This window comes from Reinekea sp. G2M2-21 (assembly GCF_015687175.1).
GTDB lineage: Bacteria > Pseudomonadota > Gammaproteobacteria > Pseudomonadales > Natronospirillaceae > Reinekea.
Window position 1 is genome coordinate 115,343 of the sequence record NZ_JADPQG010000001.1, and the last position, 57,671, is coordinate 173,013.

50 protein-coding genes and 1 tRNA gene (2 of these 51 running past the window's edge) are annotated in these 57,671 nt (G+C 48.7%); 35 read left to right on the top strand and 16 right to left on the bottom strand.

From position 1 onward, the window contains the following. The 3 genes from IYN85_RS00470 to IYN85_RS00480 form a co-directional block, all read left to right on the top strand. Positions 1-1,136: the 3' portion of a phosphoenolpyruvate carboxykinase gene (locus IYN85_RS00470; RefSeq protein ID WP_196156900.1), read on the top strand. 409 nt of this gene lie to the left of the window's left edge; the window shows 1,136 of its 1,545 coding nt (coding positions 410-1,545); its start codon lies off the left edge, out of view; it ends in the stop codon at positions 1,134-1,136. Between the two features lie 135 nt (positions 1,137-1,271). Continuing rightward, a complete protein-coding gene (gene thiL, locus IYN85_RS00475) occupies positions 1,272-2,225 on the top strand; it encodes a thiamine-phosphate kinase (protein ID WP_196156901.1) in 954 nt (317 codons plus the stop codon). A gap of 2 nt (positions 2,226-2,227) precedes the next feature. Then, entirely contained in the window at positions 2,228-2,710 is a 483-nt protein-coding gene (locus IYN85_RS00480) for a phosphatidylglycerophosphatase A (RefSeq protein WP_196156902.1), read from the top strand. Between the two features lie 69 nt (positions 2,711-2,779). On the opposite strand, the gene IYN85_RS00485 is transcribed toward IYN85_RS00480, so the two are convergent. The 5 genes from IYN85_RS00485 to IYN85_RS00505 all read right to left on the bottom strand — a co-directional run bounded on the left by IYN85_RS00485 (position 2,780) and on the right by IYN85_RS00505 (position 12,919). Further along, positions 2,780-3,640, bottom strand: a complete 861-nt coding sequence (locus tag IYN85_RS00485) for a hypothetical protein (protein WP_196156903.1) — start codon at positions 3,638-3,640, stop codon at positions 2,780-2,782. Continuing rightward, positions 3,637-4,431 carry a hypothetical protein gene (locus IYN85_RS00490; protein ID WP_196156904.1) on the bottom strand — a complete coding sequence of 265 codons (795 nt, stop codon included), beginning with the start codon at positions 4,429-4,431 and terminating at the stop codon, positions 3,637-3,639. The genes IYN85_RS00485 and IYN85_RS00490 overlap by 4 nt, the downstream gene beginning before the upstream one ends. A 12-nt stretch (positions 4,432-4,443) precedes the next feature. After that, positions 4,444-6,690: a phosphoenolpyruvate--protein phosphotransferase gene (gene ptsP / locus IYN85_RS00495; RefSeq protein WP_196156905.1), complete on the bottom strand. Its 2,247-nt coding sequence runs from the start codon at positions 6,688-6,690 to the stop codon at positions 4,444-4,446. A 152-nt stretch (positions 6,691-6,842) separates the two neighbouring features. Continuing rightward, positions 6,843-12,059, bottom strand: a complete 5,217-nt coding sequence (locus tag IYN85_RS00500) for a tandem-95 repeat protein (protein WP_196156906.1) — start codon at positions 12,057-12,059, stop codon at positions 6,843-6,845. A gap of 245 nt (positions 12,060-12,304) precedes the next feature. After that, on the bottom strand, positions 12,305-12,919 hold the full coding sequence (locus tag IYN85_RS00505; RefSeq protein WP_196156907.1) for a DUF502 domain-containing protein: 615 nt from the start codon (positions 12,917-12,919) through the stop codon (positions 12,305-12,307). Positions 12,920-13,204: 285 nt separating this feature from the next. On the opposite strand from IYN85_RS00505, the gene IYN85_RS00510 reads away from it, so the two are divergent. From IYN85_RS00510 to IYN85_RS00520, 3 genes are all read left to right on the top strand, one after another. Beyond that, positions 13,205-14,095 carry a choice-of-anchor A family protein gene (locus IYN85_RS00510; RefSeq protein ID WP_196156908.1) on the top strand — a complete coding sequence of 297 codons (891 nt, stop codon included), beginning with the start codon at positions 13,205-13,207 and terminating at the stop codon, positions 14,093-14,095. A 154-nt stretch (positions 14,096-14,249) separates the two neighbouring features. Beyond that, positions 14,250-14,326, top strand: a tRNA-Ile gene (locus IYN85_RS00515). Positions 14,327-14,486: 160 nt separating this feature from the next. Beyond that, positions 14,487-15,962, top strand: coding sequence for a hypothetical protein (locus IYN85_RS00520; protein WP_196156909.1), 1,476 nt, complete (start codon positions 14,487-14,489; stop codon positions 15,960-15,962). A 169-nt stretch (positions 15,963-16,131) separates the two neighbouring features. Here IYN85_RS00520 and IYN85_RS00525 read toward each other — a convergent pair whose 3' ends face one another. The 3 genes from IYN85_RS00525 to IYN85_RS00535 form a co-directional block, all read right to left on the bottom strand. Beyond that, positions 16,132-16,683 (bottom strand): IS5 family transposase, encoded by a 552-nt coding sequence (locus tag IYN85_RS00525; protein ID WP_196156910.1) that lies wholly within the window; start codon positions 16,681-16,683, stop codon positions 16,132-16,134. A 189-nt stretch (positions 16,684-16,872) separates the two neighbouring features. Continuing rightward, a complete protein-coding gene (locus tag IYN85_RS00530; protein ID WP_196156911.1) occupies positions 16,873-18,144 on the bottom strand; it encodes an O-acetylhomoserine aminocarboxypropyltransferase/cysteine synthase family protein in 1,272 nt (423 codons plus the stop codon). Between the two features lie 144 nt (positions 18,145-18,288). Beyond that, positions 18,289-21,273, bottom strand: coding sequence for a di-heme oxidoredictase family protein (locus tag IYN85_RS00535; protein ID WP_230390396.1), 2,985 nt, complete (start codon positions 21,271-21,273; stop codon positions 18,289-18,291). Between the two features lie 720 nt (positions 21,274-21,993). On the opposite strand from IYN85_RS00535, the gene IYN85_RS00540 reads away from it, so the two are divergent. The 11 genes from IYN85_RS00540 (at position 21,994) to IYN85_RS00590 (ending at position 35,618) form a co-directional block, all read left to right on the top strand. Beyond that, a complete protein-coding gene (locus IYN85_RS00540; protein WP_196156912.1) occupies positions 21,994-22,353 on the top strand; it encodes a hypothetical protein in 360 nt (119 codons plus the stop codon). Positions 22,354-23,085: 732 nt separating this feature from the next. Beyond that, a complete protein-coding gene (locus tag IYN85_RS00545; protein WP_196156913.1) occupies positions 23,086-24,945 on the top strand; it encodes a hypothetical protein in 1,860 nt (619 codons plus the stop codon). 121 nt (positions 24,946-25,066) lie between these two features. Next, on the top strand, positions 25,067-25,561 hold the full coding sequence (locus tag IYN85_RS00550) for a hypothetical protein (RefSeq protein WP_196156914.1): 495 nt from the start codon (positions 25,067-25,069) through the stop codon (positions 25,559-25,561). Between the two features lie 71 nt (positions 25,562-25,632). Next, a complete protein-coding gene (locus tag IYN85_RS26290; RefSeq protein ID WP_196156915.1) occupies positions 25,633-26,238 on the top strand; it encodes a Wadjet anti-phage system protein JetD domain-containing protein in 606 nt (201 codons plus the stop codon). Positions 26,239-26,611: 373 nt separating this feature from the next. Further along, positions 26,612-26,950, top strand: coding sequence for a hypothetical protein (locus IYN85_RS00560; RefSeq protein WP_196156916.1), 339 nt, complete (start codon positions 26,612-26,614; stop codon positions 26,948-26,950). 121 nt (positions 26,951-27,071) lie between these two features. Next, positions 27,072-27,560 (top strand): JAB domain-containing protein, encoded by a 489-nt coding sequence (locus tag IYN85_RS00565; protein ID WP_196156917.1) that lies wholly within the window; start codon positions 27,072-27,074, stop codon positions 27,558-27,560. Between the two features lie 148 nt (positions 27,561-27,708). Continuing rightward, positions 27,709-29,991 (top strand): hypothetical protein, encoded by a 2,283-nt coding sequence (locus IYN85_RS00570; RefSeq protein WP_196156918.1) that lies wholly within the window; start codon positions 27,709-27,711, stop codon positions 29,989-29,991. Between the two features lie 20 nt (positions 29,992-30,011). Beyond that, positions 30,012-30,743, top strand: a complete 732-nt coding sequence (locus IYN85_RS00575; RefSeq protein WP_196156919.1) for an AHH domain-containing protein — start codon at positions 30,012-30,014, stop codon at positions 30,741-30,743. Next, positions 30,740-31,366 (top strand): imm11 family protein, encoded by a 627-nt coding sequence (locus IYN85_RS00580; RefSeq protein ID WP_196156920.1) that lies wholly within the window; start codon positions 30,740-30,742, stop codon positions 31,364-31,366. Before IYN85_RS00575 ends, IYN85_RS00580 begins: the two co-directional genes overlap by 4 nt. Positions 31,367-31,386: 20 nt before the next feature. Then, positions 31,387-32,007 carry an imm11 family protein gene (locus IYN85_RS00585; RefSeq protein WP_196156921.1) on the top strand — a complete coding sequence of 207 codons (621 nt, stop codon included), beginning with the start codon at positions 31,387-31,389 and terminating at the stop codon, positions 32,005-32,007. A 1,607-nt stretch (positions 32,008-33,614) separates the two neighbouring features. After that, positions 33,615-35,618, top strand: a complete 2,004-nt coding sequence (locus IYN85_RS00590; protein ID WP_196156922.1) for a pre-peptidase C-terminal domain-containing protein — start codon at positions 33,615-33,617, stop codon at positions 35,616-35,618. 263 nt (positions 35,619-35,881) lie between these two features. On the opposite strand, the gene IYN85_RS00595 is transcribed toward IYN85_RS00590, so the two are convergent. Then, a complete protein-coding gene (locus tag IYN85_RS00595) occupies positions 35,882-36,184 on the bottom strand; it encodes a hypothetical protein (protein ID WP_196156923.1) in 303 nt (100 codons plus the stop codon). Positions 36,185-36,505: 321 nt separating this feature from the next. On the opposite strand from IYN85_RS00595, the gene IYN85_RS00600 reads away from it, so the two are divergent. Continuing rightward, positions 36,506-37,006 carry a TlpA disulfide reductase family protein gene (locus IYN85_RS00600; protein WP_196156924.1) on the top strand — a complete coding sequence of 167 codons (501 nt, stop codon included), beginning with the start codon at positions 36,506-36,508 and terminating at the stop codon, positions 37,004-37,006. 483 nt (positions 37,007-37,489) lie between these two features. Next, positions 37,490-38,917: a hypothetical protein gene (locus tag IYN85_RS00605; RefSeq protein ID WP_196156925.1), complete on the top strand. Its 1,428-nt coding sequence runs from the start codon at positions 37,490-37,492 to the stop codon at positions 38,915-38,917. Between the two features lie 161 nt (positions 38,918-39,078). On the opposite strand, the gene IYN85_RS00610 is transcribed toward IYN85_RS00605, so the two are convergent. After that, positions 39,079-39,813: a 4'-phosphopantetheinyl transferase gene (locus IYN85_RS00610; RefSeq protein WP_196156926.1), complete on the bottom strand. Its 735-nt coding sequence runs from the start codon at positions 39,811-39,813 to the stop codon at positions 39,079-39,081. Positions 39,814-39,846: 33 nt separating this feature from the next. Further along, entirely contained in the window at positions 39,847-40,158 is a 312-nt protein-coding gene (locus tag IYN85_RS00615) for a helix-turn-helix transcriptional regulator (RefSeq protein ID WP_196156927.1), read from the bottom strand. 112 nt (positions 40,159-40,270) lie between these two features. On the opposite strand from IYN85_RS00615, the gene IYN85_RS00620 reads away from it, so the two are divergent. The 4 genes from IYN85_RS00620 (at position 40,271) to IYN85_RS00635 (ending at position 44,973) form a co-directional block, all read left to right on the top strand. Beyond that, positions 40,271-41,185, top strand: coding sequence for a permease (locus tag IYN85_RS00620; protein WP_196156928.1), 915 nt, complete (start codon positions 40,271-40,273; stop codon positions 41,183-41,185). After that, the gene (locus IYN85_RS00625; protein WP_196156929.1) at positions 41,182-42,492 is read left to right on the top strand and encodes a hypothetical protein; all 1,311 of its coding nucleotides are present in this window, start codon (positions 41,182-41,184) and stop codon (positions 42,490-42,492) included. The genes IYN85_RS00620 and IYN85_RS00625 overlap by 4 nt, the downstream gene beginning before the upstream one ends. Before the next feature lie 422 nt (positions 42,493-42,914). Next, a complete protein-coding gene (locus IYN85_RS00630) occupies positions 42,915-43,733 on the top strand; it encodes a hypothetical protein (protein ID WP_196156930.1) in 819 nt (272 codons plus the stop codon). A 91-nt stretch (positions 43,734-43,824) separates the two neighbouring features. Then, positions 43,825-44,973 (top strand): RICIN domain-containing protein, encoded by a 1,149-nt coding sequence (locus IYN85_RS00635; RefSeq protein ID WP_230390398.1) that lies wholly within the window; start codon positions 43,825-43,827, stop codon positions 44,971-44,973. A gap of 192 nt (positions 44,974-45,165) precedes the next feature. Here the strand turns inward: IYN85_RS00635 and IYN85_RS00640 are convergent, their stop codons facing one another. After that, positions 45,166-46,101, bottom strand: coding sequence for a LysR family transcriptional regulator (locus tag IYN85_RS00640; protein WP_196156931.1), 936 nt, complete (start codon positions 46,099-46,101; stop codon positions 45,166-45,168). A gap of 116 nt (positions 46,102-46,217) precedes the next feature. Here IYN85_RS00640 and IYN85_RS00645 point away from each other — a divergent pair, with 116 nt between their 5' ends. Next, positions 46,218-46,940: an SDR family NAD(P)-dependent oxidoreductase gene (locus tag IYN85_RS00645; protein WP_230390400.1), complete on the top strand. Its 723-nt coding sequence runs from the start codon at positions 46,218-46,220 to the stop codon at positions 46,938-46,940. Positions 46,941-47,115: 175 nt separating this feature from the next. After that, positions 47,116-47,262 carry a hypothetical protein gene (locus IYN85_RS00650; protein ID WP_196156933.1) on the top strand — a complete coding sequence of 49 codons (147 nt, stop codon included), beginning with the start codon at positions 47,116-47,118 and terminating at the stop codon, positions 47,260-47,262. Between the two features lie 52 nt (positions 47,263-47,314). Here the strand turns inward: IYN85_RS00650 and IYN85_RS00655 are convergent, their stop codons facing one another. Further along, positions 47,315-48,514 carry a hypothetical protein gene (locus IYN85_RS00655; protein WP_196156934.1) on the bottom strand — a complete coding sequence of 400 codons (1,200 nt, stop codon included), beginning with the start codon at positions 48,512-48,514 and terminating at the stop codon, positions 47,315-47,317. A gap of 73 nt (positions 48,515-48,587) precedes the next feature. Beyond that, positions 48,588-49,208, bottom strand: coding sequence for a TetR/AcrR family transcriptional regulator (locus IYN85_RS00660; protein WP_196156935.1), 621 nt, complete (start codon positions 49,206-49,208; stop codon positions 48,588-48,590). A gap of 254 nt (positions 49,209-49,462) precedes the next feature. On the opposite strand from IYN85_RS00660, the gene nfsA reads away from it, so the two are divergent. The 3 genes from nfsA to IYN85_RS00675 all read left to right on the top strand — a co-directional run bounded on the left by nfsA (position 49,463) and on the right by IYN85_RS00675 (position 50,962). Beyond that, positions 49,463-50,200 (top strand): oxygen-insensitive NADPH nitroreductase, encoded by a 738-nt coding sequence (gene nfsA, locus IYN85_RS00665; RefSeq protein ID WP_196156936.1) that lies wholly within the window; start codon positions 49,463-49,465, stop codon positions 50,198-50,200. A gap of 49 nt (positions 50,201-50,249) precedes the next feature. After that, entirely contained in the window at positions 50,250-50,597 is a 348-nt protein-coding gene (locus IYN85_RS00670; protein ID WP_196156937.1) for a hypothetical protein, read from the top strand. A 152-nt stretch (positions 50,598-50,749) separates the two neighbouring features. Further along, positions 50,750-50,962 (top strand): hypothetical protein, encoded by a 213-nt coding sequence (locus tag IYN85_RS00675; protein ID WP_196156938.1) that lies wholly within the window; start codon positions 50,750-50,752, stop codon positions 50,960-50,962. Between the two features lie 72 nt (positions 50,963-51,034). Here the strand turns inward: IYN85_RS00675 and IYN85_RS00680 are convergent, their stop codons facing one another. Then, a complete protein-coding gene (locus IYN85_RS00680; protein WP_196156939.1) occupies positions 51,035-52,069 on the bottom strand; it encodes a zinc-binding alcohol dehydrogenase family protein in 1,035 nt (344 codons plus the stop codon). 143 nt (positions 52,070-52,212) lie between these two features. Here IYN85_RS00680 and IYN85_RS00685 point away from each other — a divergent pair, with 143 nt between their 5' ends. The 3 genes from IYN85_RS00685 to IYN85_RS00695 all read left to right on the top strand — a co-directional run bounded on the left by IYN85_RS00685 (position 52,213) and on the right by IYN85_RS00695 (position 54,634). Continuing rightward, positions 52,213-53,154, top strand: a complete 942-nt coding sequence (locus IYN85_RS00685) for a LysR family transcriptional regulator (protein WP_196156940.1) — start codon at positions 52,213-52,215, stop codon at positions 53,152-53,154. A gap of 18 nt (positions 53,155-53,172) precedes the next feature. Next, a complete protein-coding gene (locus IYN85_RS00690) occupies positions 53,173-53,526 on the top strand; it encodes a DUF1304 domain-containing protein (protein ID WP_196156941.1) in 354 nt (117 codons plus the stop codon). 229 nt (positions 53,527-53,755) lie between these two features. Further along, positions 53,756-54,634 carry a hypothetical protein gene (locus IYN85_RS00695; RefSeq protein ID WP_196156942.1) on the top strand — a complete coding sequence of 293 codons (879 nt, stop codon included), beginning with the start codon at positions 53,756-53,758 and terminating at the stop codon, positions 54,632-54,634. Between the two features lie 82 nt (positions 54,635-54,716). Here the strand turns inward: IYN85_RS00695 and IYN85_RS00700 are convergent, their stop codons facing one another. Then, positions 54,717-55,451: a DUF4386 domain-containing protein gene (locus IYN85_RS00700; RefSeq protein ID WP_196156943.1), complete on the bottom strand. Its 735-nt coding sequence runs from the start codon at positions 55,449-55,451 to the stop codon at positions 54,717-54,719. A gap of 101 nt (positions 55,452-55,552) precedes the next feature. On the opposite strand from IYN85_RS00700, the gene IYN85_RS00705 reads away from it, so the two are divergent. From IYN85_RS00705 to IYN85_RS00720, 4 genes are all read left to right on the top strand, one after another. After that, positions 55,553-56,446 (top strand): LysR family transcriptional regulator, encoded by an 894-nt coding sequence (locus IYN85_RS00705; protein WP_196156944.1) that lies wholly within the window; start codon positions 55,553-55,555, stop codon positions 56,444-56,446. After that, positions 56,443-56,952: a M48 family metallopeptidase gene (locus IYN85_RS00710; protein ID WP_196156945.1), complete on the top strand. Its 510-nt coding sequence runs from the start codon at positions 56,443-56,445 to the stop codon at positions 56,950-56,952. The genes IYN85_RS00705 and IYN85_RS00710 overlap by 4 nt, the downstream gene beginning before the upstream one ends. A 106-nt stretch (positions 56,953-57,058) precedes the next feature. Next, positions 57,059-57,448 (top strand): hypothetical protein, encoded by a 390-nt coding sequence (locus IYN85_RS00715; protein ID WP_196156946.1) that lies wholly within the window; start codon positions 57,059-57,061, stop codon positions 57,446-57,448. Between the two features lie 132 nt (positions 57,449-57,580). After that, positions 57,581-57,671 carry the start of a hypothetical protein gene (locus IYN85_RS00720; RefSeq protein ID WP_196156947.1) on the top strand. It continues 209 nt past the right edge of the window, so the window shows 91 of its 300 coding nt (coding positions 1-91); the start codon lies at positions 57,581-57,583; the stop codon falls past the right edge of the window.

A 57,671-nucleotide genomic window follows, 5' to 3' on the forward strand; every position in this document is an offset into this window, starting at 1 on the left:
AGCCAGTTTGGGAAGTTCTGAATGTGCCGAGTTTTGTGTGTGACCCTGAACGTGATGGCACACACAGTGATGGCATCGTCGTTGTCAGTTTTGAGCAGCGTAAGGTCCTGGTGGCGGGCCTTTACTATGCCGGTGAAATGAAGAAGTCATTATTCGCCGTTCAGAACTTCCTGCTTCCTGAAAAAGATGTATTGCCGATGCATTGTTCCGCAAACGTGGGTGAAGACGGTAAAACCTCTCTGTTCTTTGGTCTGTCGGGTACCGGTAAAACAACCTTGTCAGCCGATCCTGACCGGTTCCTGATCGGTGATGACGAACACGGTTGGGGTCCAGGCATTGTTTTCAATTTTGAAGGCGGTTGCTACGCGAAAACAATCGACCTGTCGCGCAAAAACGAGCCCGTTATCTGGGATGCCATCAGTTTTGGGGCCGTTCTTGAAAATGTCGTGGTAGACGAGCATCGTGTACCGGACTACAGCGATGTGTCCTTAACTCAGAATGGTCGTGTTGCTTACCCATTAACGCACATTGAGAAGCGACAGTTGAGTAACCAGGGAGCCGAACCAAACGCGGTCGTTTTCCTGACCTGTGACTTGAATGGTGTGTTGCCTCCGGTTGCGAAGCTCAGCAAAGAAGCCGCTGCTTACTACTTTTTAAGTGGTTACACCGCGCTGGTGGGCTCTACGGAAATGGGTGCGGGCAGCGGTATCAAGTCCACCTTCTCAACCTGTTTCGGTGCACCGTTCTTCCCACGGCCAGCATCCGTTTACGCTGAATTGTTGATGAAGCGTGTCGAGCAAAGCGGTGCCAGCGTCTACATGGTGAATACTGGGTGGACAGGCGGTCCGTTCGGTGAAGGCAAACGATTCGACATTCCGACGACTCGGGCGATCATAACCGCGATTACCAACGGTTCATTGCACAACACTCCGACCCATCACGTCACGGAATTGAATTTGGATATTCCTGTCGAAGTACACGGGGTCGATACCAAGTTGCTGAACCCTCGCAACACGTGGGCGAGTCCAGAAGCGTTTGACAAGCGAGCCCAGCAGTTGGCCCGTGAGTTCCAAACCAACTTTGCCAAGTACGACGTCGACGAAAAAATTGTCGTGGCCGGTCCGAAAATGCACTAACGCATATTACATAGCTCCTCCTTTTTTTGCCCGCCTTGTGCGGGCTTTTTTGTGTGTATTGTCAGGTAACTCGAGAATCACTCAATCGCGTGTTTTCGCTTTCAAAGCCTTCGGTGATCAAGCACAATTCCGCCTATGGATGAATTTGAACTGATAAAACGATGTTTCGCCGACTGGCCCACCCAACACCCTAATGTGTTGCGCGGTATAGGTGACGATTGTCTGGTGTGGCTGGACCCGGAACCACTGGTGATATCGGTCGATACGGCGGTTATCGGACGGCACTTCCCCGAGTTTGCGAACCCGGAGCAGGTAGCGCAACGGGCTTTTTTGCCGGCGATCAGCGATCTGGCGGCAATGACGGCGACACCTGCTTTTTTTACACTGGCGCTGACTCTACCCAAGCATTGCAATGGCGACTGGGTCGTGCGCTTTGCTCATCGTCTGCGCGAGTTAGCGGCTCAATACAACATTATGCTCGCCGGTGGCGATACAACCCTGGGTGAGCAGTTAACGGTGACTATCAATGTGCATGGGCGTTGCCCGCATCCTGTGTTACGCAATGGCGCGCAGGCGCAGGATGATGTCTGGGTAACCGGTTATCTTGGGCAAGCCGCCGCAGCATTGCCATACGTATTAGCAAACGATGAAAAGGAGGTGCCAATGGAGTGGTGGCAAGCCTACTGGCAGCCCGATGTTCCGTTGGAGTTTGCAATCGCCCTTCAAGGCTGCATTCACAGTGCTATCGATATATCCGATGGACTGGTAGGCGATGCGCTGCACATTGCCCAGCAAAGTGAACTGGCCCTGCATCTTAATGTGCATGATTTGCCGTTGGACAGTGACCTGAAAGCGGCTGGAGAGAACGGACTGCGCTGTGCCACCAGTGGTGGTGATGATTATCAACTGTTGTTTACGGCAGCGCCGATGGTCCGTGAAGAAATTCAACACCTGGCCAATCAGCAGGGTGTGTTGGTGACTCGAATCGGGCAAACCAGAGAAGGCAAACCCGCGGTTCACTGGTATGATGGCGATCGCCCGGTGACGTTGCCGTGGCAAAGTTTTACGCATTTTAATAAAGAGAGTTGAACATGACTGAACCGTCCGCTCGTCGCTGGCACAATCACTGGGTGCATTTTCTGGCTTTTGGCTTTGGCAGTGGCGCAGCGCCGAAAGCCCCCGGCACCTTTGGGACGCTAGCGGCAATCCCGGTGTTTTTGCTGTTAGCCTATTTGCCATTATGGGCCTATTTGATGGTCGTGGTGCTCACATTCGCTCTGGGTGTCTACTTATGTGGTCAAGCATCTAAGGATATGGGCGTACACGACCACGGTGGTATCGTCTGGGACGAGTTTGTTGGTTTCTGGATTACCATGATTGCGTTGCCGGTGCACTGGGCATGGGTCATCGCGGGCTTTGTCTTATTTCGTTTTTTCGACATCATCAAACCCTGGCCAATCGGTTGGTTGGACAAGCGCGTGCATGGCGGTCTGGGGATCATGATTGACGATGTTATCGCGGGTATTTTTGCGTTGGCGATACTTCAGGTGGTGTATCAAGTATTTTTTTCGTGAAGCCGGCTGCAGAATAGAATTACCTCAACGCGTGGGCCATGCTCCACGAGGTTGTTTCTGGTCTTGCCATTACCACGTTGCGATGATGGCCGAACCGAGCAGCGTGCTGCCGTTTTCAGTCGAAAATTGTTGTTGCAGTAGTTTTGTTCGTTCCTGACTTCGTAAGGTGACGAGCCATTCCTGCCAGTAGTCGAAGTAAGGTTGTTTCACGTCCATGCGAGTTTGTATTTCGCAATGCGTGGCGCTGCAATGAACGGTGATCAAGGTCGTATTGTTGTCGTGCGCTTTGTTCAGCTCTGCCACCATGGGCGCCAGTACTTCATAGAGCTGGTCGGTTTTGGTATAGGCTTCCGGTTGCAGCATGAGCTCGAATCTCTGCTCGACATATTCAGTGTTGTGCTTCGGTTGTGCCATCAATGCGCTGTTTAGTGCGTCTAAATCATTCAGCGGATGGGGATAGCTGAGCAGGCTCGTTAATTCGTTGGCTATCTCGTAGTCGCTCTGTTGTTCGAGCCGATCATCACGCAGTGCCATCTGCGTTTGAATTTTTTCATCCAACTCTTCAAGTTTGTCGACCATTTTCTGTTTGCGACGTTCTAAGTCTGCAAACAGTTTGTCGCGTTCCTGTCGGTAGGTTTGTAACTCAGCAATTAATGCCCGAGCATGTCCTTCGTTGATGGAGTGGGTGACTTCGGCTTTGGCCAGATCAGCTTCCAAGCGGCCAACGGCTGCTTTCAACGAGTCATTGGTGGCCTGTAACACTGGCAAGTCTTGATCAGCAAAAGCGGACGTGTCGACTTTGTCGATAGAGGGTTGTTGTACGGTCGCTGGTGGTCGGATGACCCAGTGAATCCCGAGACTTGAAAAGAAACCAATCACGAAGAAAGCAACCACGGTCGCTGTATAGGTGAGCAATCGGGTCCCATTCATCGGAAGCCCTCCAGATACCAAACCTGTACCTGATGACCCTTGCCGCGATACTGATGCGCGGTGCCGACGAGTGTCAGGTCCATCCACGACTGTTGGGTTAGGGTATCCCAGATTTCCTGATAACCTTGATAGTAAGGGGCATCCCAGAAAACACCCATGTGCATGGCGCATAATGTGGAATGGCATTCTACAAGGCTGACATCGAGATTGTACTGGCTCAAAAACCGCCGCAATTGAGGCTCATAGTGCGCGGCGAAACTGCTGTCGCGACTTTCATCAATAAAGCGGTTGTGAGTCTCGGCCAGCGTGCCGCCTGCGTCATATACCAGATCCAGTTGTACTGAAGGAATACTCATCAGGCTGTCGCTCTCGGTCAGCGGCACAAAGGTTTCCAGAGATGTTACCGCATGATGGTAATCCCGGTATTTATTGACGATATCAATATAGAGTTGTAATCGTTCATCTTGGTCTGCCTTGGCTTTCTCCGCAAACGTATTGCGATAAACCACCAACTCCTGCTCCAAAGGGGCCATGTATTGAACGATTGATGTGTTTTTAAGCTCAGTTTGTTGGATCTTGGTTTCAAGCGATTGCTGCCGTTGTTGGTAAATGGCATTTTGCAGGGCAACGGTGGCTTTGGTTTGCGGCTTGAGTGATTGCGAAACCTGCTCCACCAAGAATTCACGCTCGGTATTCACCGTTATCGCCAGGTGGCGAACGAGCTGATTGGCGCTGATAAAACCGGCAAACAGTGCGATCAGCGCCACCAGAATAAAGGATAATTTCGGCATTCCCATCCTGCGTTACTCGAACTTATTTTCGTACCCTGCGTCTTTGAGTTTTTCGCTCAGGAACGCTTGGACCTCAGATTCTTTACCTAGTTCCAATGTGGTGTCCAGAATCGCCCGGCATTCCTGCATGCTAATTCGTCGGACCAGCCACTTGATGACCGGTAGCTTGAAGGCGCTCATGCTCAAGGTACGCACGCCCATGCCAAGCAGGAGCAAGACCGCTTTGGGATCGGACGCCATTTCACCACAGACGCTGACCGTTAAATTCAGGCGCCGGCATTCGCGGACGATATCACGAATGGCGCACAGAACCGCGGGGTGAAAGTGAGAGTACAGGTGCGCCACGCGCGGGTTGTTGCGGTCCACAGCCAGCAGATACTGGGTTAAGTCGTTGGATCCAATGGACACGAAATCAATCATGTCGCGCAACCGAGGTAACATCCAAATCACAGCTGGCACTTCTGCCATGATGCCAACGGGTGGCTTGTGTACGGGATTCCCTTCTTCTTTTAACTGACGTACCGCCTCGTCGATCAGGGCGTGTACGCGTTCCAGCTCGTCTTCATGGCTGAGCATCGGCACCATAATCTGTAGATTATCATTGCCGACATTGGCCAGCAGCATGGCGCGTATCTGATCCAGCTGAATGTTTCGGTAGTCGAGTGTAAAGCGGATGCCGCGCCAGCCCAAAAACGGGTTTTCCTCTTTGATCGGGAAATAGGGCAGAGCCTTGTCGCCGCCAATATCCAACGTTCGCATCACCACCGGTTTTGGAGCATAGGCTTCCAGTACGCCGCGGTATATGCGCACCTGTTCCTCTTCCGTCGGAAATGTATTGTGAACCATAAACGGGATTTCCGACCGGTACAGGCCAATGCCTTCCGAGCCGCGTTCCAAACCGGGGCTGATGTCAGCCAATAAACCGGTATTACTGTACAAGCGCACCCGTTCACCGTCAGTTGACTCCGCCGGCAACAGTTTCAGATGAGCGAGGTCCGCTTGGCGTGCCTTATTTTGGTTGATCAGCCGCTGATATTCGGCACGTACGGTATCCGGTGGGTTGGAAATGACCTGGCCACGATGACCATCCAGGATTAATTCTAATCCGTGCAGTGAGCGAAGATTGCTTTCAGCCAAGCCCACGACCGCAGGAATACCGAGAGCATTAGCCAGCACAGAGGTATGCGATAGTTTAGACCCTTGATTGCTGACAATACCGGCAATTAGCCGGGAATCGATCCGGGTAAAGTGTTCGACGGTGATGTTTTCACCGATCAGAATGATAGGTTCGTCGGTCTCGATGACTTCCGGTTCTAAATTTTGCAACTCCCGGTATACCCGAACGCCAAGTACGCGCAGGTCATCGGCACGGGCCTTCAGGTAAGGGTCCTCCATGGCATCAAACACAGCGATCTGCGTTTGCATAGCGCGCTTCAGCGCCGTACTGGCACTGACGTTCTGAGCCAGGTGTTCAGTGATGGCCTGATGCAGTTCAGGAGAGTTCAATAACAGCTTGTAAACGTCGATCAGAGCCGACAGTGTTTCCGTATTACCGTGTGTGCTGTCGTCGCTGTCCAGAGATTGCACTGCATTCTCGAATGCTTCGGCAATGCGTTGCTGCTCAAATTCCAGACCGCTGCCATCGCGTTCGGCGATGTCTTCTAGGCGGATTTCATCGCGTACGACCCAAGCTTTGGCGATGGTGGCCCCGGGGGAGCCGGCAATACCGGTCAGACGACGGGTCTGATCGGCTGATAATGCTTCATTGGCGGTTTTCTTCAGGTTGATGGCTTGGCTGGCCACCAGGTGTGCGCCCATGGTAATCAGGAATGCCTCTTCCTCTTCGTCAAAGCGACGGGTTTCTTTGACCTGCACAACCAGAACGCCCAATACGTCACCATGATGAATCATAGGAACGCCCAGGAAACCCTGATAGCGTTCTTCACCAGACTCTTCAAAATAGCGGAAATTCGGATGTTGCTCGGCAAATGGAAGGTTCAGTAGATGCTGCCGTTTGGCAATGGTGCCGACCAAGCCCTCACCCAGCTTCATGCGGATGTTGCCAACAGCAGATTCGGCTAACCCTTGTGTGGCGGATAGTACCAGCTCCTGGTTGGCATCTACCAAATACAGGCTGCACACGTCAACGTTCAGTGCGCTACGGATACGCTCTACGATAAGAGCGACCAGTGCGCGCTGATCGGTCATTTGGCCTGCGTCAAGCAGGATTTTTTTGGCAAGAAGCAGCGGGCTGAGCATGGGGTCACTTATGATTACAGTTACCCTGATTGTACCCTGTTTGAGAATTGTCGCCAGTGGCTAGCCTGAAGCAGGCCGGATTCCCAAGTTACGGTCTAAGCGGAAAACTGACCGAATGCGAGTCGTTCGCACCCGGACAGTGTAAGTTTGCGTCAACGGCGTTTAAACAACAGCAACAGAGGCAACAGCAGCAGCGGCAAGCCCGCGCCGCCCTTGTTTTGGCTGGCGCTAGTGGTTGGTTTGACCGTTGCCACGACAGGGCGTTCGGGCAGCGTAACCGCTGGGCTGCCATCGTTTTCTTCAATGGCTTCGTTGTTCACCACCTCACCGGCAAAATCCAGGCGGCTGCTGTCACTGCGGTTATTAGCACTGATCACATCGGCCTGGCCACTGCCGTCAACGTCCACCATCAGAATGGTGTCCGCACCATCGGTATCCATCACTTCAATGGTGGTGAGCTGCCCGGCGCTGGCGGACATCACTTCAAGTGCACCGCCGGGGCGTAGAACCGCCACGTCGTCTCTGCCATCACCGTCGTAGTCCCCAACACTCAAATCAGCAATGGAACCGGTTTGGGTTTCATTCGTCATAACGTTGTTCCCTTGCGTATCGAATGCAAACAGTTGGATAGAAGCGAGTGTCCGTTCGCTGCTTTCGTTTACCATCACCAAATCTGAGGCGATGCCATCACCATCCAGGTCAGCCAAAGTGGCCTTGCTGGTGAGGTCGTCAGCGTTGCCGAACTCAATGCCACTAAACCCGGATACTAATTCTTCTGTTACCAAGCTATCTTCCGCAGACTGGTTTGATTCTTCTCCGGTGACCGAGAACGAGCGGCTAGTCAACAGCGTACGAGCGACCGGTCCTTGACCAAAGTTCCGGTTGAAGTAAATTCGGTTTCGCCAGCCGCGGTTCGCAAACACGATATCTGGACGTCCGTCACCATCAAAGTCGTGAATGATGACTGCGCGTGAACAGCGTGATGGGAATTCACTGTGGAAGCTGAACGTGCCGTCACCGTTATTCAAGTACAGCGTGTTCGGGTCATTGTTGTTGGCAAAAACCAGGTCCATATCGCCGTCCCGATCAACATCGCCGTACGCTACCGCGCGGCTGTCGTAGTTACCCAAGACGTCAATCAACTCAAAGAAGCCGTCCCCTTTATTGCGGTACACGGTATTGGCTTCGCCATTGCCATTGGCCAGAACCCAATCGATATCTCCATCGTTGTCGATATCAAACAACGCCATGGCATAGCTGTCTGAAGCGTCAGCCAAGTGGCTGTGCAGGTCAGGTCGGAACAGCGACTTCTCAAACTTATAGACGGTAGAGGCTTCCAAAGGACCATTGGCGAACATGATTTCAGGCCAGCGCCCGCCTTGAACATTGGCCAGACCGATGGCTCGTACTGTGCCCTGACCAAACGATGGTACGCTGTATTGCGGACTGGTTGGCAGGCCGTCACTGAACGTCAGTGTCAGCGTGGCCTGGTTATTAGTTGTGTCTGTCTCAAAACCGTTGTGCGCAATGGTGGCGGTCAGATCGGTTGAACCCGGCGTGCTTTGGCGAACGGCAATGGCAATGGACTCCGGCCCTGTCAGTTCAATGGCACAACGGTTTTGATTTACCAGACAACGGTTGTCTTGTGACGACCATTCGCCGGCAAACTGAATGGTGACGGTACTGGTCACACTGTCTTTCGGCCCGTTATTGGCCAGATTCAGTGTTACGGGTACCCAGCCGTTGGTGGACCAAATGGTACGGTCAATACTGAACTCAAGCGCGGTATCGGTCGCGGTTTCGTCGTCGAGCACGGTCAGGTTAAATTCAACGGCTGTGGTTGCGCGACCGTCGTTCACGCTGACTTCAACCGCGTGTTTACCGATCATCAGTTCGGTCGGAAAGGCATTCAAAGAGCCATCCGTGTTGATCGTTAGCCAATTCGGTCCTTTGACTAGTCCGAAACTCAAGGGATCGCCATCGATATCTCGCGCTGAAAGCCGTGCTTTCCAGGCTCGGTAAATTTGCCCGGTTGGTAGGGCGTTGGTGGTGATCTCTGGCAAGTCGTTAACTTCCATCACCTGTAAGTAAAGTGTTTCAGTGTTGCTGTCGGTTTCTCCATCATTCACGGTTACGTCAATGGCCAAATCACCAAACCAGTTGGCCGCCGGAATGATTTCATTGCCCGCTACCTGATAATGTTCGCCTCTGGCGATATTCAGCGTGAAGGTTTCGTCATCCGGGTCAACGACAGTGAGAATTTCTGCACTGACAAACAGCGAACTGTCCTCCAGAATCTGTTGCGGGATCAGTTTTGCAATAACCGGGGCGTCATTGATGCTGTTAACCGAGACCTGCAATGCCCAGGTGTTGCTGACGGCATCGCCATCTGAAACCTGTACCGGAATCGATAGTGTGCCGAAGAAGTTAGCCGCCGGAACCAGTTGCGTACCACTGATCTGGTAGTGTTCGCCAGGTAGCACCTGCAGCGTAAACCTGGTTGAATCCGGGTCGCTGATACTTAGCAGCTCAGTGGACATGGTTAATGTGGTGTCTTCGTCGATAGCCAAGGTTTGTTGCGCGGTGATCTCTGGCGCATCGTTTACGGCGAGCACGGAAACCTGAGTATAAAACAGGTCACTGTTTGCGGTGCCATCGTTCACCTGCACCGGTACGGTCAGTGTGCCGTTGAAATCCTGGTCCGGTGTGACGGTATTACCGCTCACACTGTAGTGATTACCGCCCGACACAATCAAACTGAATTCATTTGAGTCAACATCGGTAATGGTGAAAACGTTGGTGGTCAGCGTCAGCGAAGTGTCTTCTGGGACAGATAAATTCTGTTGCGCATTGACGGCAGGTGCGTCATTAACCGCCGTTACGGTCACCTGCGCGTTAAAGACATTGCTCAATTCAATGGTGTCGCTGATCTGCATGGGGACCGTTAAGGTGCCAAAGTAGTTAGCATCCGGAATCAGCTCATTGTTAATGATCTGATAGTGGGCACCCGTTTGCGCAACCAGTACAAACTCATCGGAGTCAACATCACTGAATTCCAACAGAGCAGGAGTCAGTGGCAGCGAACTGTCTTCATCGATTCGCAGAGTAGTTTGCCCCGTAACAACTGGTGGGTCGTTCTTTGGTAATACCTGGATGTCCAGAACATAGGTGTTACTGGTCAGGAGGCCATCGCTGACCGTTACCGCTACGTTCAGCGTGCCATTGAAGTTATCGTCGGGCGTCAGGGTGTTGCCTGTCAGCGAGTAGTTCGCGCCAGTTGACGCTTGTAAGGTGAATTCAGTGTCATCGACATCGCGTATGGTCAACAAGGCTGGGCTTAGAGTAAACGGTGCTTCTTCTTCAATATTCACCAAGACCTGGCCGATAATTTCTGGTGCATCGTTTATCGCAGTGACTGTGGCCTGTGCGACAAAGATTGCGCTGCTGGCAGCACCGTCGTTGACGGTAACTTTAATCGCCAATGGTCCGAAGTAGTTCGCGGCTGGGATAATCTTGTTGCCGATAAAGTCGTAGTGGTCACCGGCTAAAACAGTCAGGGAAAAAACACTGGAGTCGACATCCGTAATGGTGAAATCGTTAACATTCAACACTAGGCTGCTGTCTTCAGCCAGACTTAAGTTGCGTTGTGCGGTTACTTCAGGTGCATCGTTTACCGCATTGACCTGCATTTGCAGCGCGAAAGACGGCGAAGTCGCCTGGCCGTCGCTAACGGTGACGGGAACCGTGAGCACGCCATTGAAGTTTGCTGCTGGCGTAATCGTTAAGCCAGACACAGTGTAATTGTTGCCGTTTTCGGCTACCAAAGTAAATTGACTGGAGTCGACATCGCGGATAGTCAGCATGTTGCGATTTAATGTCAGGCTGCTGTCTTCATTGATGGCCAAAGATTGTTGCGACACGATGACCGGCGCGTCGTTTACCGCGGTGACCGTAATAGACGTAGTGAATACTCCACTGTTATCGAAACCGTCATTTACCTGCACAGGCACGCTCAGTGTGCCGACAAAATCTGTTGCTGGTGTAATGCTGTCGCCGTCAACGCTGTAGTTTTCTCCATCATCAATAACCAGAGAAAAGTTAGACGAATCCAGATCCGAGATGATGAAGTTCGCCGCAGTCAATGTCAGGCGCGTATCTTCAGGGGTTGATAGTGGCCGTTGCCCGGTGATGACTGGTAAGTCATTCACGGACGTGACGGTTAATGCAACTGTAAACGGCTCTGAGGTGTATTCTGCATCGCTCACCGTCACTGGAATCGACAGTGTGCCAAAAAAATTTGCGTCCGGTATAACCGTTGTACCCTCAACCTGATAATGGCTGCCAGCTGCGACCGACAAGGTGAGTTCGTCGGGCGTTTCATCGGTAATGATCAGATCGGCTAAAGACAGCGTCCATTGGCTGTCTTCTGGAATGCTCAGCGTTTGTTGGCCGTCAATCACCGGAGCGGCGTTGCGGGTAGACTGCCAGCCGAGGTCTTCCAACATAGCGACCGCCAATTCCGTTTCCGGAACTGAACCGCGTAAATCCAGGTTCATAATCTGCAACGGTCTTGAGCTTTCGTGTACGTGTTGGCCAGTTAATGCAGGGGCATTGTAACTGCGAGAAAACAACAGAATTGCATCACTTGTGCGACTGTTGGCGATCTGTTCTGCCGCCAACCATGATTTTTCGCCTTTAAAAGCAAGATTCATGGAATCGTGCGCAACGTCTGCCACTTGCGTAGCCGTCATGTCGCTGAGCATTTTATTCGATTTTTCAGATTTCAGGTGCAACCAGTAAATGTCGTTGTAGCCGTTGTAACGCTCACCGGTCATCAGGTTGCCCAATGTGTGCAGACCCAGACCGTGCGCGATTTCCTGCAGCGTTTCGAAGTAGAGGCTGTACTCATAAAATGTGTAACTGGCGTCATAGCCCAGATACCATTTCGCACAAACGCTGTTGGTAATCATCTTACTGTTGAAGCGGATGGTGATGTCCGGGCTGTTGGGTTGCAAATCCGTCCCTGCCAGCGCATTGGCCAGAGCAATGGGGTAGTAAGTATTCGCCAGCGGCGCGTTAGGGAAATTCATGACCGCTGGCGCCGGCTGTGTATCGACATGCGTGTTATAGGAGTAGCTGCAGGTTAGCTTTACCGCAGCGATATCGAGCTCAATCGGCACAGGTGAGCGAACAGAATCGGCCCAGAAAGTCACTGCATCCAGCATGATGGATTGCATCGTGCTGTTATAAAGAGGGTCAATATTGACGTGGAACGTGCTGCCTTTGCCCTGAACCACACTTTGTGCAGACGCAAGCGGGATGCACAAAGCAACCAGACCAACGATGAAAAAGTGTTTGAGATGATGCATAGCAAAAACCTGAATAAGAGACATCGATCACAATACAGGTGTGAATTGGGCGGGCAAAAATGAAGCTAAGATTCCTTTGGAAAGTGTGAACTGAACACCGTTATCAAGGATTATTGACGCACGAAAATGTCAAAAAACCGTTTATTTGGTCTTGGCTGCATAAATTCGTCAAAAAAAATGAGATAGCATTGAACGAGGTTCAAAGGCCTTCTCAAGCAAGGCCTTTGTGTTTGCCGGGCCGGGCTTTAGCGATTGTGCTTTACCAGTGTGGGGTCCGTTTGGGAGATACCTGCGGTGAGCATGAAACGCATCGCGTCTTCGAATGGCCAGTCGACATAAATGAGGTCTGACTTCTTTACCAAGGTAGTGACCCCCGCGACCTGATAACTTAATTGCATGAGCACCGGTACCCATTCTTCAGCGGGGTAGCTTTCCGTCAGAACCTCGCTGACCGGTGTTGGTACGGCAGCGGCGGTGACGAAACCCACGACATAACTGTCATTGGCCTGCTTCACTAACACCGTTTGCCGGTGGTGCGGTGTTTTAGCATCACTGATGACCAATGAGGCCATGTCTTTAATAGCCCCGTGTACGGTTTTAAACAGTGGGAACCTCAGCACTTGCGCTTCCAGCTTTTGATACAGCCAGAAAATCGGGCTGACACTGAATGCCAGCCCCACCACGAGTAACAGACCAAAAACCACCAGGAAACCAGTGGCCTGCCAAGGTTCTTGAATGCCCACCAACCCCAGCATGGCCAAGCCAATGTCGTTCAAGCCCACACTAATCGACCAGAATATCCACAAGCTGAGTGCCATTGGCAGAATGCGCACAATACCCCGGGTAATGACTTTATGCATAACGTTCGCTCTATAGGGTGAAAAATTGCGGGTCATCATAATTTTTCACATTAAAAGGTGACAGTGCCTTTAGTCGGGTGTGTTGACACTCGTGCCTTTTAAAAAGGGAAAGAATGTCAGACTTCTTTACAGTCATGGAGTAGGTATACAGGCCAATGGCGCTGAAGCCCTTTGAATTAGAGGCTTTCTTAGATTTGGTGCGAAGCTTGCCTTATTTTTAATATTCCAATATGGAATAAAATCGACTAACTAAACTAAGACTTATAACGTATCTGGACTTTTTTAATGAAACACTACTTAAAAGGAATCGCCGTTCTGGTTATGAGCGGCTTCAGCATGGCCTTTGCACTGCCTCTGAACGATTACAACCTCATTTTGTTCAGTGATTACGATTTCCAAGGAGGCGACGTTGAAGGTAAAACGTTGGTGGGTGGCAACCTGAATGCCAGCGGCTTTGGCACGGTGTTTGGCTCCGATGCGCCTAGTTTTGGTAATACCTTAACCGTGGCAGGCGATGTGAATGCCACCAATCTCACCGTTGAAAATGGAAACCTGCTGTACGGTGGTGCGTTAAACGTCAGTAATGTCAACATGAATGGCGGTGGCTCGGTAACCCAAAGTAATGGAATAGACCTCAGTTCTATTCAGTTTGAGCTGCAGCAGGCGTCGCAAGGGTTCAGTGCACTGGGTACGAACGGTGTTTACGACACAGCAGCCAAAACCCTGCAATACTCAGGCAGCGATGCGACAGCCATTTTTAATGTCTCCGCGAGTGACTTGTTTGCCCAAAACACCAGTTTGCGGCTGAATTCTGGATCTGCTCAAAACGTGGTTATTAATGTTTCTGGGAAAAACATCACCGCCGGTGGCGGCACCAATCTGGTGGATGGCTTTCGGCACAGCGATATTGGCGCTGGTAACATTTTGTGGAATTTCTTTGAAGCGGAAACGATCGACTTTAATAACCTGGCCATGTTTGGCTCTGTGTTAGCCACGTCTGCGGATTTGCGTGGAGGTGCCGTTTTTGATGGCGCCGTCGCGGCGAACTCCTATGTTGGCGCTCGAGAGTTCCATAACTTTTTATATAGCCCGCCCAGTGTGAATGTGGATGAACCAACCACGCTGGCAATGCTATTGGTAAGTTTAGTTGCGCTGGTGCGCCGCCGTAAAGCCTGAATTACCCCCGGGGTCGTAAGCCGAAGCCGCCGCAACCGACCGGTTTCGGCTTTTTCTGCATAAAAAATAGTCAATTCCACAAAAAATCTAACCAAATCAATGATCTGGCTAGACTTGACCACCGCTCGCGTTATAATGCGCGAACTTCTGTTAGGGGCCTTTAGCTCAGTTGGTTAGAGCACACGACTCATAATCGTTAGGTCCACGGTTCAAGTCCGTGAAGGCCCACCAAGTATTCAGGGGGCTTTCTTGCAAAAGAAAGTGTCCGAAAGAAGTCCAGAAACCCGCCTTATGGCGGGTTTTTGCGTTTTTTATTCGAAGGTAGTGTGGTGTATTTATCGCAGTAGTACATGTAATTCAGAGAATTATTGTTTTGTCGAAAGGGAATCTTATGAAAAACTCAATAGTGATGTGCGTTAGTGCCTTAGTGCTCATGGCATGCCAGCCAGAAGGAGTAACCGCACCACAGCTATCTGAACCAGGCTACGAAGCTTTCTATGTAGGGTACAACGGCTTTTATTCAACTGTCCCAGCGGCAGCCAACGAACCAGTGCTAGCAGAACGTGGATTATTACTACTGAGCCCGACAAATCCAGTTGAGCGCTCGAACTCTTCAATTCCTTTTATTAGTGTCAATGTGGCAGATCTCGATTTTAAAAGTGACCTGCTCAGAATAGATGTCGTAACCAATGAAGAAATTCCTGCAAGTTTGTACACGGAGCGATTCATCATTCGCGATCAACCAATTGAATACATGAACAGAATAGGAAATGGGGTTTTCGATTTTTTTTACGAGAATGAATATGGTCGGCAAGAACACGCGGGCTGGTATTTTGCGTCAGGAGCGCCGCTACAAAGCATTCAATACAATATACATAACTTTGAATCGGATACGATGGTGCCTGAAGACGATGTCTTTCTCGAGCAGTTGAAAATTCAGCGATTTTCGATGAATGAATCTGAAGTAGCGACCTCAAAAATCATCGAGGGATTAAATAGTGGTGAGAAATGCAATATCGATTTAAGCACATCAGAAGTCAATTTAATTCCAAGCCGTGATGACTATGGAATGTTGGTGTTATCAGGCGATGTTTCAACAGATGCTTTCACTGGAAATGTGGTTCTAAAGCAGTCGAGTGATGAACTTAACGGTGATTTACTCTCTGGTTCTCTTGTCATTTCGACGGGTAAATACGCTGGGAGTTTCCCTTTTTCACTCAGCTTTGCGAACGAAAATAAATTTTCTGCGCATCTGGATCTTAATGGATGTGATATGTTTTTGAGCACCGAGTGGCAGAGTTTACCAGATATTTATGATGAAACTCGTTGGGAAACAGTGGCTGACATCGACTTTAGAAACACTTCGCCTTCAGAACTGTATAAGGCTGGCATACGATATAAGGGGCTGACATACGGAACTGCCCCAGTATTGAAAAATGAACCCACCATTAATGAGATAAACCTACTGCCAAACGGACTCGAGAACAACGAAGTTTCTGATCTTAAACTCATTGCCTTCTCAAATTGGCAATCAACCGATGCACAGTTTTTGTCTTATATTGACCGTGAAGTCAGGTTGTCGTTTAAAAGCGAAGTTCAAAACTGGAATGATGCAATTTGTAATCGATTAGGCTTGAAACTCTCGCTCGAAACTCAGGCAAACCGTGATCTGGTAGAAATTCTTACTGTTAACATTCCCGACATCAGGAACATTGGGGTGTTCTTATCAGAACCCACAAAATTACCTCCTAAACTAGATTTGTTCCGCTCAAAAATTGAAGTAATTGGCGAAGGGTGTACGGATGTTTTTGCATCAAAAGATCTAAGAATATTTTTGTCCAATTACACACTTCGTTTTTATGAATGAATAACTCTAGGGAGGCTCTGATTTTTATATATAATTTCCATTTTTTGCGCGTCAGAGTAATTGGTTTGATTTCGTTTTCTTTTATTTAGCGGTCGGTGCCGTGCTATTTGTCCCGGATTTTAGGTAAAACCCAAAATCCGTGCACACTAACCCTAGGCCAGCAAACTTTTTACTCTGAGTTGGTTGTTAATCCGGCTAATAGATACAGCCAGTTTGTGTTTTTCTGCAAACCTCGATATCGCACTTTGCTATAACCAAACTGTTGTTTGATTCGAGCGAAGCAATGTTCAACCTGTGCACGCAATGAGGATTTGATAGTCTCTATCTTTAATTCATCTGATGACATGGATTTGCGTTTGTCCGGAGGTTGATTAATTAGCCAATCCACCTCTCGGTGTTCATGTTCTGATCGTTTGTCCAAACCAAGATAACCTGCTTCACCACTGACTCGTTTTTCCTTTCCGTGAAGTAGCTGGCCACTCACGACAATATCATGCAAATTCGCTGAGGTCGTTTTGAGACTGTGGATGAGTCCAAGAACGTCATCGACATCAATGTGCATTTTCATGCCAAAGTGCCACTCGTTGCCTTTCATAGTCTGGTGAATTTCATGATCTCGTTGACCTGTTTTTTTTGTTGACGTCAGTGCTGAGATGGTGGAAGCATCTATAATGGTACCTTCTTTATACGACAAGCCTTTCTTTTCTAAATGTTGAGTCATTCGATTGGCGGTTTCAAATTTGAAGTGCAACTCAATAGCCGGATCACTGTCGCACTTGGATATTGAAAGCGCGTTTTAATAATCGATTGTCTTTTTCGCGTAGTAGGGTGATCAGTAGAACCTATCGGGGTTCCATGGAGGGAAAATCCCCGGAACCCCGGTAAAGGGCTTTAATTTCTGTTGTGGATACTATGCTTTTTCCAAGGCTTGGCTCACATCGGCGATTATGTCTTCAATGTGCTCAATACCTACTGATATTCGAATTAAGTCAGAACTGACTCCGGCTGCAGCAAGTTCTTCATCGTTCAGTTGGCGATGGGTCGTCGATGCTGGGTGGCAGGCCAGCGATTTGGCGTCCCCTATATTTACCAAGCGAAGTATCATTGCTAATGAGTCGATAAACGTTGTGCCCGCTTTCAATCCACCGGTGATTCCAAAGCTTAAAATTCCAGAAGCTTTACCTGAAGTGATCTTTTTGCAGGTATCGTGATAAGGGCTGCCTGGCAATGCTGCATAATTTACCCATTCTACTTTTGGGTGTTGCTGCAGATACGCTGCCAGTTTTTCGGCATTTTCACAGTGGCGATCCATACGAAGGCCGAGCGTTTCTAGCCCCTGTAGAATTTGAAATGAGTTCATGGGTGAAATGGCTGCACCGGTGTTTCGAAGTGGACCAACACGACAACGGCCAATATAAGCAGCCGCACCTAAAGCCTCTGTGTAAACCACGCCATGGTATGCCGGATCCGGTTCGTTTAAAATGGCGAAACGCGTTTTATGGGCCGCCCAGTCAAATTTACCTGAATCAACGATTACCCCTCCAATCGAAGTGCCGTGACCACCAATATACTTTGTTAATGAATGGACAACGATGTCAGCGCCAAGATCAAATGGTCGGCATAAATAGGGGGTGGCTACGGTATTGTCGACAATTAATGGTACGCCGTGTTTGTGCGCAATTTCCGACAGGCGGACGATATCGACTACATTGCCAGCTGGGTTGCCAATGGATTCACAAAAGACCGCTTTTGTTTTTTCATCTATCGATTTATCAAATGCGTCAAAGTCGTCATGCGATAGCATGCGTACCTCGATGCCTTGGCGAGGCAAGGCATGGGCAAATAGGTTATACGTACCACCATAAAGCTGGCTAGTGCTGACAATGTTGTCGCCCGCTTCACAAATGCATTGAATAGCATAGGTGATAGCCGCCATGCCAGAAGATACACAAACGGAACCAATACCACCTTCCATCGCGGTGATGCGTTTTTCCAAAACATCCGTTGTTGGGTTCATAATCCGTGTATAAATATTGCCTTGAACTTTGAGGTCGAATAAGTCTGCACCATGCTGAGTGTCGTCAAAGGTATATGATGTGGTTTGATAGATGGGTACTGCAGCAGCTTTAGTTGTTTCTTCAGACTTATATCCTTCGTGTAGTGCTATAGATTCGAGTTTCATCGAGTTTCTCTTCTTAGTTGACCTGTTCATTTAACGGCATAGCAATACGGCCGCAGTAACGTGCCGGATAATATACACCGTCAGTGTATGAAGTCCCAATAATGCCTCTGGTTGCTCCACAGGCATTAAACTAAGGCTCTTAGATCAGAGTGACTCTATGAATCGAATCAACGCATTTTTATCGGCATTATTCAACGCTTCATAGTTATTTTTAGACGATTCACCTTCTCCGCCGTGCCAGCGAATAGCTTCGTCTAGAGTCCTTGCTCGACCATCGTGCAAATAGCCGTGCTCAGGTGTGCATTTTTCGTAACCGTCTAAGCCAAAGGCATCCCAACCTCTGGGTCCTTCAACACCTCCGGTCACGCAGGCGGACAACCCTACTCCCCACAAAGGTGCTGTGCGCCACTCGGCACCATTCGCGGTACCTTCGCCTAAGTTGTCGGCTAGTCCTGGACCCATATCGTGCAACAGCAAATCGGTATAGGGATGAATCGTTTGGCTACGTAGTTCTGCGAGTGGGTGATATTGGCTGGTTTGGAAAGTCTCAACGTGACACGCATTGCAACCTGTGCTGGCAAACAGCTGTTTCCCCCTTATAACTTCGGCATTATTGTAGTCCCGCTGCGGCCTAACGCCGAGTAAGGACACATACTTAACTAAATTGCGTAAATGCTCGTCATTTAATTCCTTTCCTTGCGGTCCACAATCCGTTTGGTTGCTGCCACAATCGGGGGTTGGTAGAACTGAGGTCATCACACCCATATCCGTATTCAGAGCTGCCGAGATTTGATGAGTTAAGCTGCTGGTGGCCGCTTTGTAACCGAATCGCCCCAAACGATTGTCGCCTGTCTTAGGGTCTGTCACGTGAGCGGCCCGACCTGAAATGCCGTCACCATTGGCATCGTTTTCGTCGGCTAACGCTAGAATCGCTGATTCTGGAATGGCCTCCAACAAACCTAAACCGTTGAGTGCTGGTGCAATACGCGCCGAAAACGTAGGTGGTGTTGTGCGACTGAATCGATAATTTGGCGAGCGAAGTCCGTTCGAGAACGTCCATGATGTTAGCGACGCTATACCTTCGCTAGCTGCACCACCGTTGGCTTTTGGTTGCAACACACGACCTAAATCGGCATGTTTATTACCATTCGCATCTCCAACTTTAAAAACCCATTTTTCTAATGGTTCACCTAAACCCGGAGGCACTGCGCGGCCGTTCCGCTCATGGCAATTGGTGCATCGTTCACTAATATAATGAGTGCCTGTTAGACCCACGAGATTATTAAATACACCGTTCTCTGTAGCTTCGTCGTGTGTGCCGTCTTCCATTGACGAGTGGTGAACTCGCCGTCCCAGTACCCAGGCCTGTCCGTTATCGTATGACAAATTTGTTGCCATCTGCTGGAAGTGTCCATCGGGTTCTGCTGTCATTTGAACATGTAACGTGGTATCCCCGCCCATTCTGGCAGACTCAGGAATTGGAATAGAATCACGTTGGAATTTTTTACCTCCTTGAAAAACTTCTTTGTCGGTAACGTCCCAAGGAACAATTCCCTCGCCAACAATATAAAGATAAGTAGTGCCATAGTAATTTGACCGTCCTCTGTTTAGGGTACTGGCATCTAAGAACTGGCTGATTTCGAATTCCAATTTGTCACCAATTTGTATTGGGCGGTTTTCACGACAGTTCCAGGATTCTTCCTTCCAATAGTTTCGATTATCGTTGGTCGCCATGACACCATTACCGCAATATTCGGCTAAGGTATTTAAACCGATATACCACCACCGATTTTCTGCTTGAAGATCGTCAAGTTTGGTGAGTGTTTTCACATTCATCCGAATGGAACTGCCACCCTTCGCAACGTAATCGATAATTTCTATAGATGCGGTCCGTTGTTCCCAGTAGAAAGTTAAGAAATGATCATACGCTTGAAAGTGATTTTCTTTCGCGTGACGATCACGTCCACGGTCTGAGATCCGTGTTACCAGAGCATCTCCGCGGTCATAGACAATGGCGGCTTCCAATGGCGTGCTGGCGTCGTAAAGAGGAATAATCGTGCTGGAAAGTACTTCGCAACCAACTGCGTTTACCGGAGCACCTGGGCGAGTATTTGGGCATTGGTCTTTATCATCGGTCACGCCGTCGTTGTCACTGTCCCGACAGCTAGGATCTTCGCAGGTGGCGCTTGGATCAAATTCAAACCAGTTCACATTAAACAGCCCGGAAGACATATAGATGCGAACCTTATGAGCACCTTCGCTGATACGAATGGCAGAAATCTTTTGTGTCTCGAATGATTGCCAACCACCTGTATTTCCTACTGTGCCAGCCCCTATAATTTGACCATCCAATAACCATTGGTATGCGCCACTCCCAACTGCAGAAGACACCCGCGTCGAGAGATCATACTGGCCACCACGAAAGGTGAGATCAAACTCTAGCCATTCACCTGAATCGATGTATCCAACATTGAACCCATTATTGGCATCTGTTGTTGCTTCAATATCAACCGCATCCTGTCGATATTGGCCCGGAATATTAGTGGCGGTTGTGTCATGAAATCGATTGTAATCTTCCGCTTCAATTCGAGTTTTACCATCGACATCATAAGATACTGTTATCGGGCAACCTTTAGCATCGACGGGCGTGCCTCCAGGTGTGTTAGGGCAAACGTCTTTGTCATCTGCAACCCCATCATTGTCACTATCTGCCGGACCTGTGGCTGAAATCGTGTATTGGGACGTAGCCGTATTCACAGCCCCATTGGTTTTTTGATAGGTGAATGAGTAACTAATAGAATCACCTACAGATAAATTAGTCAGTACCCATTCATTACGTCCATTCGTTTGCTGCATTCGATGATTTTGTTGACCTGCGCTGTTTAAACGGAAATGTACATCGGCCCAGTCGTTGGTATTTACGTAAAAAACAACACGGTCATTTCCTTGTTGAGCAAGACCAAACTCATTTGCAGCCGATGCTATGGATATTTGAGCAAATATCGCGATGATCATTGCGCAGGTAATGGCCAACGTTTTTGATATAGACTCTAAACATCGGTTACCAATTTTTCTAAAGATGGTTGGTTCGTCAGGCATCTGCCAAACCGTTAATAATTTTTTATTCATAGGTTTGTTACTCTTTTTAGCCACGGATGAACTCGACTCGTTTGGCAAACACTAAATGACAACCAAAAAATAAACATTGAATAAAGCAGCTCTACACAAAACAATGCAATAACGAACCGACTCTTACCTAAGGCTTGGTTAAAGACAGCATCCTCGATATCAGCAGAAATGAAGAAATTAAATTCTATTTCAAACTGATGTCTACCTAACGTATCAGTCTCGCAGCATCTATTGACTCGACAATAGAGCTGCGTGTTCTAACCTATTTTTTGCAAAAAAATGCGGGCCAAAAATCGTGTACATAGTTTTTTGAATTGTGTGCAATACCTTTTTGTTTTTGTATATCGCACTGTTTTGCCTCTATGACGGCGAAAAAACTATAATGTAATCTGGTATCGAGTGAAAGCGCTTACATTTTTAATGACAATTTGCATCATTCAATTGAATTCTGTACGCAACGCGTAATTATATATTGAAACCCCTCTAACTCGGCGGTTTCGGCGGGCTTGGTCACCCAAAACCATACCAATTCCGGTGCATAAGAAAATGGAGGTTAACAACATAATAGTCTAAGTTGGTATATGCCTGATGGTATTTAGAGGGTCATATCGTGCAGTGGCTTAGGTGCGCCATCACTTCTCAAACCTGGCTTCCATTTCAATGAGGGCCGAGTCGCCGAGCGTTGCACTGCCCCCGTCCTTGGGCATCCTGGCTCGGGTCTTGGATCAAGCTCAACTGGACTTGACGGCAAACCACAAACTGAGCGGAAGTTGTTTGGATCGGCGATTGCCGCCTAAACACACTCGATCATCATTACTCAACAAGGATGAATTTATTCACAACGTTCGGTATGAATGGTTCTTGTATCTTCGGATACCTGATCGGCTGCACGGGCAACTGTTGTTGTCAGATGTCATTAAGTACCGCGTATTTGATGCGGACTACGTATCGACTCAGCGTTGGAAGCGGGAAAAGAAAACCCTAGTTGAAGCCACACGACAGCCTAAATTGATGGCAGAACCTTCAATACTGATACCGAAAATGGCAAATGAATTATCCCTCCGCTTGCATGAGGGATAATTCATTATCTTGAAAAGACCGATGATCGCGATGTAATCCTCAAAAACAAAGGAGGCAAACGTCAGTGGCGATTACCGACGGGCAACAAGCAAAAGTTGGTTAACAAAATCTTCTTTGAACAGATGCGCTCCGTTGAAATTGCCGATGTACTGCGGGTTGTGGATTGAGATACCGGGTTCATCGATGATTTTGAACATGTCCTGGGCTTGAGGTCTAAAAGCCGAGTGTTTGAGGTCGACCTGTTGGCTATCTTGATTGCCAATGCCGTCATTTACTTCAACTCAAAGGTATTGAGCAACCTACTTATAAGTTTTGAGCGCCAGGGCGAAAGCGAATTTGTGGGCTTCCCCTAGAACCCTAGATACTCCCAAGCTTTATTGCGAGCATAGGAGATGCCTCTGTGCTTATTTGTAGACCTTAAGTGGCAATATTTGGTTGTCCCACTTTTTGCTCACAATTTTTCCCATTTTATGGTTTAGCTAAAATAAGAAAGTGTCCGAAAGCAGTCCAGAAACCCGCCTGATCGCGGGTTTTTGCGTTTTTGGGAAATCCGATCATCATTCCGTCCAGCACTATATCTAAGAAAAGCGTTCATCTGCTCAGGTGGACGTTCATCCCGGTCGAGTCGGACACATCGATCGTGCATACCGATAGTCTTTGCATTCTGCTTTACCAACCTTAATTCGGCACAGCTGTGCCATAACAAATGAAGGCAGCATCAACATGCATGACATGACTAAACTGACAACCAGTCTTTTACTGGCAGGATTACTTTCGGCTTGCGCTGAGAATAACCCAGACAACACCCCCAAGGTTAAAACTGGCGTCGCGGTAGGCCCACTATTGCAAGGGCTCACTTACCAAAGCGGTGATCAAAAAGGGACCATCAACGAACTCGGTGAGTTCACCTACCGAGAGGGTGAGTCCGTCACCTTCTCTATCGGTGGCTTTGTTCTTAAGAAAGCTACGCCAAGCTCGAAGCTGAGCGCTCAGGCGCTGTGGGGTACCGCACTGCTAGAAAATGATAATGTACTGTCCGAACTGCTGTTTGATGAGTACGCTGAACCGATAGACATTCTTGTTAATCAGATGCTTTTTCTGGCCGCGCTCGACAACGACGGCAATGCCAGCAATGGCTTTAATGTGGATCAATGGCAGACAAAATTGGCGAGTGAACAGCTTGATTTTCAACGACCAGTCGGTGAGTTTGTTTGGAAAGAACTCATGCCCTTTAACGATCGTCACAACTTGCCTAAAACCCTTGCGTGGCATGGTATTCAGGAGCTGTATGACAGCAGTGGCATCGAGCTAAAACGCTTTTTGGTTAATACCGGCCTCGTTATTGATGTTCGAGGTGAGCGTCAGAATAAGCAACTTCTGTCTTATCAATATGATGCAGCTGGGAACACTCTGGAAGAACGCATTCAGTATGATGAAGAGGCCGATGGTTCCATTGACAGTTCGATTGTCTATACGTCGACCTACAACTCCATTGGATTATTAGTTCGTCGTTACAAAGAAAACGATAAAAACAATGACGGTACGGCCGATTCGTTGACCGAGAAAATTCAGGAATGGAATGCAAGTGGTCATCAGACACTTGAGATCGACAAAACAGATCGTAATGCCGATGGCCATTGGGAGCGCGTATTCAACACTCAAAATCAATACAATGCATCCGGTCAGCTCCTGCGCATGGTTCACACCGATACCTTCCAAGGGCTACCCAGCAGTGAGGCGCTGATCCTGACGAAAACCATTCAATTCTCCTACAATGAATCAGGACAAATCCAGACCTATGAGGAGTATGTCGACAACACGACTGACGGCACCATAGATGCCTCGGAAGTCATGTCATACGAATATGACGAGGTTGGGAAGCAAATACGCAAAGTCATTGTCGATGATGACAACAATGACGGTACACCAGAACGCATTACAACCAACCTGACAACTTACAATGAACAGGGTCAGAGCACTCACTACCGCCAGGAAACCGACACGAATGGTGACGGCGTAATCGACAAAGTCACGGAAAGCCAATACATCTATGATAACAACGGCCGAACGCTGGAGCACCGCTGGCTGGAAGGCACCGCAGATTCTCTATTAGTCAAAAACGAGACGATCTACACGCGGGACGATCAAGGTCGGTTGTTGTCGCGATTAGATCGTTCAGACACCAACCAGGATGGGGAATTCAATGTTGTCGAGCGGGAAACTTACGATCGTTCCTACACCGATTTTGGACGAGAACTGCTTGAAATCGAAAGTATAGACATGCGCGACGATGGAATCATAGACATCCGTACCCGACGCGCCAAAACCTACAACGAGATTGGCCTGCGCCTGACTTCGCTGTATGAGCGAGCAAAATCAGCTGACGGACCAGCTGACTATCGGACTTTGGAAACGTACCGGTACGATGACGACTACAACCTCGTCGAAGACGTCTCTGTCCGAGATCTAGGGGCCGATGACGTGATAGAAAATAAAACCACTAAGACCTTCGAGTATTCCCCTATCTCAACCTCATTCGACAATCTGTTTAGTTATTTGAACCAACAACTGAACCAACCTGCATTGCGATAGCAAAACCAAAGGGGGCTCATTAGAGCCCCTTCTGTCCAGACACTGAAAAACGGTCCGTTTGCGCAAATGGACGTTCTTCTGGGTCGGATAGGACGATTCATACCCCGAAAACGCTCATTATTTGATCACTATTTCCCGAATCGAAAACTTCGATGTCGATGGCAACACGCTCACCGATATTGAGCGCATAGATCGCGACGGTGACGGCTATTGGGATGAATTGTTGGAATTTGAACAAGAATACGATGCTCAAGGGAACATGACTCGTGATGTTCAAACCGACGCTAATCACCATATGTTTGAACCGGATTCCAAGCACGTCTATGACGTCACTCAAATCTTCAACGAAATCGGTTTGGTCGCATCCAAATGCACAACAAGCGACTATTCCGCCGATGGTATAATCGACAACCAATCCACGGAAACCATTACCTACGACGAAGCACTGAATCAGATCCGTCACTACCGAGAATACGATGGCAACAATGACGGAACCATCAACTTTGTACGTGACATTCGAACCAGCTACAACAGCACAGGACTCAAGACCAGCGAGTTAGAGCGAATCGATACCAACAACGACGGCGAATACGATTCTATCGTCAACAAAATATGAATCGCCACTGATTAGCTAGACACCTTTCAGTTAGATAAACTAGCAGAAAGAGAGGCGTGTATGAGTTTGATGTGATTGCAAAATTCTGCAGCTACACCCGTTTAGAAGAGCGAGCAGACCAACAATGGCTTTCGTATAACGCCGAACACCAATTATCTTTCGCGAGCTTTCGCTGGCAAAAGTGGGGCGCTACACCGGCCGAAGCCGTGCAGAACATCGAACGTGCCCGTGCCCTGTTGTGCGAAAGTGTCATGTCGCAACATCAATTGTCAGCGCGTTTGCTGTTAAATGCCAAACGGCTGGACGAAAAAGACATCGAACATTTATTACAAACCTTCCCAGGCTTGGAAAACAACATTCGGTTGCGCAAAGTAATGCTGAATTTTCACAGCGAGGCATTACCGCAGGTGTGTTTAATCGTCGAGAATATGGATACCTACCACTACCTGCAGTTTCATGCGCCAAACCATTGGATGTTGGTGTGCGGCTTAGGGCAACGGGTCACAAAGCAATCGGTACTGGATGCGAATATTGTTGATCTGCACGCCAGCGCGCAAACGCCCGACCATGTGCGCCAAGCGTGTAAGTCATTCTGGTTGAACCCAAACAGTAAATGCTTTTATTGGGGAGACTTAGACTCCAATGGGAAACAGATTTTTCAAACCCTGAAAAAGTAAATTCCAGGTTTGGAAAAGTGGCAGCCTGCTTACCAAGCAATGCTTGCGAGGCGGCCAAATGAACAGGCCGATGTACATCAAGAAGCGGTGTTGATGAAAGACATGGCATCACCCTGGGTTTTTTCTTTTTTAAATTAGGCTGGTGTACCTGCTACATAGTTAAATTTTTTAGACGTTCATCACAAGAATGTCACGCCACACAAAAAATAAATTGTGTTCAACAACTGCCCAGTGTTTTATACAGGTTGGTTTTTCAGGAAAGTTCAGGAGGCAAATAACGCAAAGAAAGAAAGTAGCGTAAAACTAAGCGCTACCCAAGAGTGTGCAACCACTCAAGGGCAGCTAACCACAACCGATAACGTGAGTATCAATTATGGCTAAGCACGATTCTAAGCTAGAGCACCGCTCGTTCCAAGAAAATTTCCTCTCACAAGAGAAACTAAGCGCACAAAATAGCGACCTTCAACCCTCTGTTGAAGCGAAAACCCCTTGTGACCCCGTAGTAAAGCAGTCAATTGCCAGCCGGCACCGAAACCCACAGATAGAAACCGACCCCGCGTATTTACGCGCTCTGCACTGGTGGCGTTTTCGTATAGCCCTGGCGTTGTACACCGGAGCTTTTCCAAATTCGATGCGGCTAAAGCCGTGTTCCGTGACATTCGTGAGTTATCAGCAACTGTTAAAGCAGTACCGAAGTAACAACAGCCGCTGAATACACGCAGTAAAAAACACAGAACACATTGCTTAGCCGCACATCTTGCCTGCGCACGCAGGCAAGGTTTCTGATGCTTAAAAACAGAAACAAAACGAACTAACGAAAAGCGAGACACACCATGTACAAAAAAATCATAAATCCAGACGACGAACTGCTGTTCACCCACGCCCATCAACGTGAACTGGAAAAACCAAACCCCGTGATTTTAGACAAACCCGAACGCGCCGAGCTGTACATTGCCAACACCTTTTTCCATTTAAAGCACGAAGCCATTCACGCACTCATGCTCAGCACCCGCAGCGTATTATTAGAAAGCCGACCGATTCTCACCGGGAAATTCTCCTTGAAAGAACTCACCACGAATTTGCTAATCAGTCACGTCATACAAGCCAGCGCCACAAGGCTCATCATCATCCACCACAACCCCAAAGGAAACTTGTCGATCAAAGACAAACACTTGTTGGAAGCTACAAGAATAAAAGACCGCTTGCTGGAATACTCGATCTGGTTGGATGACTTTTTTCTCATCACCAAGGCAGATACCGGTAGCAGTAGCGGCTACAACCGAATGAACAGCACATCGCTGGCCCGTTTAGGGTTGGTGTAGTGGTACGCGCTACTTTTTCACTCGCGTAAGCGGGCAAACAAATGAGAACCGGGTCGCAGTTCCACAGGCTGTTGGTGTTTCACCTGTGCCCACTTTTGTATGATGCTGCTCGCATACGCACACAAACACCATTTACAAAGGAGTTGTAATGGAACCTCAAAGCCTTGCGGCCGAATTCGACCGCGCGCCGAAGGAGCTGCCCCTGGCAGACAAGCTCCGGCAACAACCACTCACCAACTCGCAAAAAAACAAATTACCCAGCATCATCCAAAAAGCCGTGGGCACTCGTGCCTGGTGTCTCGTGCCGAAAGAACATTGGGAGCTGTTCCGGTACGACGAGTCCGCGCTGCGTTTTGAGCAGACTCGCAGCGGTGTAGCCAAAGTAAAACGGTTTGGCGCTGGAACCAGCCAACGTTGGTTGTTGGTCAGTGCTAAAATCGCTCAATCAAGCGCATCTGCGGGGCCGGTTGCAGCAGCAGTGGCCAGTACCAGCTCTGCACTGAGCCCAGAGCAATGGCAAGCCGCGACGGAAGTGTTTTCTACCCGTAGCGATGGCGCGAACGAACCCTCGGTCTGTTTTAACGCACCGGCAAATAATGCACATATCACCGTGGCGGCGGACCCAACCGCATGGCGCGCACCCATAAGCTACCACCAACGCCGGGTTATCCTAAACTCTGGCGAAAGTGCTACCACGGTTGCGCAAAAGCATTACGGTAAGCCCGACCCAGCTCTGGTGTACAAATTAAACCCACAGTATTCATCAGCGAACCCACCCAAAGCGGGAGATGCTATTGCCATACGCGACGGCGCCGCCATCGAATTTGCCATATCAAGCCGCAACACCAGCAAAGTAAAGGTGACGGTGAGCGGGGCCGTGTCGAAAACACTTACGCTGAATCCAGCGTCAGCCGGGCAAGAGTTCACCGAAACCCGGGCCAGTGTCCCTGCCGTGGCCGGTGAGTACCGGTTGGTTGCCGAAGCCGAAGGCGTAACCCATACCCGGGTATTTACCGTCGAGGTTGAACCCACCCCAACCGATTGGCTGAAACTCACCGCACACTACGAAGACCCATGGCAAACCCCGTTACCCTTAACGCAGGTGTCCGTTATGGTGAACGGCGTGGTACATGAAGCGCAGCAGGCGTTGAATGCGGGCATGGGGCAAACCGAACCGGCCCGCTCTATCGATGATGCCCGCCGTACCCAAAACGACCCTGGCGCCCTAGTGCTGGACGATATTCCCGTGGGGGATATTGCCATTGTCATTGAGGCCGATGCTGCACTGGAGCAAAGCATCGTTAACGAAACCGACAGCCTGATCCGCGCACTGGATGGCGCATACCGCCGTTTAGTGAGCGATATGAGCGAATTCCAAACCCGGTGGGACACCTACGGCTACGCCGCCATTGCACTCGACGGTGGCAGCGGCCTGTTAACCGGCGGGTCTGGCTGGGTGAAAGATCAGGCGGAACTGTTTGAAGCCGAAACCTGGCAGGCGCTGGGCAGCACATTGAGCGATGCAGCGGGTAAAACCATTGATGTCACCGCCGGTTACGCCAGCGACGTGTTCGACCGCATAAAAACCACAAGCCAAGCCTTGGGCGATGCCATAGACGATGCCGACCTCGGCAACTGGCAATGGTGGCAAACGCAAGCCGAAGACGCCATAAACGCGGCCAGGGCCGAAGCCGCCGACATTGCCAGCCAGATGCAAACCGGCGTAACCGAAGCATTGGAAACCGTCGACAAAAGCCGTGAAACCCTGAATAAACTGATGACACACAAAGAGGCCATATTCGCACTGCCTGAACAGTTGGCGCGCGGCAACATCAGCGAGGTGGAACACTTTGTCGACACGGTATTGATGGACATAGACCCAGACCTTGCCCAAAGCATTCAGCAAAACCCAGACTTCTACATAGTACTGGCGTTGATTGAAAACAACGACGCCGCCTTAACCTATATGGCTTATGCCTCGTTAATATTTGAAGCCGTGCCACCGAACTTTTACGCCTATACCGGCGGCAAAGGTGGCGCCTACATTGCCATCGAAGTACTGTTGCTGATTCTCATGTCGTTCCTCACCTTAGGCACCGGCACTGCCGCGCGGCTTACCGCGTTGGCCGCCAAGCTGGCGGCACGCAGCGCTAATGTTGCCAACGCCTCGCAAAAACTGAAGAAAGCTCAGCAAGCACTTAACAGTTTTGTCGGCGCGCTGGAAGAAATCGCCGACTGTGGCGAAAAACTGAAAAGCATTGGCAAAAAATTAGTACTCAACCGGAATAAAGGGACTCTGATCAAAGGCAAAAGTGGCTCCACACTCGCCGCCAAACGGGAAACCACAAAAAGAGACGTGCGCTGCCGCTATTGCCACAGCGACCAACACAGCACACCGAAAAAACTCAAAGGCAATGTAGAAGTGGAATAAAGACAAAGAGAGCGACGAAAGTGACAAAAAGCAGCATTTATATTGAAGGCATGGTCAATGGGCATCCTTATGTCATTGGCGATGACGAAGGGCATGTGCCCGTACCGAAAGGTAAGACAAAACGTGATTGGCGGTTTCGTAAATCTCTATTGGAGGCAGTGGCCGATGACCCAAACCACCCGATTTTCAACGGCATTATAATGGCCGCGCACCACCTTATTTCCGTGGAAGGTATGGCTAAATCCGGTTTGGGTAGCTTGGTTGAAGACCGTGGTTACAACATTAACCTGGTTGAAAACCTCATCTTTCTGCCCTATGAACTGGAAGGCGCGTGCCATTTAGGGGTGCAATTGCATCGGGGGGATCACAAGAAAAAGGATATACACGGTCGGAATTATCATGAAACTGTGGAAGATGCATTGAAAAAGAAAAAACTGGATATTAAAAAGTGTGATTCCTCGCCAAAAGAAACACTGAACACACTGACCCGAACGTTGAATGGGATTTCAGCAATGATGGTTAAGAAAATAGCTAAAAATCAGGTTTGTTTATCAGACATCGCAGAGACGTTTGAACTGGATAACCCTAAAGGTTGCGGTAACGCCAAAACCGTGGGTCAGCATCGGTTGTCGGACCACCATTGTCATTTAAACCGGGACCATCAGTTTAAACCGGGTAGGGTAGTCATGAACGCGAAAAACCTACCCATCACCCTTTCTAAGCAACACTACAAACTCAAGGCAGGCCAATGAGCAAGTACGATTACGAATACTATATTCCTTTTGCTCCCAATACCGAGGAAAAGTTATTTTTAGGCTTAAATCAAAAATCACATGACCGGGACTATCACTTTTCGAAGCTGAACCTTGCAGAAGGCCCCATGGTTTACATTAATAATTATAAAGAGGAAGACGTTGAGGCAGGCACTCGTACTCCAATACCCGATGTCTTTCTTCGTTTAGGTGTGATGGTTATCCCAAAACCGTTCATGGAGTTTTTGCGCTATTTTGACATCCCCGGTTTGCAATTGTTCCCGGCGGTGTATATCGACGATGACGACATCTGGCACGAAGATCTCTGGCTGGTGAACTTTTATGAAGGCTTGGATTGCATCGATGTAAAAAATAGTGAAATTGACTATGACCCAGATGTATGGTCAATGGGTGATGATTACATAGTAGATAAGCCGTCGTTGTCTGAAGCGGTGCTCTCCGAAATACCGGAGGATCAACGGCTTATGTTTAAAATCGCCAAAGTGGACAACCCACATTTGTATTGCCACCAACGCGTGGTCGATTTTGTTCGGGAAATTGGCTATACAGGTATCGACTTCATTAAGGTCGCCGACTTTGAAGAAGGAATGCAACGACAGTAATATTGCAGACAGGCAGGCCAATGAGCAAATACGATCACGAATACTACATTCCTTTTTCACCCAATACCGAGGAGAAATTGTTTTTAGGCTTAACTCAAAAATCTCATGATAGATATTATCACTTTTCTAAACTGAACCTTGCAGAAGGCCCCATGGTTTACATTAATAATTATAAAGAGGAAGACGTTGAGGCAGGCACTCGTACTCCAATACCCGATGTCTTTCTTCGTTTAGGTGTGATGGTTATCCCAAAACCGTTCATGGAGTTTTTGCGCTATTTTGACATCCCCGGTTTGCAGTTGTTCCCGGCGGTGTACATCGACGATGACGACAACTGGCACGAAGACCTCTGGTTGGTGAACTTCTACGAAGGTTTGGATTGTATCGACCTGGAAAACAGCACCGTGAAATATACGCTGTGGGAAGAAGGGGACGACTATCGCGTGAAAAAACCATCGTTGTCTGAAGCGGTGCTCTCCGAAATACCGGAAGATCAACGACTCATGTTTAAAATCGCCAAAGTGGATAATCCTCACTTGTATTGCCACCAAAGAATCGTCGATTTCGTACGAGAAATTGGCTATACGGGTATTGACTTCATTAAGGTCGCCGACTTTAAAGAGGGGATGCAACGACAGTAATGTTGCAGACAGGCAGGCCAATGAGTAAATACGATCACGAATACTACATCCCCTTTGCCCCCAATACGGAAGATAAATTGTTTTTGGATACGCATCAGAAATCCGTTTTTAGGGATAGACATATTCATCGACTGACCTTTTCATTCAGCCTAAGGCCATTTTTAAACGATTCTCGTGTAGAGGATTCAAACAGGGCAATGGAACGCCATTGCAGGGTATTCATGAACTGCTTGGGTTAATGTTAGCTCCAAAATCCTTTAGGGAGTTCTGAACTACGTTAATAGGCTCAGTCTGCAGTTGTTAATAGGCTCTGTAGGAAATGGCGTCGCGAGAAAGCCTGTATCACCAAGGGAGAGTTCAGTTGATGGGTTATCCTATTAATAGCTACTAAGGCTTACCTTTAGCATTCTCGAAGAAAAACACTTTAGCTTTTCGTGTTTCTTGATTGCCAAATTGAGTAGGGCATTATACTTGGCGCAAGCATAATATGGTTCTCAATGTTGGTTGATGTGATTGCGAGACAGGTTGCTGGCACCGTAATTTTGTCTTTATATAATTTATGACAATTCTTTTGTTGAAAGCTTCCAGGCGAAAACAAAGAAGAAAAGATTAAAGAATTCACTTGAGAAATGGAGAGTTTTATCGCATCGTAGGTTTTACTGCCTTACCTTTAGATTTGAGCAAAGGTAGCTGCTGTCTCCTATTGAGCTGTCGTAAAGGTTGTAGCTTGCTTCTTCGGTATTCCTTCATTTTGTGATCTGAGTCTTAGCCACTATTTGCGTTTTACGAGACGGGTGGTCAGTTCAATAAAAGTTCCCTGTCGTCTGTCCGCTTCAAAATGAATTTGTCTATAGGTTTAGGGCACCTCTAAAAGTCCGTCGATCTCTGCGCGTGTGCTAACAACGTGCAATACGAGGCAAACACTGAAGGGAATGACGGGCCCTTTCAAAGTGTTTAACGAAGTTTTGTGCGTTGCTAGCCCGCGCCCTACGGGAACTTAAGAACGAACTTATGGCTTTGTTGAAAATTCTTAACTTAGTCTGCTAGGTTTTCAAATTTTCGCCTAGCCCTAACCTCGTTCTTAAGCCGAGAGTATGATGGACTTTCTAGAGGTCCCCTTAATGGTGATTCTCGATATAAGCGCTGTTTATAGGCTGTTGTCGCATAGTCTTATTTCGAGAGTTTTATTGGAACTGGATGCTTCTTTTGTGGCTTGAATTATCTCTGAGTAACTTCTACCGACCTCAACAGATACAAACATTTGAAACTTAAATTCGTTTACCGAGTCTTTCATTTCCCTGGCTGACTACTGTTAATTGTTTTGGTTAGAGATCGCGATGCTCTGCAGGACAATCCTCACTCCGACTTTCATTTTGCAGATCAACTCTTGCCATTTGACAATGTGTTTTTTGTTGAATGCTGGCGTGAGGTTTCTACCTAAATCTGATGGTTTCTTCAGAGGGTGCTTAAGGGGTTTTAAAAACATGAATGAATGGTTAAGAAATGTGAATTACATCCGGAATACTCTGGGCGATGTCCGTACACTCTCCATCCCTCGAATGTTGTTCGAGTTTGCCAATTCTACTAAAAGCCAATGAAGGATCACCATGCGTAATGTACCACTAGCCTCTGCCTATTTGCTTGCGGGAAGTGTTTTGTTTTCCTGTAATCTTGAACAATCTCTAAATCACGGAGACGAGTCTTCTTCTCAGGAAGACACCAATGAACTGATAGGCGACTCTGCTGGTCAGTTAATGGAAGTAAAGAAATTCGGAAACAATGAACTGATTTACGGATATGACGAGATGTTGAATTTCGACATCGAAGTCTATCTCTCCAAAAATGCTCCTCATCTGTTACCTTATGCTGATGTCATTTCTCACCATGCAGGCTATTCCTCTATTAGCCCGAAAGTGTTAATTGCGTTAATTGAGCAACAATCGAAACTGATTAGCCGTGTCAGTCCGACCAGAGAAGAGTTGCAGAAGCCGTTTGGCGATCTCTCTGATCAGAATACGTTCTCCGCGCAACTAGAGCAGGTAAGTCAGCTACTTTCGGATTCGTTCTATATGGATCAATCGACATTGGTTGCCTCTGATGATAGTTCTTCAGCGAATAACAGCGCGGATTCGGCGCTAAGAAAGCTGTTAGGTAGTCAGGCGTCGAGGTCAACTCAAACATCAGACGTTGAAGATCTAGCAACTGGGTTGGTCGAAATATATTACGATTTATTTGTCCAAGAGCAAAACGTAGAGCGGGCTGCCATGCCGTCAGTTAGGCAGCAAAGCCTCTTATCGACAAGTGTTGATGCAACCAACTATTTTCAACTGCCATTTCCCATAGATGATTATTGGCGTTCTGGTGGTAGCCATTCATATACAGGTAGTGGAGCCTATCCTCAATCCTCCCTTGACTTTAGCAACGGAGGCGCCTGGGGTCAGGATCTCACTCATTTATTGGTATCTTCCGTTGCACCTGGCATAGCTAAAGTTCATTCCTCATGTAATTTGGAGATTATTCACGAAGGTGGATGGTCGACAATGTACTACCATCTTTCAAACATCCGAGTTGAGAATAACAGCTATGTTGACCGAAATGATGCCGTCGCGAACTATGCAAGTGACAAACAACAGGCTCTTTGCAACGGTGGCCATTCAACGGGACCGCATGTCCATTTCTCACTTAAAAAAGATGGTCAATACTATCATCTAAATGATGTTGTTCTTTCGGGCTATAAGGTCCATACAGGTAGGGATAGCTATGATAGTGATTGTAACTACTTCTGGTTTGAAACTGACAGCCAACGTTACTGTGCATGGAGCCTCATGCATAATCCCGGTGTGATAGACAATGGCCCGACAGATCCAACAGATCCAACAGATCCAACAGATCCAACAGATCCAACAGATCCAACAGATCCAACAGATCCAACAGATCCAACAGATCCAACAGATCCAACAGATCCAACAGATCCAACAGATCCAACAGATCCGATCATTTGGCCTATGGAGAACGAACAGGTCCGTACAGGTATCAGTGGGCCTGAAGGAGCAAAGTACTACTATAAAATTGATATTCCTGAAGGTATTGCGGCGCTCTATATTGAGTCATCTAACGGGTATGGCAATGCAGATTTGTATGTGGAGTACGGACAATTGCCAACGAGGGAAAAGTTCCGTTGTGAGTCTGCAGCGGTTGGTACTCGTGAACAGTGTCGAGTTGACAACCCTAACCAGGGTGAATGGTTCATTATGCTGAGTGGGCAGACTGCGTTTGAAGGATTGGATTTAAAAACACGATTTGAAAAGTTAGGTGGCGAATATTCCAAATCTAACTTGTCGCTAAGTTCAGGTGGCTGGCTATATTACTGGATCGATGTACCGGAAGGCATGAGCACACTCGATATCGAAATCACAGCGAATTCCGGAGATGCGGATTTGTATGTTTCCAAAACAGGTTACCCCAATAGGTACACTTTTGATTGCCGCCCATACGCGATGAGCAGTAATGAGAGCTGCCATTACCAGAACCCTGAGAGCCAAAGGTGGTACATTGGAATTCAAGCATATAGAAGCTTCAATGGGCTGAATATGAAAGCAAGTTGGAAGTAAACCCCTCAGTATAAATACCGGATAGCGTTATTAAGTCCGCTTTGTGACGCAGAAGTAGCCTCGCCCGTTTGACCAATACATCAAAGGCGAGGCTACATTGTCGTACTAGTTTGTAGGCACTGTTTGGCGTCAAGGGTCCAAATACCCCGCACGTGTCTAATCTATTCAAGATCCTGCGATAGCAGGAATGCCATGTGGTCGAGAAAAGCGTTTCAGCGGTAGTTTCCCATTAAATGTCCAAGTGAAACCCCGGAACTGACGGTTCAGGAATGAATTTTGTCAGAGAATTTCTTTTTCAACGAGTTTATGGAATGTGTCAGATGATCCCATGTTGTTTCAAAACCCGCTTTTACGTCGTTCCATCGATTGTCGGCAGAGTTGACGAGCTCGTCCAACGTCAGTTTAACTTTATCGCGTTGCTGCTTTAAGGCAGAAATCTTTTGGTGATAGTCATCGTTGGCTTTTAAATCCGCCCTTTTAGCCTTAATCTCAAGGGCTTCAATGTCATTATTGAACTGTTCAAGCTTCAATTTCATTTCATCCACATAATGTTGACGTTCACTCATGATATGTCTCCTTCCTGTTAGGGCAGAATCACCGCAGAACAGCCTAATCGTGACGATGGATTAACATCAGTATGAGGAGGTTTTAATCTGCGGTCTGTGCGCTTGCCAACACAGGCGGAATCATTGTGCAAAAAATTGTCGTTGGAATTGTGGTGTAAGCTGGAGGTTGTTCACTAAGCAGGCAGTATTGTGGGATGAGTTGTAATGTGGCCCGAGCCGGAGCGACATCAATATTCAGTTAATTTTGAGGTTTTAAACATAGATCTGGACGGAACTTATGAGTAAGGTTGCGTCTGTACATTCGTGAGTGTTGGTCGGGTTATGAAGAACGTCGTCAGTCTCTTGCTTGGTTTGATCCTAACCAGTGCGGTCGGTGCTCAATCACTGTCCGAAATTCCTGTTGGCGGTCAGCTGACCGATATCTACATGCGAGGGCTCACGACAAGCCCGGGAATGTTTTCGAACTTTCAGGGGAAACCGCTTATTATTAATGTTTGGGCGAGTTATTGTTCTCCCTGTCTTAAAGAAATGGCCTCGCTGGAAAACCTGTATCAGCATTTTAAGGGAAACGTTCAGATGATCGGTATTTCCATTGATGATTACCCTGAGCGCGCCTTTGGCTTTCTTAACAAAACTGACACCAGCTTTCAGCATTACATTGATTACCAATTAGAGTTAGAAACGATGCTCGGCGCGAATACAATACCGCTGACGGTTTTCGTGGATAAGAACGGGATTATTTTACGTAAGGTTCGCGGGGCGCAAGAATGGGATTCTGTCGAACAGGTCCATTCAGTGAAGACGTTGTTCGCTGCGCATTGAGCCGCACAACTCATATCGCGAATAGTCGTTATTCATTGAACAAATGAATCTCTGATCTCTCATTGGTTGATGACAGTCTTTTAAACACGGGTTTCGACTCGCACTGTCGCCTCTATCTACCTTTCAGTCGTTGATTTCGTCACTAAAAGTATTAAATGGTTTCTTATAATCGCTTTTGATCAGCGATTCTTAACCTCTATTCACAAAGCGACCCCGTTGCTTCCGAAATCGTTTTCAACACCTTATAGTCATTGAACAGGAGGTCGCTAACAGCTCATGCGACTGACTTGAATGCGAAAAACAAAAACAATTAACGCTGTTACCGATCAACTATTGCGGCATCCCATTTTGTTGAGAGTTATCAACTGGCGCTGTGATCACTGTTGTTAAACACGGAACAAACCTTTATTCGATTTGCCTCGGCATGTCGCTATGGTTTCTGTTGTCTCGGAAAAACGGCAAGCACATTTCTGGAGATTTATTTTGAAAAAGCAACTCAGCCTTGTCATTGCACTTGCGACGGCCAACATGGCCTTGGCCAATGATGCCTTTGATCAGTTCTTAGCCGATACCACAGTGAACGTTAAAGCTCGTTCGGCACTCATTAAGCTTGATGCAAACGACGTTGCATACGATGCCTCAGGTTATGATGCCGCGACCGCGACTACGGTATTATTCGGAACGGGCGCTAACGCTGCTTTAGGGTCAACCGGAACCGGTTTGGATGCATTGGCAGGTGCCGATCCGGCGACCGTACAAGCCGCATTGGCTGATCCCACCACTCTGGCTGGTATGAATCAATTCTTAACGGCGGCGGTTGGCCCAACTGTTGTCAATGGTGCCAATTCTGAGGGGACTTTAAATCAGGCCGGTTCTGCCTTGTGGTTGCAGATCGAGTCCGGGTATTTGTACGACGTGATCGGTTTCGATCTGGGTTTGCAGGGGGCCGTTCAGCATTTTAAGGACGATGATTCTTCTATGTTAATCATCGCCGACAAAGATGACGAAACCTATTCCCGTATTGCGACTGCGCGCATAAAGGCAAAATACAACATTGGTGACGTGGAATTGAAAGCCAATTACGGTCGTTACAGTGAAGCGGACGAAACGGATTACCTGATGGACTCCACTGACATGGGTTACGGTGCCAGTGCGCAGTTTAAAGACTTTACGTTAACATACGAAGCCGTTACAGCATCTGCCGGGAATACAGAAAGTGAACTGGTGGAATACGATACTCCGAGTGAATCCATTGAACTGAAGTACCAGTCAGACTTCGGAAAAGCGACCGCGGAACGCAGTTATGTGAAGGATGTAGAACATACCGATTCCTACAGCGCTGTTTCCGGCCTCCCAATGGCCATGTTGGGTTTACCGATATCCGATGAACACAAAATGGATTACCTGTTGATCGCGCAAGTCGATTACGCAACAAGAAAACTGGACGCCGATAGCGATTTTAACGCCGCCCAATACGAAATCATGCTTGCTGCAAAGCTCGACGGATTGACGCTGGCCGCATCGTATAACAAAGCCAATGAAGATGGTGGTGCGGACGTCGCTAATCTGATTGACAACGCGTTGATCAATGACTTTGATCGTGTGGGTCAGTCAACAATTTCGTATGTCGTGCAGTTTGATGGCGAGATGGTCGGCCTGAATGGCTTGTCCGTCAGTGCGGCACACTTTGTGAGTTCTGTGAATAAAGATGACGTTCTGGCGACGGGTGATTTACCGTACTTCCTTGCAGGTGATGCCGAATTCACAGAAACACTCGTGGACGCGAAGTACACTTTTAGCGATGAAAGCTTTCTGAAAGGTTTGTCATTGCGCACCGTGTTTGGCCGTGATACGAACGAAGCGAACATTACCGGCTACGGTGTCTTTGTGGATTACAACGTATCGTTCTGATTCCACGTTAAGTGAAAAATACTCAGGCTGCGTTTGCGGCCTTTTTTGTTTTAAGTACTGCCCTAATGCTCAAATAATTTTTTGGTTTATCCACGATATTCGATGGGTAGGCTACTTCAAAATGAATCGGCTGACTGAGGCGTCGATATAAAAATAAGTTTTTAAAGGATTAACGTCGTGATCGAGTTGTCGTAAATGACGTACTGTATGTTGATCAGATCTGGTAAGCCGTGTCTCTTGGAGAAACTACCCAGCAACTCAAACGTCAGCGTTTGTGCTTGCCGGTCTCCAGAAATGAAACGCGCACATTCAAAACCGAAGTATTCGCCTACCTGCGGGTAGAGTGCTTTGAATATACTTTCTTTGCCCGAAAACAATAGGGTGCTGCTTTGTGTGTTTGAAAAGCCTAACGCGCGAAGCTTGTAAAATTCCTCTTCACTAAAAATCTGCGCTCCAATCTGCGTAACCGTTTCTGCACTGTGTTCGTGTTCGGTGTCGATACCGATAACGTCGACTTGCGCATCGTTTGTGACTAAGCACATTGCCCGGTGCTTTGTGTGCGTGATAGAGCCTTTGATCTGATCCGGCCACAACGGTTGTCGGTGTTCGCCGGTTCCGATGGTCACCGTGTCGAATGTTCTGGGTTCCAACTGTTGCAAGGCCAGTTTGGCCGATAAACGACCGGCCAGAAATTCGGCTTGGCGTTTTGGAACGGCCCGATTCATCTGGATCGGAAAGTCGATGCTGAAGTAATGGAACAGGTCCGTGCTGAAATGTTCGAGCGAGAAATTAACCGCGACTAGAACACAGTTTCTTCGAGTGTGCCTATTGAGGCTCAAGTCGAGCAAAAATGGGTGTGAAAGTGTGATGGGTTGGCGGTGGAAGCCTGGAAACATCAGAAATTCACCTTGAACGAATACGCCTGATTTTCAGCAGTCATCACAGGGCACTGCATTGTCATTCACGCAACACTCATCCATCAGGTAGTTCACCACCTCGTTGAGGGCTTCGTAGTTTGTAAAACAAAATAGCGTACGACTTTCCCGTTCTTGGCGTATCAAGCCGACTTTCATCATGCGGGCTATGTGGTGTGATAATGTCGAGCCGGGAATGTCCAGGGCGGTCTGAATATCGCCGACCGGAGTGCCAGTGCGGCCCGCTTTAACCAGATGTTTCAGGATCTGTAACCGTGTTGGATGGCCCAGTTCGGAAATGCGCGCGGCCATGTCTTCAATTGTCATAAGGTGTCTGCCGGTAGGGGGTACGTAATTCTATATTTCTAGAAATGTTTTGACAATTCGATAATTATCGAAATAATATATTTCTATAAAACTGGAAATGTGGAAATTAGCTATGAATATGTCTTTGTCTCAACCAGCGTATGACGCTATTGAATTTTTTGTGTTTACCTTTACGGAACTTGCCATTCTTTTTGTTCTTGTCAGTGCACTTATAGGCGTGTTGCAGTACAAATTCCCCAGAGCGCGGGTGAAAGCCGTATTGGCGGGGCAGCGTGGGTATGCCGCGGCCGTGTTGTTAGGGGCGGTGACGCCCTTTTGCAGTTGTTCGTCCATTCCGATGACGGCGGGCTTGTTACAGTCCAGAGCGCCATTTGGGCCGGTGATGGCCTTTCTGTTTACGTCACCATTGTTGAACCCGTTTATCGTTGTGTTGATGATCACCGTATTGGGGCTTCCGGTCTTCCTGCTCTATACCAGTTTTGTTCTGACTGCGGCGATTTGCAGCGGCCTGTTGCTTGAAAAACTTGGTTTTGAGCGGTTTGTCCGCGCAGATCTGTATCAAATGTCACACAACGGCATTGTCCACGAGTACGACAATCAGGGTTTACCCTGGAAGCAGGTGAGCGTTCATGCGGTTAAGCAGTTTTGGGCATTTGCCCCATACATGATGTTGGGTGTCGGTATTGGTGCGGTTGTTCACGGTTTTGTTCCGGAATCCTTTTTCGCTGGGTTGACGAATCCTGAAGCGTGGTGGCTTGTGCCCGTAGCAGGCTTGTTTGGCGTGCTGCTGTATGTACGTGCTTCAACCATGATTCCCATAGCAGCGTCGCTGGTCGCTAAAGGTATGAGTCTGGGGTCGGTCATGTCGTTGGCGATAGGCGGTGCGGGTGCCAGTCTTCCTGAGATGATTTTGATGAAACGTATGTTTCATGCCCCGTTGTTGATCGCCTTTATAACTTTGGTTTTTCTGACCGCGAGTATGACTGGATACGCTGTGAACCTACTGAAATGGAGCGGGCTGCTATGACCGCCAATCATTCAAACATGGCGCAGTTGCCAGAGCAGAATCTTTCACCAATGCCAGACCTCGGTTTGGTGACGGCTAACGGTTTCGAACCGGTATGGACAAGCAATACACCTTACGAAGTGAGCGCGTTGCAATGGCGAGTGGCTAATATCACTGCGCGCGCATTAGCAACATTGTTTGCGGCCGTCAGTCGCGACTCCGACGTGTTGCGACGGGTGTTGCAAAACCGTGCTCCGTCTTCGTTGGCTTCACAACTGTTGGCTCGGCTGCCGGAATATCCGAGGCTGGAAAATGAAGTATTGATCATGCGTCACGACTTGATGTTGGATCATCACTCGAATTGGCGCCTGATTGAAACCAACAGTATTGCTGCTGGCATGGGGCCGTTCAGTGAGCGTCTTGCGTCGAGTCTTTCGACGGAGTTTCACCATAACTTCGTACCCAATGACGCATCGTTTCTGCAAGCGGAAGCGCTTTATCGGGCTGCCTGTGAACGGGCTGAGAACAGTTCTCCGGCTATCGTGTTCGTGGTGGCGGAACAAGAAGACAACGTGATCGATCAACACCTGCTTGCTGCGGCGGTTCGTGAACAGGGCGCCCGCGTATTCTTCCGGACATTTGCTCAGTTACAGCGCGAGCGTATGGATACATCTCAATTATGGTTACGCGATATTGGGTTGATTGATCTACTGTATTTTCGGACCGGCTACAATCTGGACGATTACCGAGACGAGTCAGGTCAAGTTGAGCGGTGGTTGGATTTGCGCGCTGAGCTAGATACTTTGGATGTCCGCGTGTGCCCTGGAATCTCCGGTCAGTTGGCCAGTCACAAAGGTGTGCAGCGCTATCTATCTTCCTTGTCCGCTAACGAAATGACGGTGCAGTTCGGTTTGTCGGATCAGCAGGCTATTTTTGCGCGGCTGGCACTGTCAACGGCGTATCAGGACGTGGACCCTGCTACCTTAGCTGAGGATCTGAATTCAGGTCATTGGCTATTAAAAAGCTCAGGCGAAGGTGGTGGTAATGTGTTCGATTCATTGCCGACGCCTGCGCAGTTTTCGTTGTTGAGCGACCCACTCTTGATGCAACGTATTCGGCCACGCCTGCGTGCCGAACCGGTCACGCTGCTTCGCGGAAAAGAGCAACGCACAATAGGTGATGCGGTGTCAGAACTGGGGGTGTTTACGGTGGGTGCTAATCACTCTTACGGAGGCTATCTGTTGCGGACAAAATCAGCGTCAGCTTTAGAGTGTGGCGTGCATAAAGGTTTTGGTGCGATTGACACTGTCGTTGTCACGCAGCGATAGAACATTCTTATAATGTTGATATTGGATTTATTTTATAAGGCCAATATTGGTTCGTTTTTTTTCGAAAATTGAAATTATTCAGCTTCCTAATGGCGTATCTGTTTAGAAAAAAAGAGATGGAAGTTCAGGTGACTTTAAAAAAGGTCGCTATTTCGTTGCATAGGTATTAAGAATAAATACCTATGCGATTTTTTATTTTTGCGCAACGCAAAAATCAGCAAAGGGCGTGTAAGCGTTTTCATTTTTTGTGCATTGCTTCAAATATTTCACCCTATTTATCTGTATGCTCCTCAGGAAAAAAATATTTGTGACGGACACGTTAGTTTTCATGGCAATGCTGTTGCCGGGTGAATTGGTAACGGAAGTGACCAGAGTGATCGACGTTGTCCAACCTTAATAATAAAAACTTGTTGGAGCTATTCATGCCGTCTGCTGGGAAAACTATATCGATAACGGTTGTCATTTTTTTACTGTCTGTGTCTTTGGTGTTGTATTTGGCCAGTCACAAAAAAGACATTTTTTTACCGGTGGTTGTCGATGAAGCGGTTACTGTTTCTGAGCTAAATCGGGTTGACGTTTTACCTCTTTCTGTGGCGATTCAACCACAGAAAACTGTTTCGAGTGTGGAGGCAGGAACGCCAGTGGCCGAGCAAAAAGAAGAAACCATCGACGAGGTTTTACAGTTGGAGGATCGCAATGAAAATTACCCGACCGTGGGTGACCGGGTATCCACGGTCGTTGCGCGTCGTCACGGTCAAGTTTACGACGCTGTAAAAATTTGGCAGGCCAGTCAGTCGGATACGGCCTGGAAAGCGGTCCATTCAATTCCAGACGGTTTAAATCTTTCGGTTGAGCAGCAACTTGATGGTCGCGAGTTTATTCAGATCGATCCGTTAAAAATTGAATCGCTTGTGCAAGGTGATCGGTTTGAAATCGCGATTGCGCAAGCCAATCAAACCTATCTTGCGACTGTCGAAGAAGTTCGAAGTGAAGACGATGGCCGTAGTGTGACCTGGAGTGGAACATTACAAGGAATTGATCCACCCAATACCTTCAGCATTACCCGTGGTAATCGCCTTATTGTGGCTGGTATCGCTACGCCACAGGCGCTTTATAGTTTGCAGGCAGATGGGGAATACGGTTGGATCGTTGACAGTGCCACTCTGTTTGTTGGTGGTGATGAACCCATTGAAGTCACGCCGGACATGAACTTGCCCCACGCAGAACATACAGATTCTTAGGAATAATACTTGTTGTCCGTCTTTTGGTCTTGGCAACCAAAGACGAGTCATTTTGTTGCCAGTGATTCTTAAATATAAAAAAGGACAAAAAATGAAGAGTACACAGTTCCAAAAAATAGCGAGGCGGTTAACGATGATCGGCGCGCTGGGTGTGTCGATGATCAGTGGCGCCGGTGCAGTCACGGTTGATTTGCTGGTGACTTATGATGAGCCGAGCCGGCAACATTTTAACGGTGAGGTGGACGCGGCTATGCGCAATTGGGTGTCGCAGATGAACGACATTTACCGCACCAGTCAGGTCGACATTCAAATGCGGTTGGCCGGTACCATGTATATCAATATACCGGGCAATGGCTTTGGAGAAATCCTGCCTAACCTGCGGGTGAATGGCACCGTAGCGCAAAAAAGAAGTGAGGTTGGTGCAGACTTTGTCACACATTTAACGCCAGGAAACTGCGGTCTAGGGTATGTGGCTGTTGATAAAAACTGGGCCTTCAATGTGGTGGGACCAGACTGTGGCGCACAGGTTGTCGCGCACGAACTTGGTCACAACATGGGGCTGAACCATTCTCGTCGCCAGGGGAATACGGGGGGCACTCGCTGGGGTTATGCTTTAGGGCATGGTGTTGACAGTGTGTTCGCATCAACCATGGCCTACCCGCAAGCATTTGGGACGACCTGGGCACCCACATTTTCGAACCCTCGCACAAACTGTCGCGGTGTACCATGCGGTGTGCCTGCGGGACAGACCCAGGAAGCGGACGCAACGTTAGCATTAAATAATGTGAGACAAGAAATTTCGGATTTCTTCCCAGAAGCGCAGCGTGAGGTGACCTATAAGCTGAAAGCCTTGCACAGTAACCGTTGCCTGGACGTGGGCGGTTGGTCTTCCGCGAACGGTGCCGCTGTTATCCAGTGGGATTGTCACGGAGGTGCAAATCAACGCTGGCGTATTCTAGATGCGGGTGCCGGTTATTGGTCTCTGCAGAACGTGCACAGCGGAAAGTGTTTGGATATCCGCGGTGTGTCTTACGAGCAAGGTGCGATTGCGCAGCAATGGGATTGTGCCGGCAGCGACAACCAGAAAGTATGGCCTAACAATCTGTTCGCGAACGTGTATCAATTTGGCTTTAAGCACAGTGGCATCTGTTTGGATGTGCAAAACGGCAGTAACGGCAGTAAGGTGTATCAGTGGGGATGTCACGGTAACGACAACCAACGTTTTTATCTTGAACCGTAAGCCGCTTGTAGGCACTCAACGCATCAATCTGAATGCCTTTGTTTCATCGATCAGTTGAGGTCAATACGAAGACAGGTTCGGTCATGCTTCCGGACCTGTCTTTAAACGACGAGACACTTTTTTCGTACCGTATTGGCTTTAACGTTCCTTTCGTTGCTATTCCTTTTAAGCGACGTGCTGTTCGTAATGGATTCATGTTTCACGAGCGTGAGACGCCATGAGCTTGCTCTGTAATTCACTCCCGAGATAATCCCAAACGGCATCAACCGCCTTGCTACGAGTGTGGTGCCCCAAGCTGAGCAGATTGATGGGCGATCGGCTCGGGTCCTGCCAATCGGGCAGCACCGGGATCAGTTTGCCTGAAGACAATTCCGGCTCGATCAACAAAGCATCCACATAAATAATGCCCATGCCCTGGCAGGCCATATCAACGAGAGTGCGGCCATCGTCCGCAACGAAACAGGGCGTGATGGCTATATTAGCTGTTTCGCCTGTTGCGTGCATCAAGCTCCAGGTGTCCATTCGGTAAGCGGAGTTTTTAAATATCAGACAGTCATGCGACGACAGTTCATTAGGGTGAGTCAGTGCTGGGTGAGACGTCAGGTATTCCGGACTGGCAAAGCACTGCCAGCTTTTTTCGCCGACTTTTTTAGCCACCATGCTGGAATCGGCGAGGTGACCCACTCGAATGGCCAGATCTACGGCGGACGCAATCAGATCGACCACTTCATCGGATAGATTCAGCTCAATACGAACCTTTGGATAACGACGTCGCAGCGGTTTGATCAGTGGCAAAACATAGCGCTGTCCAAGCAGCGTCGAGCTGCTGATTCTCACCACACCAGCAGGTTCGTTGGACGCGGCTAACTTGGCTTCGCGGGCATCGGTCACCACTTGTGGCAACCCATCACTGCTGGCTAACAGCCGCGCACCGTCGTCGGTTAAGCGCAATTGCCGGGTACTGCGCTGTATCAGCCGTTGCCCTAACGCTGCCTCCAGTTGTGCGACTTTCTTGCTGACGGATGAACGTGGCAAGAGCAATTCATTCGCGGCGGCCTGAAAGCTGCCGCAGTGGGCCACGCGTTGAAAAATGTAAATGTGCGGGAGTAGGGTGTATAGGTTATCCATAGTATTTGGTTCCTTAATGGAAACAATAAGGTGCAACTTTGGTATCTATTGAGAAATAAGTAACCGGATTATGCTACCCCTTCATTGATTGATGCAACGTGAGAGGGAACATTAAGATGAAAACCATATTGATAACCGGGGGGACTTCCGGCATTGGGGCAGCCTGTGCCAGTTACTTTGTGCAACAAGGGTACCGGGTGTATATCACTGGTCGTGATTTGCAGCGTTTGAATGCTGTTGCCGCGGACGTTGGCGCACAGCCTATGTTGTGTGACGCCGCAGATGGGAACCAGATAACCGACATGGCGCGTCAGTTAAAGCAGGACAACATCCGCTTGGACGCATTGGTTCTCAATGCCGGCGTGTTTTATCCGGCACCCGCCATCTCGGACAGTGCTGACAATATAGACCTGACGCTAAAGACTAATTTTGTTGGACCTCTGCAAACCATTCAGGCTCTGATGCCATTGATGAAGAACCCCTCGAGTATTGTTTATGTGTCGAGTATTGCGGTGGTGAAAGCCGCAGCCAGTTGCGCAGTCTACTCGGCCAGCAAAGCAGCCTTTGAAGCCGCTGCACGAGTAATGAATCTCGAACTTTCAGATGCCGGCGTGCGCATCAACAGTGTCCGGCCCGGCATCACTCGCACCGAGATACAACGCAAGGCAGGAATGACCGATGCAGCGATTGCGCAATTGAATGAATCGTTAGCCGGAATACCGTTGGGGCGAATGTTAACGCCTGAGGAAATTGTCCCCAGTATTGCCTTACTGGTGAATGATTCTTCGTTGGGCATGCGTTCTGCTGCCATCGAGATAGACGGTGGTTTCGCGCTCTAACCCATTGTTGTGTTTGCCAGACGTGGCTGGCTTGCTGGATGTGTTTCTCGCCACGGGCGACGTTCGCTTTTGTGAACTTTATCATTCGTTATTTTCCGATGTTCACCGTCGACAGACAGACCATAATGACGTTCGAGCCCCTTCCTGGGGCCGAACATTTTACGAGGAGAACAAGATGATTCTGTTAAAAGCCTTGCGCATCGTCAAAGCCAAATCCAATCAACCTGTCTGCAATTACGCCGACAACTATTATGGTGATTGTATTTGTCTGTTGTCGAGTGCGGTTCTTAGCCCGGAAATTTCACCACATCGCTCGAAATAGCGCAGTATCTCGCAGCAGCCACTTTTGATGAATCTTCCAGTCTAGCGGATCGTCAAATAAGCCGGTCGCGGAGCGCACGTCGCGGACTGGGCACGGCTGGCGCAGTGGCGTAACCCATACGAAAACTAAAGGTGGCTTGCCAATCGCGGGTGCCAAGCAAAGCTTGCAGACGTTGCTCTGCAATGTTGGGTCGGTCCAGTTGCGCAAGACGATCACTCCATTCAATGGGTTGATTCATGGGCTGGCAGGCTACACCGACCTGAGTCGCCTGTAGATGAAACCGCTGCCAGCACCGTCCGGCGATCAGGGTAGTTTTTATGTCGAAGCGGTCTTTGAGTGAAATAACACCGACTAACGGCGCATTCGGTAAGTGTTTATCGCGGGTCGCAGATAACCACAATTCATGAGCTTTTTCGGCGTCCGTTGGCGGCAGCATCTTCGCGATGGCGGCAATGCTTTTCGGTAATCCCACGCCGTCCATAAAGGGGCCGTCCCGGTGTTCATTCACCTCGTTCTTCCGGTTACGAAACCATCGGTGGCTGTCGTGGATCATCTCAGGGTCGTTGATGATCCACTGCGTGCTGTCGATCATCAGCCTATCAAACTCTCTGCGCTGGTCGCCCTGCCCGATGAGATCAAGCCGGACATTGTGCGCACTGGCCTCCTGTTCCAGTAGTGTTTGGAACTCAGCCGGTATTGGTGTTGCGGTATAGGGGAATCGGTTGGTGTGACGGCGCCCAATAGCGTCATAAAGTGGGTCAACTAGCGTATCGTGCGCTTTAAAATGGATGGTCGCCATGACCAGTGTGCCCCTCAGCGTCGGCAGCTTTGCTAGGGTTCCGGTTTGGTATTGCACGTCGGCGGACATACCCTGCTGATGCGCGGCGAGACACAGGTTTTCAATGGCGCAACCTAAACCAAGCGTCATCTCTCGACGGAAGGGATCGAAGCTGCCCAGGTTCCGTTCGAGGTCAGCGTAAACAACGACTTGATCCGGTTGAATAGCGAAGCGCCACGGTTGGGTGTTGTGTGGATTGGCCGCCAGAATTGCCGCCTGTACCATGCCAATAACACCAGGTTGCGGGTGCTTGAAGTCCAGCCAAGGCTGGAAGGCGGGACCATCAATCGGCGAGAAAATATCTTCGCGCAATGCTTTGTATACCACACCACCGCTGACGGCGAGGGCGATACCGGCTGATGCTTTCAGCCCAGTGCTCAGAAATTGTCGTCTGTTAACGTTAATCGTTGTCATATATTCTCCTTTGTCACCGAGTGGTGACTTTGTTCGCCAAAAAAAAGACTTCCAGTGAAGCCTGTTTTCAGCCCTAAACCGAATCGGGTGATAGCAGCAAGGCTTCCGCCAGTTGTGCGATCGTGCGTTCCAAACGTTGCCAGCCCGCATCGTCGGTAATATCAACACCGTTAAAATATTTAATGTGCTGGCTGCGCGCCGCCAAGTAATTAATGGCCGCAGACACGAGTGAAGCAAGCGCTGCAACATCAACCTCTGGTCGGTGTTCTGCGATGGCAGCCAGAGCACCGGTCAACGCCAAACCCTGCTGTTCGCGGACTTCTTCCAGATAGGCCGTAAGCTCATTACGCTCGACCATTTCCCAACTGAGTATTTGCAACGTCAATGGACGCACTCGCAATGCCTGAACATAGTTGTGCATAACGGTTGTAAACTGTTGCGCGATGGGCTGTAACCCGGATACCTGATCAACACCGGCTAACAGTTCGTCAGCACTTGGCCAAAAATCACCCTGCTCGGCGTAGGCTCGCATCAGGCCCGAAAGTCCATCGAAGTAGCGATAAATAAGTACTTTATCGACCCGGGCTTCACGGGCAATGGCGTTTACGCCGAGCTTGCCAAAGCCTTGTTGCGCGAGTACTCGGCCGGTCGCGGCGATGAGTTGTTGCTCAGTGGTCTGTCGATTTCTTGCCATGCGCTTATCGTTTGTCACCAGTAGGTGACACAATGTAGTCACCACCGGGTGACATTGCAAGAAAAAAATTCATGTCGTCTCGATTGTTCTGAATTGAGTACAGATGCATGAGTCTGAATGGTCTAAAATGACGTAATGGTCGGTGCAGGGCTTTGCTTATCCTGGTTGCAATGGCATAGTCCGTCCCAATTTACCGTTCACCACAGCCGAAGCAGAATCTTGCCAGGTTATCGTTGAGTTTTTAGAGAATTATTATGAATGACGTAATTGGGTTACTGAACGCCCATCGGTCCATCCGTGCATACAAAAAAATACCTGTTTCTCAGGGAACGGTAGAAGCCATTGTTCAGGCAGGCCAAGCTTCGGCAACATCGAGTTTCATCCAGGCTTACTCGATTATTCAGGTTGCTCAGGGCGAGGCGCGAAGCCAATTAGCCGCACTTGCGGCGAATCAAACATTCATTGCCGAAGCGCCGGTCTTTTTGGTGGTCTGTGCGGACATGCAACGGCACAAAATGGCCTGCGACATGAATGGTGCTGATATGCTCAGTGGCTACGCCGAGCAGTTCATTACCAGCGTTGTGGACAGCGCATTGTTGGCGCAGAACATGGTTATCGCTGCAGAATCCATGGGCTTGGGCATCTGTTATGTTGGTGCCTTGCGCAACAACATTGCGGAGGTGTCCGATTTATTGGGGTTGCCCGATCTGGTGGTCCCCTTATTCGGATTGTGCATTGGCTACCCGAGTGAAAAACCGGATATCAAACCACGGCTGCCGGTGAAAGCGGTGTTACGCCAGGAACGTTACGATGACCCGGAAGCACTCGCCACGCTGCAAGCTTACGATGAGTTAACCCGTGAATATTATCAGACGCGAACAGGCGGCCAGAAATCACAAAGCTGGACGGAGCAAATGGCCGCCAAGCTCGCCAAAGAATCGCGGCCACATATCCTGGCTTTTATGCAAAGCAAAGGCTTTTTACTGAAATAAAAAGGGTGCGGAAAGTTGAGCGCGCTCCTTACTGAATTGAGACCCGATAATGGATCCACAATTAGACGAACATTTTCAACAGCAGGCGTTTAACCTGTTGAATAAAAACTTGCTGGGGGCCGCTTGGCAAACCTACATCGACAAAAAGCAGGTGTTGGTGATGTTTGCCGAAGCGAAAGCCATTCTTAAGCAGAAGCCAAACCACAAAAAATTAGTTGCCTCGGCGCAGTCGTTAATAGAGACGCTGTCACGCGTGGTTCGGTGTTTGTGTTTGGACGATGAGCAGGCCAAGCTCACCAGCGTGCGGGGCCGCACAATTGCCATGGAAGCTGAAGCCCTGTTTGCCAGTGCGGAAAAGGAATTTAAAACCATGCGGATGTTGGCGGCTAAAAAATAAATCCGATCTGGGTCTTTTCTGAGCTTGTTTGTAGGTTGTTAAACGGTCAGTTGATAGACTGACTTTTAGTGTATTGGCTGTAAGGCAAATATTGAGGAACACGACGAACAAGGTTTGTAGATTTCACGCATCATTAACAGAAGGAATTTGGTATGTCTCGTGCAAAATCAGAATTACCCTTTCACAAAAAAGAAACGTTAATAGGCGTTGGTGTCAGTCTGGGTGTTGTCGCCGGTGCCGTGATCGGAAAACTGGCGGGCAATATGGGTCTGTGGATATCGCTTGGTATAGCGTTTGGTGCCGGTATCGGTGCGGTTATCGGTAAAGTTCTTGCCGCGGATCAACCCGACGATGCCGGAAAATAAGCATTAGAAAAGATGAGTGTTGGGGTGAAACAGGCGTGTGAAGAACGTTCAACACGCCTTACCTTCAAACGATCAGAATCCCTCCAATACGATCTTGCCGACCGTGGCGTTACTCTCCAATTGTGCATGGGCGCGTTTCAGGTTAGCGGCATTAATGGTGCCGAAGTGATCGCCAAGCGTGCTGCGCAACTTGCCCTCATCGATCAGCCGTGCCACATGGGTTAACAGTTCGTGCTGTTTCTGAATGTCTTCGGTGCCGAACATGGCACGGGTAAACATGAATTCCCAATGCAGTGAGGCAGATTTTTGTTTCAGAAGTTTGATGTCCAACGGTGTTTGCGGATCGTCTATTAACGCGAATTTGCCTTGTGGAGCGAGCAGGTCAGCCAATGCCGTGAAGTGCTGATCGGTATGAGTCAGGCTGATAATGTGACTGATGTGAGTGATGCCTGCGGCTTCAAGTTGCGGCCGCAACGGCTGATTGTGGTCGATGACCAGGTGGGCACCCAAGTTCTTAACCCATTGCTGGCTTTCAGTTCGTGACGCCGTGCCAATTACCTGCGCCTGGGTTAGGGTAACCGCCAGTTGGGTTAGGATGGACCCGACACCGCCGGCTGCCCCGACAATCAATATACTGCCTTGGGTTGGTGATGTTAAAAGGTTGCCTGAGAAGTTTGGTTCAAATCCCAATCGGTCAAACAGCAGTTCCCACGCAGTGATCGCGGTGAGCGGCAACGCAGCAGCTTCGGCATTGCTTAAGGTGGTCGGCTTTAACGCCACAATGCGTTCATCCACAAGTTGGTACTCCGCATTAGAACCAGGGCGGGTTAAATCACCGGCGTACCAAACGGTGTCGCCTACCTTAAACAAATCGACGTCGTTGCCCACCGCAACGACTTCTCCGACCGCATCCCAGCCTAAAATTCGGTGTTCTCCCGACGGGTGCGTACTGTTCTTGCGAACCTTGGTGTCCACTGGGTTGACCGAGATCGCCTTTACCTGCACTAACAAATCACGCCCGCTGGCAACGGGCGTGGCAATATCCAGGTCGACCAGCGCGTCGGGTTGGTCGATGGGTTGAGGTCGTGCAAAACCAATGGCTTTCATGGGTGGGATCTCCGGTAAATGGGTCAAAGTATCAGCGTAGATGAACGGTAGCCCGCTGCTACCAACAATGCGCCTATTATTGGCGCTTTATATCATGGTATAAACCAGGTAATCATAGAAACATAGTCAAAGAATTTTTGATAATGAATATCGCTGATTTGACCTTATTTGTCCGCACCGCGGATTGTGGCAGCATCACCCGGGCTGCAGAGCAGTTGGCGTTGACACCGGCGACGGCCAGCGCCGGATTAAAACGGTTGGAAAAACAGATGGGTGTTGCACTTTTTATCCGTTCGACCCGGCAATTGCGGTTGACTGCAGAAGGTGAGCGATTCCTGCTTTACTGCCGTAAAGCACTGGCTAATCTGGATGCTGGTCAGGCAGCGATTCACGCAATGACTGGCAAAGTGGCCGGGGAATTGCGGATATCCGCGCCCTCGGACATCGGCCGTAATCTGTTGGTGGGCTGGTTGGATGACATCATGGCGCAACACCGGGATCTGTCGGTGAGCCTGATGTTGGGGGATTCCATCGCAGACTTTTATCAAGATCGCTTTGACCTGGCCATCCGCTACGGACCGCTACCGGATTCCTCCATGGTCAGCTTTAATCTGGCCATGACGGACCGTATTTTCGTGGCTGCGCCAGAGTACTTAAGCTTGCATGGCGAACCGAAATCCCTGGCCGACCTGTCACAGCATAATTGCCTGATGTTTCAGGTGAATAATCGTGTGTATGATGAATGGGAAGTGTGCTCAACCTCTGCGCAGGGTGTTGAGCGTGGCGTGATTAAAGTGACCGGTGACCGCAGCACCAACGATGCGGATGTTGTTCACCGGTGGGCCCTTGCAGGTAAGGGGATTGCCTACAAAGCTCGGCTCGATATGCTTCAGGATATCCAAGCCGGTCGGGTCGTTCGGCTGCTGCCTGACTATCATTCGCCAGTATTTGAACTGAATTTATGTTGCCCATCCCGGCAACAGGTGACACCAACCGTCTTGCTGTTACGTGATTTATTGCGTGTGAAAGTGTCTGATTACATACGTTCGTTTGTGGCTGATCGCACAATGCCAACTGAACTCTAAAAATAAAGGAAGTGAATAATGCTGATCTCGTCCACTCTGATTGCCCTGGTGGCTTTGCTGCATCTGTATTTTTTAATATTGGAGATGTTTTTGTGGGAGAAACCCGCAGGGCTCAAAGCGTTTGGTAATTCACCCGAGCGTGCCGCGCAAACAAAAGTGCTCGCTGCAAACCAGGGTTTATACAATGGTTTTTTGTCCGCCGGGCTTTTTTGGGGACTGTGGCAAGGTGCCGCCGGGTTTGACGTCAAAGTCTTTTTCCTGAGTTGCGTTGTGGTAGCCGGTGTTTATGGTGCGATGACAGCTAGCAAGAAAATCTTATACATTCAGGCCATGCCTGCCGCAGCCGCTTTGGTTATGTTGTTCATAATATGATCGGTCTGAAGTGTACGTCAATCGATCTGGTATCGTGAATGATAATCATTATCTAAGGCTCGTCTTTTTGCTAATCACTGAATCAAGCTGCAAAAACAAAAAGACCGGGTTTATTAGATTGATTTTTGATCTGGCTCGGTTTTTCAGTGTTTACGGTTAGGAATTAATCACATAGGATTGCCGCTCGTATTTCAATAATATCTCTTTTTAGCTGTAAGGATATTCACTCATGAAACACCCTATGTCTTTCGTCAAATATGGCGGACTTTCCCTCGCTATTGTAAGCACTCTTTTTATCACGGGTTGTAACAAAGAATCGGACGAACCGGAAGAAAACACCGCGCCAGTCGTTAACGAAGCGTTGGTTCGATATCGACATGCACACGACGACTTCTGGAACGGCGCTGATTTGTTTTTTAGGTATTACGTGTACGCAACGGACAGTTATGGCAATGACGATATTGTTTATTTGTCGATTAAGGATTGCGAATCCTGCGATGAACGTATTTTAAAAGACACAACCAGCGCGAATGAGGCGGATCACATTAATTTTTATGATGCAGATTCCGGCTATTACATTGACGATACCTATTGGTATGGTACAAATGATGAAAATAGACGACCAGCATCATTCATTGTGTATGCTCGTGACAAAGGAGATTTAGCCGTAACTAAAACAGTTAAAGCAGTGAAGCCGGATTTAACGGAGGCGACGTTTGAGACCTTTGCCTATGCTGCATCTTATACAGGTACAGACACCTCGGAAGGATTCCCAGCACTTGCTTTACCTTCTGGTTCGAATGCCAGCATCGGAGCTGGCGTATTTAATCTGACATTTAATACCAACGATATAAATGCAAAGACAGTTACCGCCTATTTCCATAATTCGCAAGACGAATATGTTGGCTTCAAAACATGGGATTTTGGTGAGTTTGCCGCTAATCAGGACAACACTGTGAGCGTTAGCGATTATTATATTTCGGATGGTCATACGGACGCAGAGGTTTCTTATGTTTACCTATTTTCGTTTAGTGGGACGTTAACAGGGACTAAAATTCAGTGGTCTCCACATCACGCCATCAGTGCCCGAATTAACTTGATTCCCTGATTGATTTTATTGTTTATTCAAAAACGGAAAGCGCATCACCTGATGCGCTTTTTCGTTTTGAGACAGCGTCACCTGTAGTCTATTAGGCTGCGCTTAAAGCTCTTGTATGCGCAGCCGAATTCGCTGCCCAGGACTGCCAGTTGTTTTGTTTGACACCTTTAATGACCAGCCAAAGCGGCAGAATGACTTCACCATAAAAGGTGTACAGAGCCACATCGATGGTTTCTCCCGGAATCAGCAACCAAACCACGGTGTCGGCTATGTAGCCAAAAAAGGCCAATACCATCATCCAGCCAATAATTTTCGGGATGAAGTCGGATTTCAAAATCAGTACACCCATCGGCAATAACCAAACGCCCCAGAAAATGTGCGCGATCATGATGCCGTCTTCATTTAAGTCCAATAAAAAGAGCACCGCCTGTTGCAGTTGTTCTGTGGTTAAGAGCGCAGTGAGTGCACTGTCGTGGATAAAATAAAGTACGGCCACGCGGCTCAACTCGTTCAACAGGGCGACTGGCATAGCTGCCAGGGTAAAGATCACGATAATTTGAGACCAGGTGCGGTCGACATGTTTGAACAGGTCATACAGCGCCAGGGCAATGAAAATCTGAATGACCTGAATACTGAACGCGGCCAGGATACTCAGACGCAACCCCACCTCGTTGGCCTGGATGTTGGCAAAGGTGGCCTGCGGATTATCAGCAACCAGCAATACCTCAGGTACATACATCAGACCAAAAAATCCGAGCGGGATGAGCAGTAAATACAGCCAGCCTGCGCGTCGCGCAATAGAGTTTGGGTTGATTTGTGTGTTCATGTTGGGCTCCGTTTCATCGTTTTAGAAGGATGTGTTGACTTTACCTATGCAGAAAATAAATATAAATTGCCTTAAATTGCCTAATGGGTATGCATTTTTGTATGTCATGGAAAAACATAAGCTTTGATTGGAACCGAGCCAGGGCATTTCTGGTGACAGCGGAAGAAGGGTCGCTGTCAGCCGCCGCCCGGGCTCTGGGTATGACTCAGCCGACACTGGGACGGCAAGTGACCGCTCTGGAGCAGGAGCTGGGTGTCACCCTGTTTGAACGTGTGCCGCAGGGCTTGGTGCTGACCGAGTCTGGTCTTGAATTAATCGATCTGGTACGCAACATGGGCCATGCAGCCAGTGAGCTTTCGCTGCGTGCTTCTGGGCAGTCGCAGCGAGTAGAAGGGGTGGTGTGTGTCAGCGCGAGTGAGTTTGATGCGATCCATTACTTACCCGAAGTGATTGCGGAGTTGCGTCATACCGAACCGGGCATCCGGGTTGAAGTGGTCGTGTCGAATGAGGTCAGTGATCTCAAACGCCGCGAGGCCGACATCGCACTGCGTAATTTTCGCCCGTCACAGCCAGATTTGATTGTGCGTAAACTGCGTGAAGAAAATGTTTGGTTGTATGGTACTCCAGCGTATCTATCGCGGTTTCCTTCGGTGACGCCTGCTTCTGACATCACCGGTCTGTCTCTGGTTGGGTATGAACGATCAGAGTCGAATCTTAGTTTGTTGCGTCAGAAAGGGATTCCGATCACGGTGGACGATATCGTGACCAGCAGTCACAGTTATCTGTTGCAATGGTATCTGGTCAAGGCGCATCTCGGGGTGGGCATGTTTACCGAGAGCAAAGGCGATGCCGAAGCCGACTTGGTGCGCGCGTTTGAACACTTAGGCCCCTTAGCAAAGGTGCCGCTGTGGTTGGTCTGCCATCGTGAGTTGCACACCAGTTTGAGGGTTCGCCGGGTGTTCGATCTGCTTGTTAGGAAGGTGTCATTGCCATGATGGATGCGCTGAAATATTTATCCCGTTACCCGGAGCACTTGCAGCAGTCGGTAGCTACTTTGATACATGAAGAACGCCTCGATCAATACCTGTTAGGTAAGTATCCACAAGGGCACCAGATTAAAACGGATCAGGCCTTGCGTGACGTAGTGATGACGTTCAAGAACCGGTATATCCGCAAGTCAGGGCCGATCAGCAAGGTGGTGTATGACCCGAAACTGCATGTGGTCAAAAATGCCCTGGGTACCCACAGTTATGTTAGCCGGGTGCAGGGGCAGAAACTGAAAAGCAAAAATGAAATTCGGGTGAGCGCACTGTTCAAACAGGCCCCGGTGGAATTTCTGGAAATGATTGTTGTGCACGAGCTGGCGCATGTTAAAGAAAAGGAACACAACAAAGCGTTTTACCAGCTGTGTTGCCATATGCTGCCAGATTACCACCAGGTTGAATTCGATGTCCGTGTGTATCTTACCTACCAGGAACTGACAGGAAAGAGTTTGTATTGAGGACATTCTCATCGGTCCTGAGTGCATTCTAACCCTGTTTCGGGATTGATTTTTGCCGAATCTGGGCCAAACTGCTGTCAGGTTTTCATAACGGATGGAACTAAAGATGGAATTAGTCGTTATAAACGGCAGTCATGAAGACTCCTGCGAAACCGCCGCGAATCGCTTGCGCGCCCACGGTTATCATTACTTTTCCCCTAAATTGTTTTTTGTGGATGATTTTGGCGATCTGCATTTCGATCCCAGCCGGCAAGACGAAGCCAATAAGTGGTGTCAGCATCATGTGGATCAAGAAATTGCACACCATCGTGACGTGGTCCTTCAGGGCGTCTATTTGAATGAAGAATTAATGCAGAAAGCTGAGTCAGAAGGCTACCACGTGGTCGTTTTGCGGTGTGACGATGGGCTGGAGCAGCAGGGCGAAAAGCAGATTCGGGCGCTGGTCGCAGCCCACGAACAGGCGCATCCGTCGCTGTTTAAACGACTCTTCGGTTGATTCATTGCAGAGTCGGGTTTTCGTGGCCGTGAATGTCTGGCAGAATCTGCCGACTCTACTTTCATTCCATGGTGTTAACCTTTTGCGGTAAACGGTGGTATGACTCGTTTAATGTGACTGGGTTCATAACCGATGGGCTTTACGGCTGTTGCTTTTTCTCTGGATGTTTTGTTGTCAGCCTTAAGCGTTTGGTTGGCTACACATTTACGCGTTATTCAAATGC

Excerpts from the sequence above, each read along its gene's own strand:
- IYN85_RS00570 (WP_196156918.1), top strand. The coding sequence starts at position 27,709 with ATGGAACCTCAAAGCCTTGCGGCCGAATTCGACCGCGCGCCGAAGGAG.
- IYN85_RS00505 (WP_196156907.1), bottom strand. The coding sequence starts at position 12,919 with ATGCATAAAGTCATTACCCGGGGTATTGTGCGCATTCTGCCAATGGCA.
- IYN85_RS00585 (WP_196156921.1), top strand. The coding sequence starts at position 31,387 with ATGAGCAAATACGATCACGAATACTACATTCCTTTTTCACCCAATACC.
- IYN85_RS00525 (WP_196156910.1), bottom strand. The coding sequence starts at position 16,683 with ATGACTCAACATTTAGAAAAGAAAGGCTTGTCGTATAAAGAAGGTACC.
- IYN85_RS00620 (WP_196156928.1), top strand. The coding sequence starts at position 40,271 with ATGAATATGTCTTTGTCTCAACCAGCGTATGACGCTATTGAATTTTTT.
- IYN85_RS00635 (WP_230390398.1), top strand. The coding sequence starts at position 43,825 with ATGAAGAGTACACAGTTCCAAAAAATAGCGAGGCGGTTAACGATGATC.
- nfsA (WP_196156936.1), top strand. The coding sequence starts at position 49,463 with ATGAATGACGTAATTGGGTTACTGAACGCCCATCGGTCCATCCGTGCA.
- IYN85_RS00535 (WP_230390396.1), bottom strand. The coding sequence starts at position 21,273 with ATGAATAAAAAATTATTAACGGTTTGGCAGATGCCTGACGAACCAACC.
- IYN85_RS00600 (WP_196156924.1), top strand. The coding sequence starts at position 36,506 with ATGAAGAACGTCGTCAGTCTCTTGCTTGGTTTGATCCTAACCAGTGCG.
- thiL (WP_196156901.1), top strand. The coding sequence starts at position 1,272 with ATGGATGAATTTGAACTGATAAAACGATGTTTCGCCGACTGGCCCACC.
- IYN85_RS00590 (WP_196156922.1), top strand. The coding sequence starts at position 33,615 with ATGCGTAATGTACCACTAGCCTCTGCCTATTTGCTTGCGGGAAGTGTT.
- IYN85_RS00520 (WP_196156909.1), top strand. The coding sequence starts at position 14,487 with ATGAAAAACTCAATAGTGATGTGCGTTAGTGCCTTAGTGCTCATGGCA.
- IYN85_RS00595 (WP_196156923.1), bottom strand. The coding sequence starts at position 36,184 with ATGAGTGAACGTCAACATTATGTGGATGAAATGAAATTGAAGCTTGAA.
- IYN85_RS00705 (WP_196156944.1), top strand. The coding sequence starts at position 55,553 with ATGTCATGGAAAAACATAAGCTTTGATTGGAACCGAGCCAGGGCATTT.
- IYN85_RS00715 (WP_196156946.1), top strand. The coding sequence starts at position 57,059 with ATGGAATTAGTCGTTATAAACGGCAGTCATGAAGACTCCTGCGAAACC.
- IYN85_RS00700 (WP_196156943.1), bottom strand. The coding sequence starts at position 55,451 with ATGAACACACAAATCAACCCAAACTCTATTGCGCGACGCGCAGGCTGG.
- IYN85_RS00580 (WP_196156920.1), top strand. The coding sequence starts at position 30,740 with ATGAGCAAGTACGATTACGAATACTATATTCCTTTTGCTCCCAATACC.
- IYN85_RS00625 (WP_196156929.1), top strand. The coding sequence starts at position 41,182 with ATGACCGCCAATCATTCAAACATGGCGCAGTTGCCAGAGCAGAATCTT.
- IYN85_RS00680 (WP_196156939.1), bottom strand. The coding sequence starts at position 52,069 with ATGAAAGCCATTGGTTTTGCACGACCTCAACCCATCGACCAACCCGAC.
- IYN85_RS00660 (WP_196156935.1), bottom strand. The coding sequence starts at position 49,208 with ATGGCAAGAAATCGACAGACCACTGAGCAACAACTCATCGCCGCGACC.
- IYN85_RS00710 (WP_196156945.1), top strand. The coding sequence starts at position 56,443 with ATGATGGATGCGCTGAAATATTTATCCCGTTACCCGGAGCACTTGCAG.
- IYN85_RS00675 (WP_196156938.1), top strand. The coding sequence starts at position 50,750 with ATGTCTCGTGCAAAATCAGAATTACCCTTTCACAAAAAAGAAACGTTA.
- IYN85_RS00650 (WP_196156933.1), top strand. The coding sequence starts at position 47,116 with ATGATTCTGTTAAAAGCCTTGCGCATCGTCAAAGCCAAATCCAATCAA.
- IYN85_RS00670 (WP_196156937.1), top strand. The coding sequence starts at position 50,250 with ATGGATCCACAATTAGACGAACATTTTCAACAGCAGGCGTTTAACCTG.
- IYN85_RS00530 (WP_196156911.1), bottom strand. The coding sequence starts at position 18,144 with ATGAAACTCGAATCTATAGCACTACACGAAGGATATAAGTCTGAAGAA.
- IYN85_RS00510 (WP_196156908.1), top strand. The coding sequence starts at position 13,205 with ATGAAACACTACTTAAAAGGAATCGCCGTTCTGGTTATGAGCGGCTTC.
- IYN85_RS00485 (WP_196156903.1), bottom strand. The coding sequence starts at position 3,640 with ATGAATGGGACCCGATTGCTCACCTATACAGCGACCGTGGTTGCTTTC.
- IYN85_RS00565 (WP_196156917.1), top strand. The coding sequence starts at position 27,072 with ATGTACAAAAAAATCATAAATCCAGACGACGAACTGCTGTTCACCCAC.
- IYN85_RS00695 (WP_196156942.1), top strand. The coding sequence starts at position 53,756 with ATGAAACACCCTATGTCTTTCGTCAAATATGGCGGACTTTCCCTCGCT.
- IYN85_RS00640 (WP_196156931.1), bottom strand. The coding sequence starts at position 46,101 with ATGGATAACCTATACACCCTACTCCCGCACATTTACATTTTTCAACGC.
- IYN85_RS00615 (WP_196156927.1), bottom strand. The coding sequence starts at position 40,158 with ATGACAATTGAAGACATGGCCGCGCGCATTTCCGAACTGGGCCATCCA.
- IYN85_RS00630 (WP_196156930.1), top strand. The coding sequence starts at position 42,915 with ATGCCGTCTGCTGGGAAAACTATATCGATAACGGTTGTCATTTTTTTA.
- IYN85_RS00690 (WP_196156941.1), top strand. The coding sequence starts at position 53,173 with ATGCTGATCTCGTCCACTCTGATTGCCCTGGTGGCTTTGCTGCATCTG.
- IYN85_RS00610 (WP_196156926.1), bottom strand. The coding sequence starts at position 39,813 with ATGTTTCCAGGCTTCCACCGCCAACCCATCACACTTTCACACCCATTT.
- IYN85_RS00645 (WP_230390400.1), top strand. The coding sequence starts at position 46,218 with ATGAAAACCATATTGATAACCGGGGGGACTTCCGGCATTGGGGCAGCC.
- IYN85_RS00480 (WP_196156902.1), top strand. The coding sequence starts at position 2,228 with ATGACTGAACCGTCCGCTCGTCGCTGGCACAATCACTGGGTGCATTTT.
- IYN85_RS00490 (WP_196156904.1), bottom strand. The coding sequence starts at position 4,431 with ATGCCGAAATTATCCTTTATTCTGGTGGCGCTGATCGCACTGTTTGCC.
- ptsP (WP_196156905.1), bottom strand. The coding sequence starts at position 6,690 with ATGCTCAGCCCGCTGCTTCTTGCCAAAAAAATCCTGCTTGACGCAGGC.
- IYN85_RS00655 (WP_196156934.1), bottom strand. The coding sequence starts at position 48,514 with ATGACAACGATTAACGTTAACAGACGACAATTTCTGAGCACTGGGCTG.
- IYN85_RS00500 (WP_196156906.1), bottom strand. The coding sequence starts at position 12,059 with ATGCATCATCTCAAACACTTTTTCATCGTTGGTCTGGTTGCTTTGTGC.
- IYN85_RS00545 (WP_196156913.1), top strand. The coding sequence starts at position 23,086 with ATGACTAAACTGACAACCAGTCTTTTACTGGCAGGATTACTTTCGGCT.
- IYN85_RS00560 (WP_196156916.1), top strand. The coding sequence starts at position 26,612 with ATGGCTAAGCACGATTCTAAGCTAGAGCACCGCTCGTTCCAAGAAAAT.
- IYN85_RS00685 (WP_196156940.1), top strand. The coding sequence starts at position 52,213 with ATGAATATCGCTGATTTGACCTTATTTGTCCGCACCGCGGATTGTGGC.